The following is a 57,671-nucleotide window of genomic DNA, read 5'->3' on the forward strand; positions in this document are numbered from 1 at the left end:
ACGAGAGATCGCAAGCGCAAGTGGTTGAAGTTGTTGAAGAAATCTTCGAAAGCTTCTGAAAATAATCACTTGACAGCAAATGAGGCTGCTGTAGAATGCGCGCCTCGGTTGAGACGAAAGCTCTTAACCAACCGCTCTTTAACAACTGAATCAAGCAATTCGTGTGGGTGCTTGTGGAGTCAGACTGATAGTCAACAAGATTATCAGCATCACAAGTTACTCCGCGAGAAATCAAAGAATAACCAACGATTGCTGAGCCAAGTTTAGGGTTTCTTAAAAACCCAAAGATGTTTGAACTGAAGAGTTTGATCATGGCTCAGATTGAACGCTGGCGGCAGGCCTAACACATGCAAGTCGAGCGGTAGAGAGAAGCTTGCTTCTCTTGAGAGCGGCGGACGGGTGAGTAATGCCTAGGAATCTGCCTGGTAGTGGGGGATAACGTTCGGAAACGGACGCTAATACCGCATACGTCCTACGGGAGAAAGCAGGGGACCTTCGGGCCTTGCGCTATCAGATGAGCCTAGGTCGGATTAGCTAGTTGGTGGGGTAATGGCTCACCAAGGCGACGATCCGTAACTGGTCTGAGAGGATGATCAGTCACACTGGAACTGAGACACGGTCCAGACTCCTACGGGAGGCAGCAGTGGGGAATATTGGACAATGGGCGAAAGCCTGATCCAGCCATGCCGCGTGTGTGAAGAAGGTCTTCGGATTGTAAAGCACTTTAAGTTGGGAGGAAGGGCCATTACCTAATACGTGATGGTTTTGACGTTACCGACAGAATAAGCACCGGCTAACTCTGTGCCAGCAGCCGCGGTAATACAGAGGGTGCAAGCGTTAATCGGAATTACTGGGCGTAAAGCGCGCGTAGGTGGTTTGTTAAGTTGGATGTGAAATCCCCGGGCTCAACCTGGGAACTGCATTCAAAACTGACTGACTAGAGTATGGTAGAGGGTGGTGGAATTTCCTGTGTAGCGGTGAAATGCGTAGATATAGGAAGGAACACCAGTGGCGAAGGCGACCACCTGGACTGATACTGACACTGAGGTGCGAAAGCGTGGGGAGCAAACAGGATTAGATACCCTGGTAGTCCACGCCGTAAACGATGTCAACTAGCCGTTGGGAGCCTTGAGCTCTTAGTGGCGCAGCTAACGCATTAAGTTGACCGCCTGGGGAGTACGGCCGCAAGGTTAAAACTCAAATGAATTGACGGGGGCCCGCACAAGCGGTGGAGCATGTGGTTTAATTCGAAGCAACGCGAAGAACCTTACCAGGCCTTGACATCCAATGAACTTTCCAGAGATGGATTGGTGCCTTCGGGAACATTGAGACAGGTGCTGCATGGCTGTCGTCAGCTCGTGTCGTGAGATGTTGGGTTAAGTCCCGTAACGAGCGCAACCCTTGTCCTTAGTTACCAGCACGTCATGGTGGGCACTCTAAGGAGACTGCCGGTGACAAACCGGAGGAAGGTGGGGATGACGTCAAGTCATCATGGCCCTTACGGCCTGGGCTACACACGTGCTACAATGGTCGGTACAGAGGGTTGCCAAGCCGCGAGGTGGAGCTAATCCCAGAAAACCGATCGTAGTCCGGATCGCAGTCTGCAACTCGACTGCGTGAAGTCGGAATCGCTAGTAATCGCGAATCAGAATGTCGCGGTGAATACGTTCCCGGGCCTTGTACACACCGCCCGTCACACCATGGGAGTGGGTTGCACCAGAAGTAGCTAGTCTAACCTTCGGGAGGACGGTTACCACGGTGTGATTCATGACTGGGGTGAAGTCGTAACAAGGTAGCCGTAGGGGAACCTGCGGCTGGATCACCTCCTTAATCGACGACATCAGCTGCTCCATAAGTTCCCACACGAATTGCTTGATTCATTGAAGAAGACGATAAAGAAGCAGCCCGAAATTGGGTCTGTAGCTCAGTTGGTTAGAGCGCACCCCTGATAAGGGTGAGGTCGGCAGTTCGAATCTGCCCAGACCCACCAATTTTGTGTGGGAAACGCCTGTAGAAATACGGGGCCATAGCTCAGCTGGGAGAGCGCCTGCCTTGCACGCAGGAGGTCAACGGTTCGATCCCGTTTGGCTCCACCACTACTGCTTCTGCGTTATGAAAGCTTAGAAATGAGCATTCCATCAGTATGATGGTGAATGTTGATTTCTAGTCTTTGATTAGATCGTTCTTTAAAAATTTGGGTATGTGATAGAAAGATAGACTGAACGTTACTTTCACTGGTAACGGATCAGGCTAAGGTAAAATTTGTGAGTGGCTCTTAATTGAGTATGATCGAATTTTCGGCGAATGTCGTCTTCACAGTATAACCAGATTGCTTGGGGTTATATGGTCAAGTGAAGAAGCGCATACGGTGGATGCCTTGGCAGTCAGAGGCGATGAAAGACGTGGTAGCCTGCGAAAAGCTTCGGGGAGTCGGCAAACAGACTTTGATCCGGAGATGTCTGAATGGGGGAACCCAGCCATCATAAGATGGTTATCTTGTACTGAATACATAGGTGCAAGAGGCGAACCAGGGGAACTGAAACATCTAAGTACCCTGAGGAAAAGAAATCAACCGAGATTCCCTTAGTAGTGGCGAGCGAACGGGGACTAGCCCTTAAGTGGCTTTGAGATTAGCGGAACGCTCTGGAAAGTGCGGCCATAGTGGGTGATAGCCCTGTACGCGAAAATCTCTTAGTCATGAAATCGAGTAGGACGGAGCACGAGAAACTTTGTCTGAATATGGGGGGACCATCCTCCAAGGCTAAATACTACTGACTGACCGATAGTGAACTAGTACCGTGAGGGAAAGGCGAAAAGAACCCCGGAGAGGGGAGTGAAATAGATCCTGAAACCGTATGCGTACAAGCAGTGGGAGCCCACTTTGTTGGGTGACTGCGTACCTTTTGTATAATGGGTCAGCGACTTATTTTCAGTGGCGAGCTTAACCGAATAGGGGAGGCGTAGCGAAAGCGAGTCTTAATAGGGCGTCTAGTCGCTGGGAATAGACCCGAAACCGGGCGATCTATCCATGGGCAGGTTGAAGGTTGGGTAACACTAACTGGAGGACCGAACCGACTACCGTTGAAAAGTTAGCGGATGACCTGTGGATCGGAGTGAAAGGCTAATCAAGCTCGGAGATAGCTGGTTCTCCTCGAAAGCTATTTAGGTAGCGCCTCATGTATCACTGTAGGGGGTAGAGCACTGTTTCGGCTAGGGGGTCATCCCGACTTACCAAACCGATGCAAACTCCGAATACCTACAAGTGCCGAGCATGGGAGACACACGGCGGGTGCTAACGTCCGTCGTGAAAAGGGAAACAACCCAGACCGTCAGCTAAGGTCCCAAAGTTATGGTTAAGTGGGAAACGATGTGGGAAGGCTTAGACAGCTAGGAGGTTGGCTTAGAAGCAGCCACCCTTTAAAGAAAGCGTAATAGCTCACTAGTCGAGTCGGCCTGCGCGGAAGATGTAACGGGGCTCAAACCATACACCGAAGCTACGGGTATCACGTAAGTGATGCGGTAGAGGAGCGTTCTGTAAGCCTGTGAAGGTGAGTTGAGAAGCTTGCTGGAGGTATCAGAAGTGCGAATGCTGACATGAGTAACGATAATGGGTGTGAAAAACACCCACGCCGAAAGACCAAGGTTTCCTGCGCAACGTTAATCGACGCAGGGTTAGTCGGTCCCTAAGGCGAGGCTGAAAAGCGTAGTCGATGGAAAACAGGTTAATATTCCTGTACTTCTGGTTATTGCGATGGAGGGACGGAGAAGGCTAGGCCAGCTTGGCGTTGGTTGTCCAAGTTTAAGGTGGTAGGCTGGAATCTTAGGTAAATCCGGGATTCTAAGGCCGAGAGCTGATGACGAGTTAACTTTTAGTTAACGAAGTGGTTGATGCCATGCTTCCAAGAAAAGCTTCTAAGCTTCAGGTAACCAGGAACCGTACCCCAAACCGACACAGGTGGTTGGGTAGAGAATACCAAGGCGCTTGAGAGAACTCGGGTGAAGGAACTAGGCAAAATGGCACCGTAACTTCGGGAGAAGGTGCGCCGGTGAGGGTGAAGGACTTGCTCCGTAAGCCCATGCCGGTCGAAGATACCAGGCCGCTGCGACTGTTTATTAAAAACACAGCACTCTGCAAACACGAAAGTGGACGTATAGGGTGTGACGCCTGCCCGGTGCCGGAAGGTTAATTGATGGGGTTAGCTAACGCGAAGCTCTTGATCGAAGCCCCGGTAAACGGCGGCCGTAACTATAACGGTCCTAAGGTAGCGAAATTCCTTGTCGGGTAAGTTCCGACCTGCACGAATGGCGTAACGATGGCGGCGCTGTCTCCACCCGAGACTCAGTGAAATTGAAATCGCTGTGAAGATGCAGTGTATCCGCGGCTAGACGGAAAGACCCCGTGAACCTTTACTATAGCTTTGCACTGGACTTTGAATTTGCTTGTGTAGGATAGGTGGGAGGCTTTGAAGCGTGGACGCCAGTCTGCGTGGAGCCAACCTTGAAATACCACCCTGGCAACTTTGAGGTTCTAACTCAGGTCCGTTATCCGGATCGAGGACAGTGTATGGTGGGTAGTTTGACTGGGGCGGTCTCCTCCTAAAGAGTAACGGAGGAGTACGAAGGTGCGCTCAGACCGGTCGGAAATCGGTCGTAGAGTATAAAGGCAAAAGCGCGCTTGACTGCGAGACAGACACGTCGAGCAGGTACGAAAGTAGGTCTTAGTGATCCGGTGGTTCTGTATGGAAGGGCCATCGCTCAACGGATAAAAGGTACTCCGGGGATAACAGGCTGATACCGCCCAAGAGTTCATATCGACGGCGGTGTTTGGCACCTCGATGTCGGCTCATCACATCCTGGGGCTGAAGCCGGTCCCAAGGGTATGGCTGTTCGCCATTTAAAGTGGTACGCGAGCTGGGTTTAGAACGTCGTGAGACAGTTCGGTCCCTATCTGCCGTGGACGTTTGAGATTTGAGAGGGGCTGCTCCTAGTACGAGAGGACCGGAGTGGACGAACCTCTGGTGTTCCGGTTGTCACGCCAGTGGCATTGCCGGGTAGCTATGTTCGGAATAGATAACCGCTGAAAGCATCTAAGCGGGAAACTAGCCTCAAGATGAGATCTCACTGGGACCTTGAGTCCCCTGAAGGGCCGTCGAAGACTACGACGTTGATAGGTTGGGTGTGTAAGCGCTGTGAGGCGTTGAGCTAACCAATACTAATTGCCCGTGAGGCTTGACCATATAACACCCAAGCAATTTGCGTCGAAAGGCCAGATTGCGGTGTGTGAAGACGCAATGAACCGAAAGTTCGAGATTTCACAAAACACCGACAGCTGTCACATACCCAATTTGCTGAAGCGAGGCCCGCTGGCCACGACTCAGTACCCGAATTTCTTGACGACCATAGAGCATTGGAACCACCTGATCCCATCCCGAACTCAGCAGTGAAACGATGCATCGCCGATGGTAGTGTGGGGTTTCCCCATGTGAGAGTAGGTCATCGTCAAGATTAAATTCCGAAACCCCATTTGCGAAAGCAGATGGGGTTTTGTTTTGGGCGGTCGAAAAGTGTGGAAAGACGCACGACAAATTTGCACAGTTATTTCTGAACCAGACCACTAGAATAGGCACCTAACCTTTTTTAGAGTCAGAGCCCTATCTATGCCGGATCCGGTTGATGCCCTTGAGGTGTCGGATGTACCACTGGACAACTTGGTGGCATGCCATGAGTGCGACTTGCTGATGCGTAAACCCGTGCTCGCCCTCGGTGAAAAAGCCCAATGCCCGCGTTGCGGTTATGAACTCTACGCTCACCGCCATAATGTCGTTGAGCGCAGCCTCGCCCTGGTACTCGCCGCGCTGTTGCTGTACGTCCCGGCGAACTTTCTGCCCATCATGCAGCTCAATCTGCTCGGGCAGTCCTCAGAGGACACTGTGTGGAGTGGCGTAGTCGGTCTATTCGATACCGGGATGCAAGGCGTCGCCGCCGTGGTGTTCCTATGCAGCATGGGTATTCCGCTGCTCAAGCTGCTTTGCCAGCTGGCGGTGCTGCTCAGTATTCGTTGGAAGATCGGCCGTAGTTACGGCCTGCTGCTGTACCGCATCTACCATCATATGAAAGATTGGGGAATGTTGGAGGTCTACTTGATGGGCGTACTGGTGGCGATCGTGAAACTCGCCGACATGGCCTCAATCACCATCGGCCTGGGTCTGGCCTGCTTTGTCAGCCTATTAATGGTTCAGGTTCTGCTTGAGGTGGTGATGTCGCCGCACCAGATCTGGCAAGCACTGTCAGGGGAAGATGATCATGCGGGCGATTGATGCGGGCATTCTGATTTGTACTGAATGCCACGAGCTGAACAAACAAGAGCCTGATACCGATGAGCAAACCTGCACCCGATGCGGTGCGCTGATCCATGCCCGTCGCCCCAACAGCCTCACCCGTACCTGGGCCCTGCTGATCACGGCGGCCATTCTGTATATCCCCGCCAACCTGTTGCCGATCATGACCGTCAACTCTCTTGGCCAAGGCGAGCCCAGCACCATCATGGCCGGAGTCATTCAACTGGTGCAGCACGGCATGTTCCCGATTGCGGCTGTGGTGTTTATCGCCAGCATCCTGGTGCCAACGTTCAAGCTGGTGGGCATTGGCCTTTTACTGTTCTCGGTTCAGCGTCACCAACCGCTTTCCGCGCAGCAACGCATTATCATGTACCGCTTTATCGAATTCATTGGCCGCTGGTCCATGCTGGATATCTTCGTGATCGCCATCCTGGTGGCGGTCGTAAACTTTGGACGGCTTGCCAGCGTCGAGGCCAACCTCGGCGCCGCAGCGTTCGCCAGTGTGGTGATCCTTACGATGCTTGCCGCAGTAACTTTTGATCCCCGACTGATTTGGGATAACACGGAGTCGGACGACGACCATGAGTGATTTGCCTAAAGCTAAAACCCGCCCGGCCTCCAACTGGTCAGCCATTTGGGTTCTTCCCCTGATTGCCTTGATCATCGGCGGTTGGCTGGGGTGGCGTGCCTATTCCCAGCAGGGTATTGAGATCCAGGTGCGCTTTGAAAGCGGCGAAGGCATCCAGGCCAACAAAACCGAAGTGGTCTACAAAGGCATGTCCGTGGGTAAGGTCAAGACCCTTGCCCTTGACGACGAGGGCAATAATCGCGGGGTGATTGCCACCATCGAGATGAACAAGGATGTCGAGCAATACCTCAAGACCAACACGCGTTTCTGGCTGGTCAAGCCCAGTGTCAGCCTTGCCGGTATCACCGGCCTGGAAACCCTGGTCTCGGGTAACTACATCGCCGCCAGCCCCGGTGACGGTGAGCCCACACGCAAATTCAAGGCGCTCTCCGAAGAGCCGCCTTTGTCCGACGCCAAGCCTGGCCTGCACCTGACCATCAAGGCTGACCGCCTTGGCTCGCTCAACCGTGGCAGTCCGGTGTTCTATAAGCAGATACAGGTCGGCCAGGTCAAAAGCTACTTGCTCTCCGAGGACCAGAGCACCGTCGAGATCAAGGTCTACATCGAGCCGACCTACGCCAACCTTGTGCGCAAACACACCCGTTTCTGGAACGCCAGCGGCATCAGCATCGATGCCAATCTCTCCGGCGTGAAGGTGCGCAGCGAATCTCTCTCCAGCATCGTCGCAGGCGGCATTGCCTTCGCCACGCCGGAGAATCGCAAGGACAGCCCGCCGACCGATCCGAGCCTGCCGTTCCGCCTGTACGAAGATTTCGATGCGGCCGCTGCCGGTATCAAGGCCAAGGTCAAGCTCACGGACTTCGAAGGCCTGCAGGCCGGTCGTACACCGGTGATGTACAAAGGCATTCAGGTGGGCAGCCTGAAAACCTTGAAGATCGACCCGGACCTGTCCAGCGCCAACGCCGAGCTGACCCTCGACCCCTTGGCCGAAGACTACCTGGTTCAGGACACCCAGTTCTGGGTGGTCAAACCTTCCATCTCGCTGGCTGGTATTACCGGCCTGGAAGCCCTGGTCAAAGGTAATTACATCGCCATTCGTCCTGGCGACAAAGGCAGCGCCCCGCAACGCGAATTCGTCGCCCGCGCCAAGGCGCCGCCGCTGGACCTGCGTTCCCCAGGCCTGCACATGGTGCTGTTCACCGACAACCTCGGCTCCCTGGATGTCGGCAGCCCAATCCTCTACAAACAGGTCAAGGTCGGCTCGGTGCAGAGCTACCAGTTCTCGCGCAAGAACAAGCAACTGGTGATCGGCGTTCATATCGAGAAGGAATACGAAAACCTGGTTAACGGTTCGACACGTTTCTGGAATGCCAGCGGCGTGACCCTGACCGGCGGCCTTACCGGTGGTATCCAGGTGAAGAGTGAGTCCCTGGCCAGCCTGATGGCCGGCGGTATTGCCTTCGAAACACCGCAGCCGAACGTACCACTGAAAAAGCGCATTCCACGATTCCGCTTGTTTGCCGACCGTGAGGCGGCCAATCAGCATGGCACCCTGGTAACCATCAAGGTCGAGCGTGCTGACGGTATGCGTCCAGGCACACCGGTACGTTTCAAAGGCCTGGATGTGGGCAAGATCGAGAGCGTAGACCTCAGTGCCGATATGCAATCGGTGTTGCTCAGCGCACGTATTACCCAAGTAGCGGATCGCATCGCGCGCGTCGGCAGCCAGTTCTGGGTGGTCAAGCCAGAGCTGGGCCTGATGAAAACCTCCAACCTGGAAACCCTGGTCACCGGGCAATACATCGAGGTGCAGCCGGCTGCGAAAAACGCCGGTCCGCAAAAGAGCTTCGTCGCACTGGCCCAACCCCCTGAAGCTGTCCGCCAGGAGGCCGGCCTGAGCCTGACACTCAGCGCCGCACGCCGTGGCTCGTTGAAGGAAGGTGTGCCGGTGACCTACCGTGAAGTCACCGTGGGCAAAGTGACCGGCTACGAGTTGGGCCAGACCGCCGATCGGGTGCTGATCCACATCCTCATCGAGCCCAAGTACGCACCGCTGGTACGCAGTGGCAGCCGCTTCTGGAACACCAGCGGCTTTGGCCTCGACTTTGGCCTGTTCAAGGGGGCGACGGTGCGCACCGAGTCCCTGGAGACTCTTGTGGCCGGCGGTATCGCATTTGCCACGCCAGACGGCGACCGCATGGGCAACGCCGCGCGGCCGCAGCAAACCTTCCCGCTGTTCGACAAATTCGAAGAGGAATGGCTGACCTGGGCACCGAAAATCCCACTCGGCAAATAAAGCTACAAAAAAGGCCGCGATCCATCGGATCGCGGCCTTTTTACATTTCAGCGCAAAACGTCAGACCTCATCCAGCTCCGGCTCATCCGCCTGCACATTCACTGTTGCCTTCACCACATCATGGCGACGGATGTACTTCCAGTCCGCCTCATCGATGTAGATCCCGTTCGGCCCGCTGCCGCCTTCCAGGTCGATTGCCACCTGGGCAGACACCTGCGGCTTCACACTGGCGAGGATCGGCACAAAGCCCAGCTGCAAACTGGTTTCCAGCAACGCCGCCTGGTTCTTCTCATCGATATCCGCTGCTTCGTCGAGGTAGTACGGCAAGCGCACACGCCCGGCCTGGTCACGGTCCATCAAGTGCAGCAACAAGTACATGTTGGTCAGCGCCTTGATGGTCATGGTGGTGCCGTTGGACGCTGCGCCATCGATGTCGGTGTGGATCACCGGCTGACCGTGCACCTTGGTGATCTCGAAGGCCAGCTCGAACAGGTCCTTGAGGCCCAACTGGTTATGGTTGGCGGCCACCAGGCGGGCCAGGTATTCCTTGGCCTCTTCGTTCTTGTTGTCCTGCTCGGCACTTTGGCTGAGGTCGAACACCGACAGGGTTTCGCCTTCTTCGTACTGGCCGGCACTGTGGATGATCTGGTCGATATGCTTGAGGGCTTCCTTGTTCGGCGCGAGCACGATGCGGAAGCTCTGCAGGTTGGACACCTGACGCTTGTTGATCTCGCGGTTGAACAGCGCCAGCTGGTGTTCCAGGCTGTCGTAGTCGCTGCGGATATTGCGCAGGGTCCGGGCGATATCGGTGACCGCCGCGCGGCGCGCCTTGCCCAGTGTCAGCGCCTCATCTGTACGGTGCGCATAAGCGTTGATCAACAATTGCAGACGACGCTCTACATCATCCTCGCTGTCGAACTTGGCCACGCCCTTGAGGCGTACCTGTGCGTACAACGCCTCGATCTGCCCATCGGCACGCAGCAAGCCCTGCCAGCTGTCCTGATAGTCATTGAGCAGCGGCAGCAGGTTGTCCATGGAGTCATCGACCGGGTCCATGAACGGCGTGCCGAACGGCAGGTCGGCCGGCAACAGCTGCCGGCGGCGCAAGGCGTCATCCAGCGTACGTTGCTTGGCTTCCATATCGCCGATCTGGCGGCCCACCAGTTGCAGCTTGGCGGACAGTTGCTGGACGCGTTCGGTGAACGCATCGCTGGAACGTTTCAATTCATCCTGGGCCGCTTCCATCTGTGCCAGGTTTTCCAGTTTTTCGCCTTCTTCGGCACTCAGGGTTTGCGCGCGACGGAAGTCTTCCAGCGCCTTTTGCGCGTCCAGCACCTGCTGGTACAGCGCTTCGGTCTGGGTCTTGCTCGCCGCGCGGTCGGAGGCCACGGCTTGCTGGGTTTTCAGCTGCTTGAGTTCTTTCTCCAGGCGTTCCTTTTGGTCGCGCAACGCCGCGCGATCCGCCAGGGCCTGCAGCGCCGGTGGTTCGATGTGGGAGATGTCGATGGACAGCCCCGGCACTTCAAAACGCTCGCCCTTGAAGCCATCGAGGATCTGCTCCAGGGATTTGACCCACTGGCCGTCCTCGTCCAGGGTGATGCCGTGTTCTCCCAATGGCAGGCTGAACAACGAGCTGTTGAACAGGCGCATCAGGCGCTCGACGTCCTGCTGCGAAAACTCTTCGCGCAGCTTGGCATAGCTGTTGTTGTCGGCGTGATCAAGCTGCTGCTTGACCGACTTCAAGCGTTTTTCCAGGTCACGCAGACGCTCGTCCAGATCCTCGGCGCTGAACTGCCGCGACTGCGCCAGGGCGCCCGCCAGTTCATCGTGAGCATCCTTGGCCGCCAGCAGTTGCTGCTCCAGGACCTTGACGTCATCCACCAGGGCAAAGCGATGCTTGAGCACCGACAGCTCGCCCAGCCAACGCTGGATACCGCTGATTTCCCGTTCCAGGCGCATCAGCTCCTGGGTGCCGCCGCGCTGGTCGTTCTGCAGTGCGTCCTGCTCGTTGCGGTAGTGCTCGGCCTGGATGGTCAGCTCTTCCTTGCGCGCACTGGCATAGTCCGACCAGGTGCCGAGCAGCGAATCCAGCAGCGGCGACAGGCGATGCAGCTTGCCGCGCAGGACGTCGCGCTGGCGAACGCCGTTGGCCAGGGCTTCCACCAGCGGGCCGGCTGCGACCAGGGAATTGTAGTCCTGCTCCATACGTCGTACGTCGCGGAAGGCTTCTTCGCACGCTGCGATGTAATCCACACTACCCGAACGCAGGCTATGCTCGAACGCATCCAGGAACAGCTGCTTGAGCTTGGCCGCGGTGATTTCGCGCATGTGCAGCAGGTTGATAAACAACGCGCGGAAGGTTTTCAGGCTTTGCTCACTGGTGGAGCGCAGCGGGATCAGGGTCAGGTCAAGCGGGATCGACGTATGACCACCCACCAGCAAACGGCGCAGTTCATCCGGCTTGAGTTCGTAGGCTTTCAGGCCTTCGCGCTCAAGGTTGGTGAACAGCTCTTTCTGACGCAGGCAGGTGTCGTTTTTCTGATAGTGGGCCAGGTCCAGCTTGCCGGCGTAGGCAAAGAACTGGTGCCCGAAACCGCCGCCCGGGCCACGCCCGACCACGCCGATTACGTGGGGGCCATGGGGCAGGGACACCTCCACCAGGATGTAGCTGGTGTCGGTGGCGAAGTAGAAGCGCCGCGATTGCTCCAGGGTGTACTTGCCGAAACTCATGTCCGACATGCGCGCCAGGATCGGGAACTGCAAGGCGTTGATCGACGCGGATTTACCCAGGTTGTTGGCGCCATACACTGACAGCGGCTCTTCCAGCGGGAACAAGCCCAAGCTGTAGCCGGCGGTGTTCAATAGGGCGAAGCGGCGGATGCCGTAGCGTTCCTTACTCATGCGTCGGTCTCCTGTTCTTCGGCAATGGCACGGGCCAGGGCGTCTTCTTCGCTTTCTTCCGCGAAGTCACTCAAATCCAGCGGGTCATCGGTTTTCAGCAGCTTCTCATCGCTGTCTTCGTCGATGATCACCGGTGCCGGCAGCGGCAACACGCTGTGCACGCTGGCCGCGAGGTCACGGTCTTGCTGCACCGACAGGCACACGTCGAGGAAGCGGTGCATCGGCGGCAGGAAGCGGTAGATGCCGTTGTCTTCGCTGGCAAAACCCAGCTGGGTCATGCGGCGCATGATTTTTTCTTCGAGTTCTTCCTGGGTCTGCACTTCGGCCTGGATAAACAGGTCGCGGTACTTTTCCAGCAGGGACGGCAGTTCATCGCGACCGAGGCTGCCACCGTCGAGCACGGCGATCGGGTCGCGGCCCTGGTCGGCCAGGTGCTCGACAATGATGAAGGTGAACAACGCCAGGCGCTGGGCGGTCTTGTTGACCTGCGCACTGGCAATCGCGGAGTCCGGCACGAAGTAGTAGAAGCCACGGGTATCGCACACCAGCTCAAAGCCCAGGGCCTTGAACAGCGTGCGGTACTGGTCCTGGAAGTTCGACAGTTGTGTGTACAGCTCGGGGTCGCGGCGGCTGACGTGGTAACCCTTGAACAGCTCGCGAAAGATCGGCGCCAGCTGGGACAGTTCGGATAGATCAAGATGCATGAGGTGTACTCGCAGAATGCTCGGCGGCGTCGGTGCCGGCCGGGAGCAGGGCGAATGAGCGCAGGCTGACCTGGTGCTCGTGTGTGTGGTAGTCGCGGCGTTCCAGGCGCTCGCGCTTGAAGCGTTTCTCCCGCGAGAGCCGCGAGAACCAGTACAGCAATTCGTCGGTGGCACCGTCCGGTTCCTGCTCCAGCAGCCAGGTCATCAGGTCCGGCATCGGCAGTGCGTCTTCGCAGCGCTCGAGCATTTCCTTGACCGTCCGTGGTGCGCGCTGGGCTTCGCCCTTGTGGGACTTGTGCGCCTTGGGGAACCGGGCCGGTTTCGGCTCGAAGTTCGCCAGGGCATACACATAGGCCTCGACCTGGCTGGCACTGCCGAGGAAGGTGCTTTGCGGTCGGGTAAACATCGGCATCGCCGCCTGCGGCACCGCGTCCAGGCCCTTACGGCGGATGGCCGACAGCGCCAGCGCCGCACCGCGGGTCACGGCGTTGTGCCGACGCGCTTCTTCGCGCAGCGGCAACAGCAGCTCGCGGGCATGCCGCAAGGTCAACTGGGCGCTGGTCTGCATTTCGAGGATGCGCGCGTGGGTGCGCAGCAGCATGTCGTCGTCCACCAGGTGGCCGAGGCGCTGTTGCTCGGTGAGCATGCGCAGCAGCACGTTTTCCACCTTGCGCACGCCTTGTTCGAAGGCACCGTCGGCGTTCACCAACTGGATCATCGGTTCGACGTACTCGTCCCAGGTCGCCAGAACTTCAGCATAACGCTGGCGCAACGGGATCTGCCGGTCGCTGGTCTTGGCACGGTCGGCCACGGCCGCGAGGGCCTGTTCGTCGTTGGCGAGTTTTTTCAGTACGTCGCGTACGCGCATGTCGAGCAGGCGCAGTTGGCGGGCCAGGTCGTGACCATCACGGATGTCGAAGGCATCCTGGATATAACCGGCCAGGCGCTCCAGATGGCGCAGGTAGGCTTCGATTTCCAGGCACAGGCCAAGCCGGTGCTCCTTGCGAAGATAAGCCAGGAAGTCGTGGATCTGCGCGTTGAGCTCGAAACGGTTCGGGCTCTTGGCGACAGGCACCAGGATATCCAGGCGAATCCACACGTCCAGCAGGCTGGTGATGTCCTGGGGCGTGCTGTCCAGTTGTTGGGCGGCCAGTTGTGCGCGCAGCTCGCCGAGGCTCAGGGTGCCTTGGTCGAAGTGTTCGCACAGTGGCTCAAGTAAGGCCCAGTGTTCGGCGAGGGCGCGCAGGACGCGCTTGGGTTCGATCATGGGAATGGCCGGCTGGTTGGCGATTAAAAGTCGCGATTGTACTGCATCAGGCGCGGGATTTATCCACAGCCGGTCAGTGCACAGTGGGCGATTGTTACCGAACAGCGGTAGAATCCCCGCTCTTTACTTATCCACAAGTGGCCGAGCTGTGCTTATCGAGTCCCGACGTCGCGCTTACTTGACCGCCATGCAGGTGGTCAACTGGCTGCCCCGCACCGAACTGCCGTTCGCCGCCCCGTCGCGGCCCGAGCTGTTAGAGGCGCTTGAACCCTATGAGGCGCTCGAGGTTTCGGGGGAGGAGGCGGCTGCACCGGTGGCCGTGGTCAAACCCGTACTGGAAGCTCGTCCTGCGGTTGAACGCGTCAAGGTCGAGGTGCCGCGCCCGGGGCCAATGGCCAAGCCCGTGGTGGCCGAAGCGGCTGCGCCGGTTGCCAAGGCGCCAGTGGTGCCGCCGCCACGCTTTGCCCTGCAGTTATTGCGGGCCGGGCGTTGCCTGCTATTGGTGGAGTTACCCACCGGCGAACGCTTCCAGACCCGCGACCCCGCCTACATGCTGCTCAAGGACATGCTGCGCGCCGCCGGCCTGCCCGACAGCCCGCAAATCGTCGGCGACCCGGTCCGTTGGCCGCTGCTGGTACGCGGCACCATGGACCAGGGCCCGGAAGCGGCGCGGGATTTCGTGCAAGGCTTCGTCTCGGCACGCCTGGAGGACGAACCCTGCGTGTGCCTGTGGCTGATCGGCCTGCCCGCCGTACGGTTTGCCGGTGAAGCGAACGCCGAAGCCTGGTACCGCGAACTGCAGGTCGAGGGCCTGGGTTCTGTATGGGCCCTGCCGGGCCTGGAATTATTAATGGAAGAGCCACAGCGTAAGGCTGATGTCTGGCAAGCCATGCGCCGGCTGATGGCGCGCTGGAAAACAACCGATGAGTGAGGCTTTATCCTTCCGCCCGATGACCGAGGCCGACCTCGACGCCGTGCTGAAAATCGAATACGCGGCATTCAGCCACCCCTGGACCCGCGGGATCTTTCTCGACGGCCTGGGCAAGTACCAGATCTGGCTGATGTTCGAAGGCGAGCAGCAGGTAGGCCACGGCGTGGTGCAGATCATCCTCGATGAAGCGCATTTGCTGAACATCACCGTCAAGCCGGAAAACCAGGGCCGTGGCCTGGGCCTGGCACTGCTGGAACACCTGATGTCCCGCGCCTATGCCGCCAACGCGCGGGAATGCTTCCTGGAAGTGCGCGACAGCAATACCGGCGCGTTCCGCCTGTATGAGCGCTATGGCTTCAACGAGATTGGGCGTCGTCGGGACTATTACCCAGCCGTGGGGGGGCGTGAGGATGCAGTCGTGATGGCCTGCACCCTGGTCGATTAAACACACAAGCCAATGTGGCAGGGGGCAGGTCGAATCATCGCACCGCCCCTCCCATATCTGGATTTGCGCAGTGTCAACGGTTTCCGTCTACCGGGTCCAGATCAGCCAGTTCCGCTTCATCCAGGCCATTGCCGCCGCCAATGTCATCTTCATCGACAATGCTCAGGTCAAAATCCGCCGGGTTGTCTTCGCCCGCCTCCCGAGCATCCCGCGCACCGTCTTCATGGATCAGGGTTTCCGGGCTCATATCATCATCGGTCGACTCATGATCAGCCGTTGAAGCCCCGGTCAGTCCGGCCTCGCGCACCCGCTCGTTTGGGATCAGGTGCTCGCGCTCGCCACGAGGTATTTCATCACCGATCTCCGCCGTCGGCTCGTCTTCGTCAAAATCCAGCTCGCGCATCGAGCCCATGCGATCTTCGTTGTCGTCAATCGGTTCGGGCTGTGTAGCGCCGTAGGGACGTCGTGATTCAGTCATGGCCAATCCTCATACTGTGGGGCTTATAGTGTGTGGACAGGCATGGCCCCCCAAGATTCAAGTAATTGGCCGCCGGCTATCTTTATGATCGGCGTGACCCGGACGGGCGGTCGTCTGTCAAAGCTGCGCATCATTCCTGAGGCTTTCCCTGATGAACGAACTACAAGACCTGCTTGATAACAACGAACGCTGGGCGGATGCGATCAAACAGGAAGATCCCGAATTCTTCGCCAAGCTCGCCCGCCAGCAGACCCCCGAATACCTGTGGATCGGTTGTTCCGATGCCCGGGTACCGGCCAACGAGATCGTCGGCATGCTGCCCGGTGATCTGTTCGTACACCGCAACGTGGCCAACGTGGTGCTGCACACCGACCTCAATTGCCTGTCAGTGATCCAGTACGCGGTCGATGTGCTCAAGGTCAAACATATCCTCGTCACCGGCCACTATGGCTGCGGCGGCGTGCGCGCGTCGATGCAGGACCGCCAGTTCGGCCTGATCGACGGCTGGCTGCGCACCATCCGCGATCTCTACTATGAAAACCGTGACGTGCTGGCCCAACTGCCGACCGAAGAGGAGCGTGTGGACCGCATGTGCGAGCTGAACGTGATCCAGCAGGTGGCCAACGTCGGCCACACCAGCATTGTGCAAAATGCCTGGCACCGTGGGCAGAGCCTGTCGATCCACGGTTGTATCTACGGCATCAAGGACGGCCGTTGGAAGAGCTTGAACACCACCATCAGTGGCTTCGAGCAACTGCCGCCGCAGTATCGCCTGCGTCCGCTGGGCGAAGCCTAAGGCCGTTTGCGTTCGCGCCAATGGGTCATGAACGCCTGGCCCTCGGCGTTCAAACACTCTGTGCTGCCGGTGATCCAGCCCCGGCAGTTCAGCTCGCCGCATTGGCAGGCGAACTGTCGGAACAAGGTGTCCTCGGTACTGGCGTAGTCCAGGGTCAGCGGGGCGCCGGCGAGGATGGGCTGTACGGTCCAGAGTTCCAGGTAAGTGGTGTCGAAAAACACATTCGGATTGCAGGAGTGTCGCAGCAGGCCGCAGAACCAGCTGTCATACAGGTGGATGCGGGCCGACAGCTGCAGCGTACGTGGGCGGCGCTCGTTCACGGCGTAACCGGACACCCGGGCAATGCGCACGCGGCCGTCAAAATCCACGCGAGCCCTGACGCCGCCGTCGCGCTCAACCTTAAAGTGTTTGGCCGAGGGATAGCCCTGTTCAACGAGCAGTGTCTTGAACGGGTACAAACCATCACTCACAGCGGTTTTAGCCTGGTCCATGGCTTGAGTTTTCATAACTCTCCTTGGTTAGGCTGCATCGACCTGCGGGTGGTGGCTGACTACCAGTCTTGCAGCGGATGGGCCCGGCTCAAGACTCGCTGAACGTGGAGCCGATTGCTACTGTCAACTTTGACAGTAGAAATCGGATTTTTTTGCTGTCTACAGCGCAGGCGCCGTGATGCTGGGGGCGGGGGCTGCGTTCTTCAGCTGCTTGAGCTGCGTCTTGATCGAAGGCGTGGCGCATTTGGCGTTCGCCTGTTCCGGGGTCAGGTTGCGCACCGAGGTGTAGAACAATTCGCAGGTCTGTTCTTTGCGCGTGACCTGCCAGGTGTTCATGCAGGCCTTGAGCAGCACATTCGGATCGCTCGCGGGTTTCTGACCCATTCCGGCCTGCCAGCAGGCGGCGCTCAAGTCCTGGCCCATCACTTTCAAGCCGGCTTCATCGGCTTTCTGCTCGTTACCGTCATAGGTGTCCGGGCTGGCCGCGTACCAGATGTAGCTGGGGTGGTTGGCGCCCAGCACCGAGACGGTCTTGCCCGCGGCAGGGCTGATCTGCGCCAGGCCCAGCACACCCACGGTTTGCCCGTATTGCTGCTTGATCCAACTGCGCACCGGCGCGCCGAACGCGACCATTGGCAGCGAGCCGTTGGGGTGCAGGCTCAGTTCGCTGACCATGCGGGTCTGGTAGTCGGTGAAGTAGCCGTAGACGTTCTCCAGGTCCTTGCCCGCATTGGAAGGTGCGGCAATGGGGGCGATATCTATGATGGTCTGGTAGGCCGGGGTTTCGGTGGCCGGCACGCCGTTATCGGTGAGCAGGCTGGCCCATCGGTCGGTGGTGGCCGACTCCAGGTAATCCTGGGCCTGGGTCAGCGAATAATCCGGCGGGAAATGCAGCAACTCGATGCTCTTGCGGTTTTCCAGGGCCATGCCCAGTGGCAGGAACAGGTACCAGTTGTACGCCCACTTGCCGTCGCTGTTGAGTCTGCTTGCGCCCTGGTAGGCCAGGTCAGCGGTATTGAGCAGCGCGGTCAGGGGCTGGCCGTAACTGTCGGGTACACCGCTGAAGGTCGCGGCGAGCTGCCCTTCATGGTTCTTGACGCTGACCTTGGCTCGGCTGTAGCCATCGCGCTGCAGGCTTTGGTTCAGGTAGTGCTCGGCGGTCTGCTCCAGCGTCCATGGCCGAAAGCAGATCACATTGCAGTTATTGGGGTAGGCGAACAACTGGGTAACCCGTTGAGTGCTGCCCAGCGGTACTTCGATGTCGGCGTGTACGACCGCACTGGCCATCAGTGCGGCCAGGGTGAAGGACAACCTGGTCGGTTTGAACATACTTGATTCCTTGTCAGCGAAAGCCCGTCTGCGCGGGGTGAAAGCCCACCTCCTCACAGTAGCGGTTGGCCAGGAAAACCGCGTGCTAAATCGCCAGGCATGTCGCTATTGGATAAGCGTCCTACATGCTGAACTGCAACGCGTTGCTCAAATCCCCCATGGGTTTCTGGCCGCGGGCAATCATGGCGTCATCGCGTTGCTTGAGCCCGTCCAGGGTCTCCAGTTGGAAGACCCGCGTAATCAAGCGCAGGATCGACGCGGTGTCGTACACCGTATGGTCCACGGTGCCTTTGCGCGCGAAGGGCGAGACCACCAGCGCCGGAACCCGTGTGCCTGGGCCCCAGCGGTCGCCTTTGGGCGGGGCGACGTGATCCCACCAGCCGCCGTTTTCATCGACGGTCACCACCACCACCATGTTTTTCCACTGCGGGCTTTCCTGCAGCACCTTCAAGGCGCGGACGATATGGCGGTCGCCCGACGCCACGTCGGCGTAACCGGCGTGCATATTCAGGTTGCCCTGGGGCTTGTAGAAACTCACCGCCGGTAGCTTGCCGGCCTGGGCATCGGCGAAGAACTTATTGGTGCTCGCCTCATCGCCCAAACCGCCATCGCGCAGGCGCTTGTCACGCTCGGCACGGTTCTCGGGGCCCTGCTGCTTGAAATAGTTGAACGGCTGGTGGTGGTACTGGAAGTTAGGGATCTTCGGAATGCCGCCCGAATCCTTGAATTGATCCAGCGTCGCCTGCCACGCCCCGGCGTACCACGCCCAGTCGACGTTCTTTTTCGACAACTTGTCGCCGATATGTTCGTGGGTTTGCGGCACCAGCACGTTGGGCAGGTCGGCTTTTGCGTAGTCCGGGTTTTCCGGGTCACGAATCCAGGTCGGCCAATACGGCGGTGCCAGGGTGTTCACACCGTAGCCGTCCGGGGTCAGCGCGCTGGGGCCGAACTGCGGCGGGCCGGTCATGGCGCTGGCCGGGGATTTATCCAGCGGCTTGAGACGCGGGTCGGTGGGGTCATCGCTTTGCAGCGTGGCGATCTGCGCCTTGGCCACCGACTGCGCGGCATTCGGGTAGAACGGCGCGGTGGCGCTGATCAGGTATTGATGGTTGAGGAACGAGCCACCAAACGCGCCCTGGAAGAAGTTATCGCAGAGCACAAACTCCTTGGCGACATCCCACAGGCGCAGGGAATAACGGCTCTGGGCGTAATGGCCCATGACCAGGCCGCCAGCGTCGGCCCAGGCGACGAAACCGTCGTTCTTGCCGTCGTTGATCTGCATCTGGTTCTGGTAGAACACGTGCCACAAGTCGCGGGTGACCAGGCTCAACGGCAGGTCCTCGGCGTTCGGGCCCTTGAGGGCGAACGGGGCGTTGGGCAGGTTTTCCTGGAATTGCACTTCGCTGGGGTAAGTCACCCCGTCCACGCTTTGCGGGCCCACTTGCAGCACACCGCCCCAGGCCGGGGGCAGGGTGGTCAACAGGCTGCCGTCGCGGTCGCGCTGTTGCGTGTCGGCGGCGGAAAGCCCCGACAGCGGTTTCTCAACGCCTGGGAAGTCCGCAAACAGATTGTTGAAACTGCGGTTCTCGGCATAGATCACCACCACGGTCTTCACCTGGTCGTGCAATGCCTTGTCCAGCTCCTGGGGCGTGAGCGGCCGCGGCACCGGCTTGCCGGGTGCCTCACTGCTATTGCCGCAGGCACTCAACGTCGCGCCAACCCCCAAAACCGCCGCCCCCCCCAGGAAGCGCCGACGGCCGGTGTCTACCGGGGGTTGGGCTATGGCATCGGGGGAAGGGCGGTCTTCGTGATCATCACTCATTGCGGGGAGTCCTTGCTGACGAGATGTTGCAAGATATTTCGCAGGACGGTAGCAATGCAATGTGACGGAATTAAGGCAGCTGCAAGCTATGAGCTTCAAGCTTCAAGCTTCAAGCTTCAAGCTTCAAGCTTCAAGCTTCAAGCTTCAAGCTTGAGGCTTGAGGCTTGAGGCTTGAGGCTTGCAACTGATCCTACGGCATGACGGGCGGCAGATACTTCAATGTCGTCCCCAGCGCCCACAGCAGGAACAGCACCAACGGTGTGTGCACCAGCAACTGCACAAACGAAAACCCGATCAAATCCCGCGCCTTCAACCCCAGCACTCCCAGCAACGGCAGCATGTAGAACGGGTTGATCAGGTTCGGCAGCGCCTCGGCCGCGTTGTAGATCTGCACCGCCCAGCCCAGGTGGTACTGCAGGTCATTGGCCACTTGCATCACATAAGGCGCCTCAATGATCCACTTGCCGCCGCCTGACGGAATAAAGAAGCCCAGCACTGCCGAGTACACGCCCATCAGCAGGGCATACGTGTCGTGGGAGGCTATGGACGTGAAGAAGGTCGAGATATGGTGCGCCAGGGTCTGGCCGTCGCCGCCCTTGACCACGGTCATCAGCGCCGCAATCGAGCCGTACAGCGGGAACTGGATCAACACCCCGGTGGTGGTCGGCACTGCACGGGCCACCGCATCGAGGAAGCTGCGCGGGCGCCAGTGCAGCAGGGCGCCGACCATGATGAACAGGAAGTTGTAGGTGTTCAGCCCCGAAATCGCGCTGATCGCCGGCTTGGTCGAGAACTCATGGAACAACCAGCCCGCCGCCAGCAATGCCAGCAGAATGGTCAGCAACGGGCTGTGTTCCAACCATTCGCCGGGGCGGCTCGGTGGTTGCAGCTTGGGCAGGTTGAAGGCCGGGTCGACGCCACAGGCCTTGGCGTCACGGGCGCTGTTGGGGCCGGGCGCGGTGGCGTAGGCGATGATCAGCGACACCACGATCAGTGCCAGCAACAGCACACCGGATTGCCACAGGAAGATGGTGTCGGTAAACGGGATCACCCCGGTGATCGACAGGATCGACGGCGGCAAGCTGGCCGGGTTGGCCTGCAATTGTGCGGCTGACGACGACAGCCCCAGCGCCCACACCGCGCCCAACCCAAGATAGGCCGCCGCACCCGCAGCACGGTAGTCCATGCGCAAATCCGTACGACGGGCCAGCGCACGCACCAGCAAGCCACCGAACACCAGGGACAGGCCCCAGTTGAGCAATGACGCCACCATGGAGATCAACGCGACCCACGCCACGGCGGAGCGGCCGTTCTTCGGGATGCGTGCCAGGCGGTCGATCAGCTTGACCGCCGGTGGCGAGCTGGCGACCACGTAGCCACCGATCACCACGAAGGCCATCTGCATGGTGAACGGGATCAGGCTCCAGAACCCGTCGCCAAAGGCCTTGGCGGCTTCGGTCGGCGCGGCGCCCATGCCCAGGGTCGCCACGGCGACGATAATCACGGCGAGGGCGGCGAACACCCAGGAGTCCGGGAACCAGCGCTCGGCAAAGTTCGAGCAGCGCAGGGCAAAGCGGGCATAGCGGCTTTCTTCGATAGCATCGGCCACGAGTCTTTCCTCTTGTAGTTATTATGGTGTCGGCAATTTTTCGGCATGTTCCTCCACGGCCATTGATATGGGAATGCAGTTATCTTCATCGATCCATGAGGAAAACAAATATATCTGCCGCGATTGCCATCAACCGGCTCAGCTCATAACCTGCACGCCATTTTGTTTGTCTGCCGAGCCTCAACATGACTGCCACCTCTGTTCCACAGGCGCAGCGTTTTTCCCGCTCCGACTACAAAACCCTGGGCCTGGCCGCCCTGGGTGGCGCCTTGGAAATCTACGACTTCATTATCTTCGTGTTCTTTGCGCTGACCCTCAGCCAACTGTTCTTCCCGCCGGAAATGCCCGAGTGGCTGCGCCTGCTGCAAAGCTTCGGCATCTTCGTCACCGGTTACCTGGCGCGTCCGCTGGGCGGCATCCTGATGGCGCACTTCGCCGATCACCTGGGGCGCAAGCGTGTGTTCAGCCTGAGCATCCTGATGATGGCGTTGCCCTGCCTGCTGATCGGGATCATGCCCACCTACGCACAGATCGGTTATTTCGCACCGCTGATCCTGCTGGTGCTGCGCGTGCTGCAAGGTGCGGCGGTGGGCGGTGAAGTACCCAGCGCCTGGACTTTCGTCGCCGAACACGCACCGCGCAACCATCGTGGTTATGCCCTGGGCTTCCTGCAAGCCGGCCTGACCTTCGGCTACCTGCTCGGTGCGCTGACTGCCACGCTGCTGGCACAGGTCTTCACCCCGACCGAAATCCTCGACTATGCCTGGCGCTTCCCCTTCCTGCTTGGCGGTGTGTTCGGCGTGATCGGCGTGTGGCTGCGGCGCTGGCTCAGCGAAACCCCGGTCTTCCTCGAAATGCAGGCCCGCCGCCAGGCCGCTGCCGAGCTGCCGCTGCGCACCGTACTGCGTGACCATCGCGCCGTACTGTTGCCGGCGATGATCCTCACCTGCGTGCTCACGTCCGCCGTGGTGGTGCTGGTGGTCATCACCCCGACCATGATGCAGAAAACCTTCGGCATGAGCCCCAGCCACACCTTTGCCTTGAGCGCCCTGGGCATTGTCTTCCTGAATATCGGCTGCGTCCTCGCCGGCCTGCTGGTAGACCGCATCGGTGCCTGGCGCGCGGTGCTGGTCTACAGCCTGCTGCTGCCGGTGGGTATTTTCCTGCTGTACGCAAGCCTGATCAGCGGCGGCATCTGGCTTGGCGCGGCGTACGCGCTGGCGGGCTTGAGTTGCGGGGTGGTGGGTGCGGTGCCGTCGGTGATGGTCGGCCTGTTTCCGGCGCAGGTGCGGGTGTCGGGCATTTCCTTCACCTACAACATCGCTTACGCACTGTGGGCAAGTACCACGCCGCTGATGCTGATCGCGCTGATGCCGACCAGCCCGTGGATTTGCGTGGGGTATTGCGTGGTGATGGGCGCGGTTGGGGTGGGGTGTGTGACGCTGTTTGGCAAGCGCCACACCTTGGCGGCCTGAAGATCAGGTCAAGAAGTGCCACAGCACCAGCGTACCGACCAACCCGACCACCGAAACAATCGTCTGCAACACCGACCACACCCAAATCGTCTGTTTCAGCTGCAAGCCAAAGTACTCGCGCACCATCCAGAACCCCGCATCGTTGACGTGGCAGAAGAACACCGAGCCGGCGCCGATCGCCAGTGCCACCAGTGAGCTTTGTGTCGCCGCCAACCCGGCCATCATCGGTGCGAGGATGCCGGCGGTCGTGGTGGTGGCGACCGTGGCCGAGCCGGTGGCCTGGCGCAGCGCCACCGCGATCAACCAGGCCAGCAGCAGGTACGGCATGTGCGCGCCTTCGGCGACTTTGCTGATGGTCTGGCTGACGCCGGCGTCGAGCAGGGTTTGCTTGAGGCCGCCGCCGGCGCCGATGGTCAGCAGCAACACGGCGATGGGCGCGAGGGCCTTGCGCAGGGTGTTGCCGACCTCAGCGCGCGGCATCCCGGCGGCCCAGCCCAGGCAGATCACGGCGGCGATCACTGCCAGGCCCAGGGCGATCAGCGGTTCGCCGAGGAATTTCAGGGTCAGGCCCACGCTGCTTTCCGCTGGCAGCGCGACTTTGGCCAGGGTGCTGCCGAGCATCAGAATCACCGGCAACAGAATGATCAGCAATGACACGCCAAAGCTCGGCTGGCGCGGGGCCTTGGGCGGGGCGCTGAACAGCGCGCCGATGTCGGCCGGCTCATCCACATGCAGGCGCCTGGACAGCCAGTTGCCATAGAGCGGCCCGGCGAGGATCACCGCCGGCACCGCCAGGCAAAAGCCCAGCAACATGGTCAGGCCCAGGTCGGCGTGCAACGCGCCCACCGCAATCAGCGGCCCCGGGTGCGGTGGCATCAGGGCGTGTAAGGTGGTCATGCCCGCCAGCGCCGGGATGGCGATTTTCAACAGCGGCTGGTTCGAACGTTTGGCCATCACAAAGATGATCGGCACCATCATCACCAGGCCCACTTCAAAGAACAGCGGCAGGCCGATCACCATCGCCACCAGCGCCATCACCCATGGCAACGACTTGCCCTTGCCCAGCCCGAGCAGGGTGGTGGCGATGCGGTCGGCCGCGCCGGATTCCGCCATCAGCGCACCCAGCATCGAGCCCAGGGCAATGATGATCCCGGCCTCACCGAGGATCGCCCCGGCGCCCTTGCTGAAGGCCTTGGCCACTTCTTCTGCTGGCAGCCCGGCGCCGACCCCGGCGATAAAGGTGCCGATCAGGATCGACAGGAACGGCGGCAACTTGGTCGCGCTGATCAGCACGATGATGCTGGCGATGGCCAGCAGTACGCAGAGCATGAGACGGGTGTCGTGAACCATCCACGCGGCAGTCGATAACGCCAAGGCGAGACTCCTTATCGAACAGGTTGGGAGAATTGTTTCTTTTTGTTTCCTGCCTCAAAAGCATACCTGATAACGCCCGCCCCAGAGCCATTGCTGTCGGATTTGTAATCTTTGCTCCACCGCCCTGATAAGTCGCGCCCGCTACATTCTCCCGGCTTTTACTTTATGGGCGTGGAACTCTCGTTATGGCAATTTCCGTTAGAAAGCTGCTGGGGGCGACGCTGTTGTGGGGCGCCGCCAGCATTGCCCAGGCACAAACCCTCACCCTCGACGCCGCCCTGCAGACTGCCTTCGCCAACAACCCTGACCTGGCGGCTGCGCAATGGGACATCGAGATCGCCGCGGGCGGTCGCCAGCAGGCCGGGTTGATCCCCAATCCGGTGGCGTCCTGGGATGCCGAAGACACACGTCGCGATACGCGCACCACCACCCTCAAGCTCAGCCAAACCCTGGAACTGGGTGGCAAGCGCGGTGCTCGCATTGACGTGGCGACGCGTGCCCAGGACGCCGCCGCACTGGCCTTGGAACAGCGCCGCAATACGTTGCGCGCCGAGGTGATCGAGGGCTATTACGGCGCCCTGCGCGCCCAGGAACGTCTCGACCTGGCGCAACGCTCCCTGGCGTTGGCCGAGCGCGGCCTAGTGGTCGCCAACGGCCGCGTGACTGCCGGCAAATCCTCACCGGTGGAAGCCACGCGTGCCCAGGTGCAGCTGTCGGAAATCCGGCTCGAACTCAACCGCGCACACATGGGCCTCACCGACGCCTATCGTCGCCTGGCCGCCAGTACCGGCAGCGCGGCGACCGACTTCCAGGCCCTCGCCACGCCAAGCCACTCCACACCGCCGTTGCCGTCCGCCACGCACCTGTTGGCGCGCCTTGAACAGACCGCCGAACTGCGCCTGGCCGAACTGCAGATCGTGCAGAACGAAGCCCGCGTGGGCCTGGAAAAAGCCCAGCGCATCCCCGACCTGGATGTGTCCATCGGCAGTCAGTACGACGCCAGTGTGCGCGAGCGGGTGAACCTGGTCGGCGTGTCGATGCCGATTCCCTTGTTCAACCGCAACCAGGGCAATGTGCTCGCCGCCACGCGCCGTGCCGATCAGGCCCGCGACCTGCGCAACGCTGCTGAATTGCGCCTGCGTACCGAAACCCGCCAGGCCCTGGACCTGTGGCAAACCGCGAACAGCGAAGTGCGCGCATTCAACCAGCAGATCCTGCCCGCCGCCCAAAGCGCGGTGGACAGCGCCACTCGCGGCTTCGAGATGGGCAAGTTCAACTTCCTCGACGTGCTCGACGCCCAGCGCACCCTGATCGCGGCGCGCACCCAATACCTTGCGGCCACCGCCCAGGCCACCGATGCCTGGCTGCGCATCGAACGGATTTACGGCGACCTCGCCCGGTTTTGATTTTTTCTGGAGTGCCTTATGAACAAACGACACGGCGTGGCGCTTGCCGTCGCCTTGGGCCTGATGCTGTCCGGCGTGGCCAACGCCGAGGAAGAAGAAGGCACCCTCGAGCTGACTGAACAACAAATCCAGGCCGCCGGCATCGAGCTCGCCGAGGCCCAACCCCGGTCGATCAGCACATTGCTGACGCTGCCGGGGGAGGTGCGTTTCGATGAAGACCGCACCTCGCATATCGTCCCGCGCGCGGCCGGTGTGGTGGAGTCGGTGAAGGTCAATCTTGGCCAGGCGGTGAAGAAGGGCGAGCTGCTGGCGGTGATCGCCAGCCAGCAGATTTCCGACCAGCGCAGTGAGCTGGCGGCCAGCGAGCGTCGGGTTGAACTGGCGCGTATTACCTTCCAACGTGAACGCCAGCTGTGGCAGGACAAGATTTCCGCCGAGCAGGATTACCTGCTGGCGCGCCAAACCCTGCAAGAAGCCGAAATCGCGCTGAACAATGCCCGCCAAAAGATGACCGCGCTCAGCGGCAACACCGTGCTGGCCGGCGGCAATCGTTACGAACTGCGTGCGCCGTTCGCGGGCGTGGTGGTGGAAAAGCACCTCGGTGTCGGCGAGGTGGTGAGCGAGACCAGTAACGCCTTCACGCTGTCTGACCTGTCCCAGGTGTGGGTCACCTTCGGCGTATTTCCCAAGGATTTGAACAAGGTCCGGCTCGGCAAACCGGTGAAAGTCAGTTCCACGGAAATGGGCACCGACGTGCTGGGCACCGTGGCCTATGTCGGCAATTTGCTCGGCGAGCAAACGCGCACCGCCACCGTACGTGTGACGGTGCCCAACCCCGACGACGCCTGGCGCCCAGGACTGTTCGTCACCGTGCAACTGGCCACCGACACTTACCAGGCCAAGGTCACCGTGCCGCAAACGGCGATCCAGACCGTCGAGGAAAAACCATCGGTATTCGTACGCACCCCAGACGGTTTTATCACCCGCCATCTTGAGCTTGGCGCCAGTGAAAACGGCTACGTCGAAGTGCGCCAGGGCCTGGAGGCCGGAGCCCAGGTGGCCACCACCGGCAGCTTCATCCTCAAGTCCGAATTGGGCAAGGGCTCGGCCGAGCACGCCCATTGATCCTGCGAGTGATTTCCCATGTTTGAGCGCCTTATCCAATTCGCCATCGAGCAGCGCATCATCGTGCTGCTGGCGGTGCTGTTGATGGCCGGTGTCGGCATCGCCAGCTATCAGAAACTGCCCATCGACGCGGTGCCCGACATCACCAATGTGCAGGTGCAGATCAACTCGGCGGCGGCCGGTTTTTCGCCGCTTGAGACCGAGCAGCGCATTACCTTTCCCATCGAAACCGCGATGGCCGGCTTGCCGGGGCTGCAGCAGACCCGTTCGCTGTCACGCTCCGGCTTGTCCCAGGTGACGGTGATCTTCAAGGACGGCACCGACCTGTTCTTCGCCCGCCAGTTAGTCAACGAGCGCCTGCAAGTGGCTCGCGAGCAATTGCCTGTGGGGATTGAAACGGCGATGGGGCCGATTTCCACCGGCCTCGGGGAAATTTTCCTGTGGACCGTGGAGGCCGAAGAGGGCGCACGCAAGGACGACGGCACGCCCTACACGCCGACCGACCTGCGGGTGATCCAGGACTGGATCATCAAGCCGCAACTGCGCAACGTGCCTGGTGTGGCCGAGATCAACACCATCGGCGGCTTCGCCAAGGAATACCAGATCGCCCCCGACCCCAAGCGCCTGGCGGCCTATAACCTGACCTTGAACGATCTGGTCACGGCGCTGGAGCGTAACAACGCCAACGTCGGAGCGGGCTACATCGAGCGCAGCGGCGAGCAGCTGTTGATCCGCGCGCCGGGGCAGGTGGCGTCCATCGACGACATCGCCAATATCGTCATTACCACGTCCGACGGCACGCCGATCCGCGTGCGCAATGTCGCCCAGGTCGAGATCGGTCGTGAGCTGCGTACCGGCGCCGCCACGGAAAACGGCCGCGAAGTGGTGCTGGGCACGGTGTTTATGTTGATCGGAGAAAACAGCCGCACGGTGTCCCAGGCGGTGGCTTCCAGGCTCGAACAAATCAACCGTTCGCTGCCCGAAGGCGTGGTGGCGGTGACCGTCTACGACCGCACCAACCTCGTCGAAAAAGCTATTGCCACGGTGAAGAAAAATCTCTTCGAGGGTGCGCTGCTGGTGGTCGCGGTGCTGTTCCTGTTCCTGGGCAATATCCGCGCGGCGCTGATCACCGCGATGGTGATTCCCCTGGCGATGTTGTTCACCTTTACCGGCATGTTCACCCACAAAGTCAGCGCCAACCTGATGAGCCTCGGCGCGCTGGACTTCGGCATTATCGTCGACGGCGCGGTGGTGATCGTCGAGAACGCCATCCGCCGCCTGGCCCATGCGCAGCAGCGCCATGGCCGCCTGCTGACCCGCAGCGAGCGCCTGCACGAGGTGTTCGCGGCGGCCAAGGAAGCGCGGCGTGCGCTGATCTTCGGGCAACTGATCATCATGGTCGTGTACCTGCCGATCTTCGCCCTTACCGGGGTGGCCGGGAAGATGTTCCACCCCATGGCATTCACCGTGGTGATCGCGTTGTTGGGGGCGATGATTTTGTCGGTGACCTTCGTGCCTGCGGCGATTGCGCTGTTCGTGACCGGCAAGGTCAAGGAAGAAGAAAACCTGGTGATGCGTACCGCGCGCCGGGCCTATGGGCCGGTGCTGGATTGGGTGATGGCGCGCCGGCCACTGGTGTTCGGCTTGGCCGTGCTGACCATTGTTGCGTCGGGCGTGGTGGCCAGCCGCATGGGCAGTGAGTTTATCCCCAGTCTCAGCGAGGGCGACTTCGCCCAACAGGCCCTGCGCGTGCCCGGCACCAGCCTGACGCAATCGGTGCAGATGCAGCAGCAACTGGAAAAAACCTTGATGGCCCAGGTGCCGGAAATCGAGCGGGTATTTGCACGTACCGGCACGGCGGAAATCGCCTCCGACCCGATGCCGCCGAATATTTCCGACAGCTACGTGATGCTCAAACCGAAGGCGCAATGGCCGGATCCGAACAAATCCCGCGAAACCCTGATCGCCGATATCCAGCGCGCCAGTGCGATTGTGCCGGGCAGTGCGTACGAGCTGTCGCAACCGATCCAGCTGCGTTTCAACGAGCTGATTTCCGGGGTGCGCAGTGATGTGGCGGTGAAGGTATTCGGCGACGACATGGCGGTGCTCAACACCACCGCCGCAGACATTGCCGAGACCCTGCAAGGCCTCGATGGCGCTTCGGAAGTGAAGGTCGAACAGACGTCCGGCCTGCCGGTGCTGACCATCAATATCGACCGTGACAAAGCCGCGCGCTTTGGCCTGAATGTCGGCGATGTACAGGACACCATTGCCGTCGCCGTCGGTGGGCGTCAGGCCGGTACCCTGTATGAAGGTGACCGGCGTTTCGACATGGTCGTGCGCTTGTCCGACGCACTGCGTACTGATATCGACGGCTTGTCGCGGCTGTTGATTCCAGTGCCGGCGCTGGCCGGGAGTGCGGCGGGGCAGTTGGGGTTCATTGCGTTGTCCCAGGTCGCCAGCCTGGACCTGGTGCTCGGCCCGAACCAGATCAGCCGCGAGAACGGCAAGCGCCTGGTGATCGTCAGTGCCAACGTGCGCGGCCGGGATATGGGGTCGTTCGTGGAAGAGGCCGAGGCTGCACTCACGGCGCAAGTGAAAGTGCCAGCGGGTTACTGGACCACCTGGGGCGGCCAGTTCGAACAGTTGAAGGAAGCCGCCGAGCGTTTGCAGATCGTTGTGCCGGTGGCGTTGCTGCTGGTGTTCGGGTTGCTGTTCATGATGTTCAACAACCTCAAGGACGGGCTGCTGGTGTTTACTGGGATTCCGTTCGCGTTGACCGGCGGGATCATGGCGCTGTGGCTGCGCGATATTCCATTGTCGATCTCGGCAGGCGTGGGCTTTATCGCCTTGTCCGGCGTGGCGGTGCTCAACGGCCTGGTGATGATTGCCTTCATCCGCAACCTGCGCGAGGAAGGGCGTTCGCTGTCGGTGGCTATCCACGAGGGCGCGCTGACCCGCCTGCGTCCGGTATTGATGACCGCACTGGTGGCCTCCCTGGGGTTTATCCCCATGGCCCTGGCCACCGGCACCGGCGCCGAAGTGCAGCGTCCGTTGGCGACGGTGGTGATCGGCGGGATCATTTCTTCTACCTTGCTGACCTTGCTGGTGCTGCCGGCGTTGTACCAGTGGGCCCATCGCAAGGAAGAGGAAACACCAGGCTGAACCGTGTAAACCGGCCTGGCTGGCTGCTGACGTCGGCGTGCCCCTGATGCAGCTGCATGATCGACTGCACAATGGCCAGCCCCAGCCCCGTGCCACCTTCGGCGCGGGTACGGCTGCTGTCGGCGCGGTAGAAACGTTCGAACAGATGCGGCAGGTGGTGCGCTTCGATGCCGCGCCCGGGGTTGCCCACCGACAACGCCACGCTCTGGTCGTAGGTCTCCACCAGCAGCAGCACGCTGGAGCCTTCGGGCGTATGGCGGATGGCATTGGACAGCAGGTTGGAAATCGCCCGCTGGATCATCAGGCGATCGCCCGTCACCCAGGCGTCGCCGCGCAGGCTGAGGGTCACGTGTTTGTCTTCGGCGCTGAGGGCGAACAGCGCCATCACCCGTTGTGCTTCTTCACCCAATGACACCGGGCCAAACCCGGCCCGCGCCGCCGGATGGCTGACCTGGGCCAGGAACAGCATGTCGGAGACGATGCGCGACAGGCGTTCCATTTCCTCGGTGCAGGATTCCAGCCCCGCCTTGTACTCCTCCGAGGGCCGTTCGCGGGACAGGGTCACCTGGGCCTTGCCCATCAGGTTGGTCAGCGGCGCGCGCAGTTCGTGGGCGAGGTCGTCGGAGAACTGCGACAGCTGCTGCACACCGGCGTCCAGGCGACGCAGCATTACGTTGATGCTTTGCGCCAACTCGCCCAGCTCCTGGGGCAGGTTGTCGATGGATAAACGGTGGGTCAGGTCCTGGGTCGTTACCTGGGCCGCGACATGGCTGAACTGCTTCAACGGTTCCAACCCACGCTGCACCAGCCACCAGGCGCCCATGCCAATCAGGATCAACAGCATCGGCAGGGCGATGAGGGTAGCGCGCAGGTAGGCACTGAGCAGCGCCTGGTCATCCCTGCGGTCCAGCGACAGCAACACCCGTACGCGCTCGCCGCTGGCCAGGCGCATCAGGCTGGAGGCGCTGAGTACCTGGTTGCCGTCCTGGTCTTGCCAGTTGAGGTAACCGAGGGTTTCCCGGGGGGAAAAGTCGGTCAGCAACGGTTCCTGGGGTTTGGCACCGACACTGAGCAGCACCGCGTTATCGGGTGCGGTACCGACGATGGTCAGGTAGAAATTGTCGTGGCCCATCACCAGGTCCAGCAACGAGTGGGGGCGGGCTTTGATTGCGTGGGTGTCCAGGCCCAGCGCGAGGCTGTGCTGGAGCTGTTCCATCTTGCTTTCCAGGCCTTTGCGCGCGAGCTTTTCCAGCTCATGGGTCAAGGCCAGGTAGGCCAGGGTCGCCAGCAGCACCACCAGCCCGGCGCCCATGAGGCTGACCGTCAGCCCCAGGCGCATCGACAGGCTGCTGGTCCTCATTGGCGCGCCTCCAGCACATAACCCACGCCGCGAATGGTGTGGATCAATTTGACCTCGCTCTGGTCATCGACCTTGCCCCGCAGGCGGCTGATGGAGACCTCGACCACGTTGGTGTCGCAGTCGAAGTTCATGTCCCACACCAGCGAGATGATCTGCGTGCGGGTCATTACCTCGCCGGCCTGGCGCATCAACACGTGCAGCAGGGCGAACTCCTTGGTGGTCAGGTCGATGCGCCGGCTGCCGCGATAGGCGCGATGGCGACGCGGGTCCAGCTCCAGGTCCGCGACGCGCAGCACATCCGGCAGCGGGATATGTTCGCTGCGGCGCAGCAAGGTGCGCACACGGGCCAGCAGCTCGGGGAACTCGAAGGGTTTGACCAGGTAATCGTCGGCGCCCATGTCCAGGCCCTTGATCTTGTCGGCCAGGCGGCCACGCGCGGTCAGCATCATCACGCGCTGGTTGCCGTCCCGGCGCAGTTGTTCCAGTACCTCCCAGCCGTCGGTGTTGGGCAGGTTCACGTCGAGGATCACCAGTTCGTAGGTGTGCTGCCGGGCCAGGTGCAGGCCGTCGATGCCGCTGGCGGCGCAATCGACGACGTAGCCACTTTCGGTCAGGCCTTGCTGCAAGTAATCGGCGGTTTTCTGCTCGTCCTCAACCACAAGGATACGCATGGGGATTTACCTTCAAGGAAAACGAAAGGAGATGGCCTCATAGAGGCTTGAATAGGCTGTAGGAAAACTCTGAAGCCTGGAGTAGCTTTAGGGTCAAGCCGCGTCAGGCCGGTGCGACGATTCGTCACTGACCGGGCACGCAAAAAAAACGCCCCGGCTGGGGCGTATAAAATTCATCTCTGTTCCAAAGGAGCTACACAAAAGCCGCAGAGATGAGAGGTGTTCGATGCGCAGTATAAAAAGTGCAACTTAACGAGAAGGTGAGGCCGATATTACAGTTCTGACAGACTTCAACCTGTGAAGAGATGTAGGGCATCGGCAAGTGAATGTAAGCGCGTCTTAAAGCACCGCCAGTGGGTATTCGATAATGACGCGGACTTCTTCAAGGTCGGACTCGAATGAACTCGAGCGCACGGTGGCCTGGCGCAGCCGCAGCGATAAGTCCTTCAAGTTGCCGCTTTGCACCACGTACTTGGCTTCGATATCCCGCTCCCAACGGCGTTGGTCGGTGAGCGGATCGCCGGCGGCATCGCGGCGCATATACACTGCGTTGGCGTTGCTGTAGTCGGCGCCGGTGCCCTTGCCGTAGCGGGTCATGAACGACAGGCCGGGAATGCCGAATGGCTGCATGTCCAGGTCGTAGCGCAGCATCCACGAGCGCTCCTTGGGCGAGTTGAAGTCGCTGTACTGGATCGAGTTGTTGAGGAAGATCGAGTCCGACTGACGCAGGTAATCGAAGTCGTCATCGCCGTTGTTGCGCTGGTGCGACACAGCCAGGCTGTGGGCACCCACCTTCACGCCGAGCCGGGCGCTCCAGATGCTGTTATCGAATTCACCCAGCAGCTTTTTGCCTTCGTCCACGGCCTTGTAGTAGTTGATGTCGCCGAACAGCGAGACGTCTTCGTTCAGCGGGTAACTGGCGGCGCTGCCGACGTAGTACTGGTCCCAGGCGTCCTTCAGGCGGCTGCTGTACAGGCTCAGGCTGAGGTGTTTGTTGAGTTGGTAATCACCACCGGCATAGCCGATCCAGGGCGAGTCCACGGGGCCTGCATAAAACGTCGCAAAGCCCTTGTTCATGCCGCTTTCGTTGGGCTGGCTCATGCCGCTCAGACGCCCGCCCTGCAAGGTCAGGCCTTCCAGGCTGGTGTTCTGCAACGTCACGCCACGGAAGCTTTCCGGCAACACCCGCGAATCGCCGTAGGCCACCACGGGGGTCAGCGGGAACACGTCGCCGGCCTTGATCACCGTGTCCAATACCCGCAGTTTCGCCGCGCCGCCGACCTTGCTGTAGTTGTCTTCGGGATGGTTGTTGCTGTCCACCGGCAGCACGCCGAACGAACCCTTGCCGCCGCTGCGGCCGGTGCCCGAGTCGAGCTTCACGCCGACCATGGCGAAGGCGTCCAGGCCAAAGCCTACGGTGCCTTGGGTGAAGCCGGATTCGAATTTACCGATCAGTCCCTGGGCCCAGGCTTCGGAATAGCCGTTACCGGTGGGGCTGGATTGGCCCTTGCGGTCATCGCGGTTGAAGTAAAAATTGCGCGCCAGCACGTTCACGCTGCTGCCTTCGATAAACCCTTCAGGTTTGTCTTCCGCGGCCACGGCTGCCAGGGGCAATGTGGCGATCAGTGAAAGGGGAAGGGTGTAGTAACGGATCCGCATGTTTCGCTCCTCGGTGTTGGCAGTTATCAGCTTCTTATGGAGGCGGGCGTTCTTATTGATCTGGCCCGGGCTGATAGTTGCAAACCGTGGATAACGATTGGGTGGCGTGAACATTACAATTCTGGAAGCTCGTCGCCACCTAACAAATAAGTAATGTTCTGGTGAACATCGCGTCAGGATTGGTTCGTTAGTCTCGGTACTGAACTTTCAGTCGAGGAACAGGTGATGAACTTTTCTACCGCAGGCGTAGGTGTATTAACGGCCGTCCTGTCATTTGGTGCATTGGCCGAAGGCGGGGGTGACCGGACCTTTGCCCTGATGATGGAGCGCAATGAAAAAGCCATGGCCGCCTACGCCGAGAAAAACGGTAAGCCGGCGCCCCAGGTCCAGGTGTATCGCTATGGCATGGACCTGGACATTGCCAAGGTGGTCAACGTGACGCCGCCGATCCGCGCGTGCAGTACCGTGCCTTCGCGCATGACCTATGAAGACTCCAGCGGCAAGCTCACTACGCTGGAGTATCAAGTCATGGGGGTGTGCCGGAATAACGGCAGTTAATGGCGTCAAAAAAAAGAGTGGGGTGTAGCACCTGAGTTCGCTTCAGAAACAGCCAATAGGGCCGATGCAGCTCTGATACTTCTCTCCCATCGACCTCGGTGCCCTATGTTTAACACCCGCTTGAAGCAGGAGCTGTCCGCTCTTCGCGAAGAACTGTCCAGCTTGCAACAGGTCAGGGAGAGCCTGGAAAGCGAAATGCTCTGCCTGACGCTGGACGCAGAAGGTCGGGTTGAATGGGCCAATGCCAACTTTCTGCAGGAACTGGTCTACCAGAGTTCCACGCTGCTGGGGCGCCCTATCGAAGATCTGGTGCCCGCCCATGTGCGCCAGGACGAATTCCAGCAGCGCTTCAAGAACGCCCTGCTGCGCGGTGAGCATTTCGCCGGCGCCGTACGCCTGATGCGCGGCAACGGGCAGGAAGCCTGGTTGCGCTCGATTGTGCAGCCGGTGCGCAGTTCCGATGGGCGCATCAAGCACTTTTCGATTTACTCCAGCGACCTCACCCGCACCATCGAAGCGTCGCGCGAGCATGAAAACCTGATCACCGCGCTGGTGCGTTCCACCGCCGTGATCGAGTTCGACCTGGATGGGCATGTGCTGACCGCGAACGACCGTTTCCTCAGCGGCATGGGCTACAGCCTGGCGCAGATCCAGGGCAAGCATCACCGTATCTTCTGTGAGCCGCAGGAGTACAACAGCGCCGAGTACCAGCATTTCTGGAAACGCCTGAACGCCGGAGAATTCGTCGCAGCGCGCTTCAAGCGTGTGGACAGCCATGGCCGCGTGGTGTGGCTGGAAGCCACCTACAATCCGGTGCTGGACGCCAATGACCGTTTGTACAAAGTGGTCAAGTTCGCCACGGTGATTACCGATCAGGTCAATCGGGAGCAAGCCGTGGCCGAGGCCGCGAACATTGCCTACAGCACCTCGTTGCATACCGACGACAGCGCCCAGCGCGGTACCACCGTGGTGACGCAGGCGGTGGAGGTGATGCGCGACCTGGCCACGCACATGCAGGCGGCGGGTGAAGGCATCGAGGCACTGAACGCGCAATCCCAAGTGATCGGCACCATCGTCAAGACCATCAGCGGCATTGCCGAACAGACCAATTTGCTGGCGCTCAACGCGGCCATCGAAGCGGCACGTGCCGGCGAGCAAGGCCGGGGCTTTGCGGTGGTGGCCGATGAGGTGCGCCAGTTGGCATCACGGACCAGCAAAGCCACCGAGGAAATTGTTGGTGTGGTGCGTCAGAACCAGGATATGGCCCGCGACGCGGTGGCCCTGATGACCGACGGCCGCCTGCAAGCCGAGCAAGGCCTGGCCCTGGCGGCGGAAGCGGGCACGGTGATCGTGGAGATCCAGGACGGCGCACAGAAGGTGGTCAGCGCCGTAGGACAATTCGCTAACCAACTGTCGAGCTGATCCATAGGGCTGATGCTTGAGGTATCGTAGGTTTTTTCGTTTGAAGAGCCGATCCTCCATGAGCCCTACCCACTGCCGCCCCGTTCCGTTGCCCAAGGCCTACCGTTTGCTCAATCACGGGCCAACCGTACTGGTGAGCGCGGCCCACAACGGCCAGCGCAATATCATGGCGGCCGCCTGGGCCATGCCGCTGGATTTCGAACCGCCGAAAGTCGCCGTTGTGCTGGACAAGTCCACCTGGACTCGCCAATTGCTGGAAGGCGCCGGCAGCTTCGTGCTGCAGGTGCCCTGTGTGGCCCAGGTCGACCTCGTGCAGACGGTCGGCAATACCACCGGTACCGAGGGCGACAAATTCGCTGCTTATGGCCTGCAAACCTTCAGCGGTGAACACAGCGACGCGCCCTTGCTGGAAGGCTGCGTAGCGTGGCTGGAATGTCGCCTGCTGCCCGAGCCCCACAACCAGCAGACCTATGACCTGTTCCTCGGCGAAGTGGTCGCAGCCTATGCCGATGAGCGAGTATTCAGCGAAGGCCGCTGGCACTTCGAAGGGCATGATCAGTTACGCACCTTGCACCATGTAGCGGGTGGGCATTTCCTGAGCATCGGCGAGCCCATCGATGGGCATTCGCTATAAGCGCACTCAGCGCCCGAGCATCTTCACCCATCGCGACGGCGGCATACCGTAGGTGCTGCGAAATTGCCGGGTCATGTGGCTCTGGTCGGTGAAGCCGGCGGTCAGCGCCGCGTCCACCAGCGACTGCCCCTGCGCCAGCAGACTGCGCACCAGGTCCAGCCGGCGCATCGTCAGGTAGCGATAGGGGCTGGTGCCGAACAGCACGCGAAAATCCCGCGACAATGCCCAGCGGTCGCGGCCGGCGTGGTCGGCCATTTCGTCCAGGGTGATGCTGCGGCCCAGGGCGCTGTGGATAAACTCCCGGGCGCGCTCGGCGGCGACGTAATCGAACGCCTTGCGGCTGACGATGGCGCCCGCGGCGTTGCTCAGCGCGTGGGCCAGGTCGAACATCGCGTCCTGTTCCTGCAACGGGTCGATGGGGTTATCCAGGTTTTGCAGCAGCACATCGCTGGCGCGGAACAGCCTGGGGTCAGTGGACAAGCCGCCGGGGATAAACGGCAACGGCTTGCCGCCAAGGATCTGCTGGATCAGCGACGGCTCCACGTAAATCATCCGGTATTTGAAACCCTCGTCACTGCCGGCGTGGCCGTCGTGGGTCTCATCGGGATGAAGCACCATGGTGGTGCCGGGCAGGCTGTGGATCATGTCGCCGCGGTAGTGAAAACTCTGTACGCCAGACAAGGTACGCCCGATGGCATAAGTGTCATGGCGATGGGGGTCGAAGGCGAAACCGGCGAAGTACGCCTCGATACGGTCCAGGCCGCTGGCATGGGGGGCACGGTGCAGCCAGTCGAAGTTGCGGGTCGGTTTGCCCATGGTGGCTTGTCACAAAAAGAGGTGGAAACACGTTAACCCAGTCTGCATCCCTTGTCTGCCGGGGTCTTGTACGATTGTGCAGGTGGCGGGCGAGGTCTATGCTCCCTGCTCGTGCCCTGCGCTGATGGAACCGCCCAATGGAATTTATCAACCCCACCTATGTAGCGCCTCTGGTCTCGCTGGCCCTGCTGTGGACGGTGGCGGTGGTGACGCCGGGTCCCAACTTCTTCAACACCGCGCAGTTGGCCGCCAGTTGTTCGCGCCGTCATGGCGTAGTGGCGTCGGCGGGCGTGGCCACCGGCACGATCATGTGGGGGCTGGCGGGTGGGCTGGGCATCAAGTCGCTGTTTACCGCCGCCCCCATGTTGTACCTGGCGTTCAAGATCATCGGCGGCTGCTACCTGATTTACCTGGGGCTGAAACTGTTCAAGCGCTCGACACCGGCGATGGGCCAGAGCCTGTTGCCGGACGAAGCGCGCCGCTCGTTGTTTTCCGCCTGGCGCCTGGGGTTGCTGGGCAACCTGTCCAACCCCAAGGCCGCGTTGTTCGTCGCCACCATCTTCGCGTCCACCATGCCACTGTCGCCATCCCCCGCGCTGCTGGCCCTGGCGGTGATCACCATGGCCAGCTTGTCGTTCAGCTGGTATGCCTGCGTGGCGCTGGTGTTTTCCAGTGCGCACATGGCCAACCTCTACAGTCGTTCGCGCAAGTGGCTCGACCGTTTTGCCGGCGGTTGCTACGTGCTGTTCGGCGCCCATCTGGTAGCGAATCGCTGACCGTCCGTGGTAAGAAGCCTTACTTTCAACAGTGAGGCCGGGTCATGAGCAAGGTGCGGGTAGGGATTATTTTTGGTGGCCGTTCGGCCGAGCACGAAGTCTCGTTGCAGTCGGCGCGCAATATTGTCGACGCACTCGACCGCACCCGCTTCGAGCCGGTTTTGATCGGCATCGACAAGGCCGGCCACTGGCACCTCAACGACACCTCGAACTTCCTGATCAACCAGGAAAACCCGGCGCTCATCGCCCTCAACCAATCCAACCGCGAACTGGCGGTGGTGCCCGGCAAGGCCAGCCAGCAGGTGGTGGAAACCTCCGGCAACGACCTGCTCGCACACATCGACGTGATCTTCCCCATCGTCCACGGCACCCTCGGCGAAGACGGCTGCCTGCAAGGCCTGCTGCGCATGGCTGACCTGCCTTTCGTTGGCTCCGACGTGCTCGGCTCGGCGGTGTGCATGGACAAGGACATCAGCAAACGCCTGCTGCGCGATGCCGGCATTGCTGTGACGCCGTTCATCACCCTGACCCGCAGCAACGCCGGGCGTACTTCCTTTGAAACAGCGGTGAATAAACTCGGCCTGCCGATGTTCGTCAAACCGGCCAACCAGGGTTCTTCGGTGGGCGTGAGCAAGGTTGGCAACGAGGCTGAGTACCACGCCGCCGTTGAACTGGCCCTGGGTTTTGATCAAAAGGTGCTGGTGGAGTCGGCGGTCCAGGGCCGCGAAATTGAATGCGCCGTGCTGGGCAACGAAAACCCTGTGGCCAGCGGCTGCGGCGAGATCGTGGTGAACAGCGGCTTTTACTCCTACGACAGCAAATACATCGACGGCCAGGCGGCCCAGGTGGTGGTGCCGGCCGACATCAGCCATGAATCCAGTGAGCGGATCCGCCGCTTGGCTCTTGAGGCGTTTGAGGTGTTGGGGTGCGCAGGGTTGGCGCGGGTCGATGTGTTCCTGACCGACGATGGTGAAGTGCTGATCAACGAAATCAACTCACTGCCCGGCTTCACTCGCATCAGCATGTACCCCAAGCTGTGGCAGGCAGCGGGCATGAGCTACAGCGAGCTGGTGAGCCGGTTGATCGAGCTGGCGTTGGAGCGGCATGCGGGGCGTAAGGGCTTGAAGATCAGCCGTTGATCCTCATGGAGTGGCCAGTAACGCCATCAGGCGTTACTGAGGACTTCCCGAAAAACGTCTGGTCTTATGGCCGCAATATGCAGCAGTGAGCGTGCTGCGCCGGAGGGGGAACGACGCCCCTGTTCCCACTCCTGAAGGGTCCTTACCGAAACCCCCAAAAGCTCGGCAAATTTGGGTTGCGACAGTCCTGTCTTGCTTCTTGCTTCGGCAGCTTGAGTGATTTCGATCTGCTGCACGGCGCCGTAGCGTCCTGCTTTAACATCCTGAATAGCGTTCAGTAATTCTTCGCCGATATTGCGTTTGGCGTCACGTTCCTGCAGTTGTTTATCAGTGAGAGGCATGGTTCATCTCCTTCGCAATTTTGTACAGAATGTGCGCTGGAATATTCTCCGTAGCGCCCTTGCCGTAAATCTCTGAAGACATGTAGAGGATTTGAGAAAGAGTGTTGTAGGCCTTCTCCTATCAGTCTGTGCGAGCAATCCACGAATAAATCAACGTCTTCGCTTCCTCCGGCTGATGCGTCCTTCTGCGGTAGCTGGCAAACGTCGGCGACGTGCAGTAGGTGCACACCTCGCTCACTTCGATCTGCTCACGCTTGATGCCCGCCGCTTGCAGCAGCAACAACCCATACCCGCTCAAGTCAAACCACGCACTGCCTGCTTGCCTTGCATGGGGCGGATTGATTTGCGGGGACCGCAGCGGTGCCGGTTGCACGAAGCGCCACGGTGCCTGGGCGTGTTGCCACAGGTGCCCTTGGTCACTCTGGAACTCGGCGATAAAGCCTTCGCTCACTTCATAACAGCACGGCTTGATCGAGGGGCCGATAGCCACTTGCAGCTGGTCGGCTGCAATCCCTTCGGCGGCAAAGCGCTGCATGACGTTGGCGATAATCCCGCGTTGCAGCCCCTTCCAGCCGCCATGGACTGCGGCCACCCGTTCGCCCGTTTTCGACGCGAACAGAATGGGCAGGCAATCTGCGGTGATCACCGCGATCGGGTGAGCGTGGTGCGTCAACACCCCATCGGCCTCGATCGTATTGGCCACCTGGCCCGCCTGCCATTCAATCACCGAGGCGCTGTGCACTTGCTTGCAGATGAACACTTCATCCGGGCGCAGCGGGTCGTCGATCGAACAGAAACCGTGGTCGATGCCAGGGATGGCAGCGAGATTTTCAGCCTGATGCAAGGGATCATCTCCGTTCAATAAAGTCAGTCGCCCAGCGCTTCGCCTTCGCGCCGAGGGTCGGCGCCGCCGCTGAGCGACACCTTACCCTGGGCGTCCCGCTTGAGCACGATGGCCTGGATGCCGCTGGTCATGTCTATCTCGCTCAGCTCATGGCCCTTGTCCTTCAGCACTTGCTTCAGGCCTGGGCTGAACAAGCCCGCCTCCAGCTCGGTAGCCCCATTGCGGCTGCCGAAGTTGGGTAGGCTGATGGCGGCTTGCGGGTCGAGGTTCCAGTCGAGCATCGCCACCAGGGATTTGCTCACGTACTCGATGATTTGCGAGCCGCCCGGCGAACCGAGCGTGGCCAGCAACTCACCGCTCTTGCGGTCGAACACCAGGGTCGGCGCCATCGCCGAGCGCGGGCGTTTACCGGGTTGTACGCGGTTGGCGACCGGCTGGCCGTTTTCTTCGGGGATGAATGAGAAGTCGGTCATCTGGTTATTGAGCAAGAAGCCCTGGACCATCACATGGGAACCGAACGCGGCTTCCACCGTGGTGGTCATCGACACGGCGCCGCCCAGGTCATCTACGGCGACGACTTGTGACGTGGAGATGCGCAGCGGCGAACGGTCCGGTGCATACGCGACTTGAATACCGGCCGGTCGGCCTGGCTTGGCGATGCCCATGCTGCGCTCGCCGATCAGCGTGGCACGCTGTGCCAGGTAGTTCGGGGCCACGAGGCCGGCCACCGGCACCGGTGTGAAGTCCGCATCGGCCACGTACAGCGCGCGGTCGGCAAAGGCCAGGCGACCGGCTTCGGCGATCAGGTGTACGGCCTCGGGCGTGGGCTCAAGCCCGGCAGGCGAGGCGCTGTTTATCGGTGTCATCGGCGCGATGGCCAGGTGCGGGTCGCGGGCTTCCAGGGCCTGCAATGTGCCGAGCATCTGCGCGACCGCAATCCCGCCTGAGGACGGCGGCGGCATGCCGCAGACTTTCCAGCGCTTGTAATCGGTGCACAACGGCGCGCGTTCCTTGGCGACGTAGCCCTTGAGGTCTGCTTGAGTCAGGCTGCCGGCATTGCGGTTGCCTTGCACCTTGCGCGCAATCTCGTCGGCAATCGGCCCGTGGTACAGGGCGTCCGGTCCTTCCTTGGCAATGCGTTTGAACACAGCGGCCAGCGCCGGGTTTTTCAGCCGTGTACCGGTGGCTTTAGGCGTGCCATCGGCATTCAGAAAGTAGGCTGCCATCTCCGGCGATTGAGGGATAAAGCGGTCAGCGGCGATCAGGCTGTGCAAACGCGGTGAAATTGCGAAGCCCTGCTCCGACAAGCGAATCGCCGGCTCGAACAACTGGGCCCATTGCAGGCGGCCGGTCTTCCTATGGGCCATTTCCAGGGCCCGCAGCACCCCGGGCGTGCCCACTGAACGCCCGCCGATCTGCGCGTCGGTGAAGGTCATCGGCATGCCGTCGGCGTTCAGGAACAACCGCTCGGTCGCCCCGGCCGGAGCCGTTTCCCGGCCGTCATAGGCGTGCACGTTTTTCCCATCCCACAGCATGATGAACGCACCGCCGCCAATGCCGGAGGATTGTGGTTCAACCAGGGTCAACACCGCCTGCATCGCAATGGCGGCGTCAATGGCCGAGCCGCCCTGGCGCAACATCTCGCGTCCGGCCTCGGCCGCCAGCGGGTTGGCGGCGGCGGCCATATGGCGCTCGGCATGGCGGGTGCTGAGGTCGGTGCGATAGCCCGAGCCCAACTCCGGTGCCGGTGGTTGGTCGTTGACCGGGGTGTGGCAGGCAGCCAGGGCAAGGGCTGCCGCCATGAGCGACAGTTGGCGGCGGGAAATCGAAAACACGTGCTGAACTCCGTTCATTGTGCGAATGATCTGTTGTCCGTGGGGCGCTGCGGTTTACAGGTAAATCGTGCCTTGCATGTACAACACTGCCTTGCCGGAAATAATCACGCGGTCGCCCTGCAGCTCGCAGTGCAACTGACCCTTGCGCTGGCCCCCTTGCTCGGCCGTCAAGTGCGATTTGCCCAGGCGCTCGGCCCAGAACGGTGCCAGCGAGGTGTGTGCCGAGCCGGTGACCGGGTCTTCATCGATCCCCACATTCGGCCCGAACCAGCGTGAAATAAAATCAAACCGGGTGCCCTTGGCGGTGACTGCTATCCCGCGCTTGGGCAGGCCCTTGAGCTGCGCAAAGTCAGGCGTCAGCGCGGCGACCTGGGCTTCGTCGTCCACCAGCACGATGTAGTCATCGGTGCTGAACACGTCGGCGCTCTCGATCCCCAGGGCACTCAACATTCCGGCGGGCGGTTCGCAGCGCTGTGGTTGCCGGGCGGGGAAATCCATCGCCAGTTCATCGCCATTGCGCGTCACCCGTAGCTCGCCGCTGCGGGTGGCAAAGCGCAGCACCTGGGGTGCATCCGCCAGTGCGTGAATCAACACCCACGCCGTCGCCAGCGTGGCATGGCCGCACAGGTCGACTTCGACTTGCGGGGTAAACCAGCGCAACTCGTAGAACCCATCGCGGGGCACGAAGTAGGCGGTTTCGGAGAGGTTGTTTTCGGCGGCGATATGCTGCAGTTGCTCATCGGGCAGCCACTCGGTGAGCGGGCACACCGCGGCAGGGTTGCCGCCGAAGGCATGTTGGCTGAAGGCGTCGACTTGGTAGATGTCCAGTTTCACCGTGAAGCACTCCGTGCGTGGGGGGAGGCTGGACACTAACAGTGGCAAGGGAGGGCGTCAAAAGCGGCCTACCCTCGGGATAGGCCGTGTGGCTCAGGCAATCAGAAGTCCCAGCGCGTGGTCAGCATGAAGTGACGCGGTGCGCCATAGATGGCGGAGTTGTAGAAGCCCACGTTGGTGTAATACGGCTTATCGAACACGTTATTGAGGTTCAGCGTGGTCGACAGGTTTTTCGTGAATTGGTAGCGCGTCATCAGGTCCACCACCCAGTAGGATTCCTGGGAAAATTTCTCGGTGGTGTCTTTGGGGCTGTTGTAGATGTCCTGCCACACCGTGTTCTGCCAGCGCAGGCCGCCGCCGACGCTGACTTTGTCCAGCTCGCCCTTGAGCTTGTAGATCGTGAACATGCTCACTTGATCCTCGGGCTCGAAGGTCGAGATTTTTTTGCCGGCGTCGTCGCGTACCACCTTGTGGGTGTAGCCACCCTGCAACTGCCAGCCTGGAGCGATTTCGCCGGACAGTTCCAGTTCGTAGCCCTTGGTCGTCGCGTCGGTGCCCTTGAAGGCAAAGTTGGGCGGTGTCGGGGTCTGGTTGTTGTACGCATCGTCGGGCAGGGAGCGGTTGCTTTCCTTCACCTCGAAGTACGCCAGGCTGGCGTTCAGGCGACCGCCGAGGAACTCACCCTTGAGGCCCACTTCATAGTTCTCGCCTTCGTCCGGGTCAATCAGCTTGCGGTTACGGTCGAGGTTGTAGCTTTCCTGGGGCATGAAGACATCGGTGTAGCTGACATAGGCCGACAGGTTGTCCGTGAGGTCATAGATGGCTCCGGCATAGGGAATGAAACGTCCGGTTTCACGGTAGGTATCGGTGCTGCCGGTCAGGGTGTAGTCGACCACGCGCCCGCCGAGCAACAGTTTCAGGTCGTTGCTGAGGTTCCAGCGGGTGGTGAGGTACATGCCGGTCTGGCGAATGGTGTCGTCGGTGACTTGGGAGGCCACGCCCCAGTCGGGCTTGGCCAGGTTGCCATGCCAGTTGACGTAGTCGACCAGGTTGGCGGTGGGGAAGGTTTCGTCCCAATAGCCCTTGCCCTTCCAGTGGGCGGTGCTGATGGATCCACCGATCACCAGGTCATGTTCACGCCCGAGGAAATTGAACGGGCCGCTGATATACAGGTCGGCCGAGTCGCTGGTGGTTTCGCCCTTGTAGCGCTGGGCGTTGATATTGGCGGTGCCGTCCGCCGCCGGCTGGTAGAACTGGATCGCACCCATCTGGGCGTCGTAGCCGTTGAGCTTGTGGTCCAGTTGCAGTTTGGTCACCCAGCCGTCGCCGAGGTCGTGCTCCAGGTTCGCGAACACCGTACGGGTGTATTGCTGCCAACTGCTCCAGTCAGTGGCATTGCTGAAGGAGCGCTTGGCATTGTTCAACTCGCCGGCATGGTTGAACAGCGGGAAACTGCCGGACCAGGTGGAGCCTTTGGGTTTGCTGTCCTGATAATCGGCGCCCACGGTGAGCAAGGTGTCGGGTGACAGGTCGAATTCGAGAATGCCGTAGAACACCGAGCTTTTGTTCGAGTAGCGGTCGATCCACGACTTGTTGTCCTGATAGGCCGCCACGGCACGCCCACGCACATTGCCGGTTTCGGTCAGCGGGCCGCTGACGTCCACTTCCGTGCGGTAGTGATCCCAGGTGCCCGCCGCCGTGGTGATGTGGCCGAGAAATTCCGCCGTAGGTTTCTTGCGCACCAGGTTGATGGTGCCGCCCAGGGAACCGGCGCCGCTGAGCAGGCCGGAGGCGCCCTTGAGCACTTCGACCCGGTCATAGATCGCCATGTCGCTCAGGGTGTTGCCCGCCGAATAGGCCACGTTGCGCACGGCTGAGGGAATACCGTCGTACTGGAAATTGTTGATCGAAAAACCGCGCGAGTAGTAATTGCTGCGGTCGGTGTCGTAGGCCGACACGGTAATGCCAGGGGTATGACGCATCACGTCGTCGACACTGTCGAGGGCGAAGTCATCCATGTGCTGGCGGGTGACGACACTGATGGACTGCGGCGTTTCACGCGGGCTCAGCACCAGGCGCGTGGCCGTGGCGATGGTGCCCGGGGTGTAGGAGCCGGTGCCTTCGGTGACGGTGCCCAGTTGGTTGCTGATCACGGTGGTGGTGCCCAGTTGCAGGGCCGCGCCGGGTTGTGCGGTGCGGGTCAGTATGACCGCGTTGGGACCATTGAGCTCGAAGCTCAGGGGCGTGCCTTTGAGTAACTGGGCCAGCGCCTCCAGGGCGGTCATGCGGCCGCTGACGCCAGGCGACTCGACGCCTTGGGCCAAGTCCGCCGCATAGGCAATTTGCAGCCCGCTCTGCACACTCAATTGATCCAGGGCATTGACCAGCGACTGACGCGCTATGGCAAAGCTGCGGGTATCTGCTGCTTCACGAATGGCCGGCTTGCCCGCCGGTTCCACGGCAACCGCAGTGCTGCACGCCAGGCAGACGGCAAGCGCAAGAATGCTACGGGCGTGGGTCGGATTGAGTGCTGGAAAGTGCATGTGAGCCCCGTTAGAAATAGGAATGATTTGCAAAGGCAAAGTTCTTGACGGGTTGAAGCTTCGAAAGCCGTAAAACTTTTTGCGACGGGGTCAGGGGCTCTGTATCAGCGAATAATCAGGATGCCACCCGGCAGGCGCTGGACGTGGGTGGAAGTGACTCTACTCAACGCCTGCACGATCGCCTGGGGGTCATCCAATTGGTAATTGCCGCTGACCCGCTCACCGGCAGCGGTATCGTTCAATAGCAGGATCGGTGAGGGATAATAGCGACGGATCTCTGACAACACCTGTGCCAGCGGCGCGTTCTGGAACGACAGCCGTCCGTTGATCCAGGCCATCTGTTGTTCACCGCCGTCCAGGGACAGCGGTTGCAGATGCCCACCCAGCAACTGTTGCCAGTTGCCCGCCTGCAACAGGCTCTGTTCGCCCTTGCGGTTGGCGAAGCGCACCTGGCCTTGTCGCACGGCGACGGTGACGCCCGCGTCGCGCTGGCTGACGCTGAATTGCGTGCCGACTACGGTCACGCTGGCCTCGGCGGTTTCGATGCTGAGAGGGCGCTCTGAGTCGTGTGCGGCTTCGACGTAGAGCTCGCCGCGCAGCAGCTTGATGCGGCGATGGGCGCCGTCGAAAGCGATGCTGATGGCGCTGTGGCTGCCCAGCACGATGTGCGAGCCGTCCTCCAGGTCAAAGCGTTCCAACTGCGCAACGTCGGTCATGTGGTCAGCCTGCAGGCGCATCGGCACATCGGTCATCCAACCGATGCCCAGCGTGATCAATACGGCAGCGGCGGCAGCCATAAAGCGTGTCTTGCGGTGCGTGGCAGCTTGCGGGGCAGGGGGCAATTCCAGGTCGCCGGCGAGGTTTTTCAAGGCTTGCTCGAAGGCGCGGCTTTCCCACAGCGCGGCAAGTTCCGCATACGCCGTGGCGTGCCGGGGATCCGCGTCGCGCCACTGCTCAAAGCGCTGGCGGGTGATGGGGTTGCGCACCGTTTCATCGCGCTGGGCGAACCAGTCGGTCGCCTGCTTACGTATGGCATCGGGGGTGTCGGCGCGATCAATCATGGTAGGTCGTTTGCTTGACGCAGGCAGTGAGGGCTTGGCGCAGATCTTTTTCCACCGTGCTCAACGACACCTGCAGGCGTTGGGCGATCTCGCTTTGGGACAGGTCATGCAATCGATGCAATACCAGGATTTGTTGCTGGCGTTTGGGCAAGGTAGCGAGCACCTGTTGAAACTGCAGCAGTTGTTGTTGGCCCTGGGCCTGGCTCTCCGGACCGGGTGCCGTGGTGGGCACCTCGACAACCAGGCTTTCGGCCAGATGGCACTCATAGCGCCTTTTACTGCGCACACTGCGCAGATGATCAAAGGCCAGGTACTGCGCAGTTTGATAAAGAAACGGCTTCAAGTGTTCGATAGGGCGAGCGTACAGTGCTTTCGCCACCTTCAGGTAGGTTTCCTGGGCCAGGTCCTCCGCCTGGCTCGAACAGCCGACGACGCGCGACAGCATACGGATTAACGCACTGCGCTGCCCGATAAAAACGGCGCTGAGTTTTTCCTGATCCCCTGGCGTCCCTGTCTCCATGGCCCCGATACCCTGATGCGGCGTTGCGCGAATAGCAGGCATACTAATGAGAAGCTGTCTCATTTAATAGGGTGGTGGGGGATTTGTTTGGTGGACAGTCCTGCCAGGCATCTCCTGGGTTCGACCGGCGCGTCAGCCCAGCCGCAACACCATAGCCCCGCCGGCAATGATGCACGCAGCCATGATGCGGCGGCGGGTCAGCCGCTCTTTGAGCACCAGTGCCGAGATCACCACGCCGAACAGAATGGAGGTCTCCCTGAGCGCCGAAACCGTGGCGATCGGTGCCGCCGTCATTGCCCAAAGTGCCAGGCCGTAGGACACGACGGTGCCGAAGCCACCGATAACACCTGGGCGCCAGTGGCGCGCCAGATAGCGGCAGAATTCGCGCCGCCTGACGGCAAATGCCCATACGGCAAGCGCGAGGCCGGTGAGCAGGAATATCCACAACGTATAGGCCGCCGGGGCGCCGGATTTGCGCACACCCACACCATCGATGAGGGTGTAGCCGGCGATGACCGCCGCGTTGACCAGCGCCAGGAGCATCCCTTTTCGCTGACCGATGCTGGGGGCGGCAGCCATGCTCAAAATACCGATGCAGATGATGGCAATGCCGAGCCAGGCGAATGAGGACAAGGATTCGGACAACAGTCCCACGCTCGCTGTCGCCACCAGCAACGGCGCGGTGCCGCGCATGATCGGGTAGGTCTGGCTCATGTCGGCAATGCGATAAGTCGAGGCGACCAGCACGAAATACACCACCTGCAAAATCACCGACGCACCGATGAAGGGCCAGCTTTCCTTGGCCGGCAGTTCCAGAAACGGAATGACCGTCGCTGCGATCAGCGATGCAATGGACGCGATCATGCAGGTGGTCAGGAGCTTGTTGTCACCGCCCTTGACCACGGCATTCCAAGTGGCGTGCAACGCAGCGCCCAGCATGATGATTGCGAACACATCAAGGCTCATGAAGGGACGTCCTATTGGCTAAGTTCTGTATCCAGGAGGGGGCTGCGAGTATGCCCCAGGCACTTTCTTCAAGGCATAAAAAAACGGTCTACCTTTCGGTAAGCCGTTATCAGTACCGGGTTACGCGTCAATTGAGGGCAAATGCTGTTCGATTACGCCTGGTCGCCCCATGCCCGGATATGTTTCAACGCCAGGCGTTATCGAGTAGCCCTGAATGAGATTGTTGCTCAGAACACCTGCAACAGTCGAACGTTGATGCGGGCGCTTTCCTTGAAGCCATTTTCCACCTCAAGGTCGCGCCCGAGCGCCACCAGCAGTTGCGTCTTCGGGCGGATGAAGTAACTGCCACCCACGCTGATTTTTCGTTGCCGAGCTTCGTCGTCGCTGTCAACGCCATTGACTCGGGTCTCACCGCCCCAGGTCTGCGACAGGCCGACGAAAGCGTTGGCTCCGGGGGTGAACTGGTAACGCAAATATCCCTGCCCCTGGTAGAGCTGTTTCTGCTTGAGCGTGTCGCCGGCAGCGCCGTAGTTGTCGTTCTTGCCGTGGAACATGACGTCGCCGGTCAAGTCGACATACCAATTGTCGGTCAGCCCTTTGACGAAACCTACCTGCAAATCAAACTTCCAGCGGTTTTCCCCCAGATTGAGCGGGCGGTCGTGGCTATAGCTACCCGTTGGAAGGTACAGATAGGGTGCTATGGCTAGATAAGTGCGAGACGCTGAGTCGTTGATCAACCAGACTGGTGCGGCCAGGATAACGTCACCTACCCCGCTGGTCTTGCCCAGTGCACTCGTGTCGCGCCCGGCATCCAGCCGGCCGAACGGTACCAGGATCTGGGGGCCTACCGTCAGCCCGCCAATCGTGGTGTAGTGCACCAGCCTCCCGATACCGACATCCGAGACCAGCCGAGGATCCCGCGCCGTCTGCCGTCCCTGGGCATAGAGTTTGTTGCGCTCGGCATGCTGCAGGTACAGCAACCCCGCCGTCGTACCCTCCGGCGCCGGGACGAAATCACCGATGTCCACATCGATGGCCCGCGCGGTCATCGGCACCATCGTGACCATCGGTAGACAGGCCAAGGCCAATACCTTGTTCATGCTGCTCAGGGGCGAGTGGGTACCGGCCTTTGACACGTGGCCGGTCCTGCGGGCGACGCTGGAGAATGCTTGGGTCATTACGGAAGTCCTCTCTCGAGTAGTCATCTGTCATTGATCGGTCGGCGAAGTGCGGCGACACAGGACAACGCGGCAGTGCGCATGACAAAGATAGGGGGGACGCGCCCCAAGTCGCTTTGTTGGGGCGGTCATTCGTTGTGCTGGGAAGGACAGCTGCTCGGCGCTTACGCCTCGTGGCACGGGGGCCGCTTCAACTGCGTGCCTCTGCACCGGCCATGGCGTCGTAGGTCGGCGAGCGCAGCAGCGCATGGAGTTGCCGGCGGCGGACCCCCATGTTGCCGCCGTCGTACAGGGGAAAACACAGCGCGTCCTGCATCAGGCCGGCCAACGGGTAGAGGTCGGTGTAGGCATCGACACCGACAACGCGCATGGCATCGTAGACAGCCTGAACGCACAGTTCCGAACAGTGAACCTTGGTGATGATGGCCAGTTCGCGGCTGCGTCCCTGGGTGATATCGAGCTGGTGACAGGCTTTCCAGGTCAGGTAGCGCGCGGCCTCGATGCGCATCTTGATATCGGCCAGCATGAAGCCAACGTTCTGGTGCTCAATCACAGGTACCGTGCCGGAGCGCTTGTCGGTGCGGGCAAACTTCAAGGCGACGTCGAAGGCCGCGCGCATCACACCTACGCAGGCCGCGCCGATGAGCGCCGCAGTCCAGGAGAAGGCATCTTCCACCATGGCAATGCCATCGCCCGGCTTGCCCACAATATTGGCCGCCGGCACGCGCACATTGTTGAAATGGATGCGCGGCGAGATCGTCGCGCGATGGCCGACGGTATCGAGAAAGCCCGCGATCTCGATGCCCTGGGCGCTGCCGGGCACCATGATGACCGCCAGCGATTGCTGCGGCGGCAGGGCCGCATCGGTGCGGCATATGACGCTGTACAGGTGCGCGCCCTTGCCGTCCCAACCGGTGCCGTTGGTGGTGTAGTGCTTTGCGCCGTTGATGACCCATTCGTCGCCTTCGAGACGGGCGAATGTCTGCACGCCGGCGGAGGGGTCGGGACTGTCGTAGTTAGCGCCTCCGGTGACCTCAGTGAACGCCAGGGCGGCCAGGCGCGAGCCATCTTCGACGAAGTCCGGCAGGAAGCGGCGCTTCTGCTCCTCGGTGCCGTGGTGCAGCACCGCGTGCAAACCCAGGCCGGTGCCCAGCAAGGCCGAAGGCAAGTTGACGTCGGCGGCGGCGAGTTCTTCGGCAGCCAAGGCAAAATCCAGCGTGGTCAGGGCGCTGCCGCCGAACGAGGTTGGCAGCAACGCCTTGATGAAGCCGGCGTCGACCATTGCATCGTAGAACGGCCGCGTGGCGTAGAACCGGTCTTCCGGTCGCGCGATTGGGGCGATGGTGGGGGCGACCTTGCTGAGGACTTCGGCGGCGAAGGTTCGCGCGCTTGCCTGTAAAGCCTTCTGTGATTCGGTGAGCTGGAAATCGATAGCCATGGGAAGCGACCTTTCTTGCGGTGGGTTAGGTAACGGACAACCCATCGTAGGCAGCTGGCCTGCCTCGGTCTCGCTGGAGCGTGCAAGCCCAATTGACGATTTGCGCAAGGGCACAGGGCTTTCCCGACTGAGGTCGTGCCTTCTGCAGAAAGAGCCTGTAGCGGGTGAATGCCCCCTTGGTTCTGGCGCGGACTTTGCGTCTTTCTGCCGCAGGTCACATGGGTTCAGTCCTGCGCCTGTTTATCCGGCGGAAACTGCACCGGCATGACGCATTCGCATTCCCGCCGTGCACAGCGCAGGCACAAGCGAAAATGCCGTGCCAGGGTGCCTGCAAGCCCATCAACCGACGACTTGCCTTTGCGTGCAAGACCAGTTGACGATCTGTGCAACAGGAGGGACCACATGACACGTCTGAGCGGCCCGCCATACCGTGACATTGGCTCAGAAATCAGTCGCTGGCTTGCGCTCGCGATGATTGTCTTTTGCGCCACTGAGGGGTGACCGCAGGATGCAAATCTGGACTACCGAAGCGTGCGTGCAGCGTGAAAGATTCAGCTACTGGCGTGAGGTCCTCTGCGAAGCCTTCGTCTCGCTCAATCCCATCCTCAAGCAAGAGCATGCAGGATCGGACTTCACGGGCGAGGTAAGCTCCCGGCCCCTCTCCATGAGCGCGCAGACCCGCGTGTTTTCCCGTGCGCAGTTCGTCCAACGACGCTGGGATGAAATCCGCCGCAACCCGGTCGAGTTCTGCTTCGCGAACTTCCAGTTGGAAGGGTCATGCGTGGTACGTCAGGATGGGCAGGAGACACTGGTGTTGCCCGGTGACTTCTCCGTCGTGGACTCCACGCGTCCCTACTTTCTCGATTTCAGGGAAGATTGGCGCGTGCTGTCATTCCGTATACCCAGGGAGCAACTGGTGTCCAGGCTCGCGGCACCGCGCCAGGCGACAGCGCGCTGCGTCAGCGGACAAGCGGGGCTTGGATTGGTCGCGGCTCGCTTCGCCCGCTCACTTGAACAGATGGACGCCAGCGTCGGCCTACAGGCGCAGCATGGGCTCAGCGCCGCGCTCAACTGTGTCATCGCCGTCGCGCTGGGCGCCACGCTGGAGGCGCAGGAGCAGGACCGGGTGCCGCTGCGGACAGCCTTCCGCCAGGCGGTCGAAACCTATATAGCCGATCATTTATCTGAGCCCGGGCTCGGGCCGGACCTGCTTGCGGCGCGATTCAAGGTCTCGCGCCGGACACTCTATGGCCTGTTCGAGGAAGAGCCATTTTCCGTCAGTGGCCTGATCCGGGAGCTGCGCTTGCGGCACAGCGCGCGCGATCTCTGCAGTTCCGGCCATCCTGGCGTGCTCGCCGTAGCGCTGCGCTGGGGATTTAACGATGCCTCGCATTTCTCGCGGTTGTTCAAGCAGCGGTTCGGGATCTCCCCGCGCGGACTTGCAGCCAGCGTCGAAGGTGAAGCCAAACCAGGAACGAACAGTTGTGGATCGGTCCAGGATCTTCTGATCAGGTGAAGACAAGGTTCAGGAACTACAAAGGCGATCAAGGTACGAGGTGCCGGGGTGGGATGGGATGGGATGGGATGCGGCGCAGGGTGACCTGCGGTCATCTGTTGGTAGTCCCCGTTCATCACGGCGCGTTTCGCCATGAATATGGAGCCAGCGGTACTCCCCGGACTGACTTGCGGGGGCTATTTCTGAAAAGCATCAACTACCTCCAGTTTTGCTCACGAGGTGTTGAGGTCGTTCTCGCTCTTGATGCCCCGAGCATCGCGGTCTTCGAATGCCCGGGGACAGTCTGGCTTGGACTGGCGTCTGTCGACTCAGGCGGCCTGGTACAGACGGCGCTCGACCAGCCTGCTGTTACGCAGGCGATGCGTTGCCTTGGCACCGGCCAGCACGGCCAGGTCCAACAGCGGTTCGAGGATGACGACGGTCATGTAGGCACTGCCGAAGGTCAGGACCGACAGTGCGTTCTCTGCCGTGAAGCCCTTCCCGTAGAAAGCCCAGAAGGCAACCCAGGCGACGATGCCTGACTGGAAGGCCGTCGACAGGCCCAGTGCCTGGCGATAGCCCAGATCAACATAGGGCGTGTTTGGCGCGATGATACGCCGCGCCAGGGCAGCAACTGCCAACAGCGGTACCAAAAGGGTGGTGACGTTCATGCCGTATTGCGGCAGGTCGAATGGGGCGAAGAACAGACCCTGGATTAACAGCCCCAAAGCGAGACCTACTGCTGCAGGTGCTGCACCGAACAACAGGAACAGCGTCGAGCCGAGTATGAGATGCACCTCCGAGACGCCAACCGGATGATGCGGTAGCAGTTCAAAGAAGCCAAACACCAGCGCCGTGGCGGCGACGGCGCGAACTACCAGCGAGACGGCACCGCGTTCGCCAATGGCGTCCGCAACGAGTTTGACGGTGTAGGTGCCGACGCTTGCGGCGGTAATATAGCTCAGCCAGAGTTTTCCGGCTTCCACGAGGCCAGGTTCGATATGCATGACGATGACTCCTTGGCCGCCTCTGCGGCTTGCTAGGTAAAAAAGGACAACAAAAAACTGCTCCTCCCTCAGTTAGAGGCTCGGCTGATCGCCACGGGCTCGCGATGCGGCAGATGCTCACCGGTGTGCCCGTGGGCCGGTGGACAACTTGCATTGAGCAAAACCACCGGTTGTCCATGGGGAGTATTCAGGTAGGCCTGCCTCCATTCCTCGCCCCGCTGGACGATGTCCTCCATCCCGGTCAGGCCGAGGGTGGTGACCATTCTTTCCATGGCTGTGATCCATTGCCGGTAATAGGCGTCATTGACGCTTTCTCCGGGTTGCGCCGGGGCAGCCTTGATCTCTTCGCTGAATACCTGCACCCAGTCCTTCCAGGGAAACACGCCGGCTTGGTGCAAGTGCACCAGCAGGGAAAAAGCCTGAGCCTGCCAAGGCTTGTCGAACAGCGGGCCTTCATCGTCGAGAGGGAGGCCGACGGCCTTGTAGTCGTGGTGCATGCTCGTGTTCATACGGCCTCCAGGTAGTTGTCCCATAGGTCGATGCACACACTGTCCGGTCGCCGTACTCCCCACAATTCTTCGGCACTGAAGCGTACGGCATAGACCTGCTGCGGCTGTTCGCCCAAACCATGGGCCATCGTGTCCGGGGTAGCGAACGCGCCATGTGCAATCACGATTGTGCCGACCTTACCGCGCGCGTAGCGTGGCAGCCGGGTGTGATTGGTTGGGTTGAGGCACTTCGTCCGCACCCGGTCACCGACTCGGAATTGGCCGGGGACATCTTCTTTTGCCCGCGACGAGGCGCCGCCGAGCACTACGGCGTCGACGATGTCCGGAGTTAACACCGTGACGGGCTGTGTCGGTGGGGTTGGTTTGGCCGTACCCAGCAGTTCGGCGGTGCTGATGATGCCCTTTTCTGTCAGCAGGGTCTCGAAGGCGTGCAGCCAGTGCTCGTAGTAGCTCGACTGCAGGTATTCGGCCGGCTTCATGCGTTCGATGGCGTGGCGGAATTCGTCGACGTTGAAGTACCCGCCGACGAAGAGCGAGGCGAAGAGCGGAAAAACCCTGCGCTCCCAATCATGATGGAAGATGGGTTCGTGCTCTTCCGTGAGCACTGGGCCGAAACCATGCATGCCGCCCAGGTCGTGTATACCATTCATGGGTTTTCTCCTTTTCAGGTTCAGGCTACTTGATTCGGATTCTTAGGCAGTCCGGTACCGATCATGGCGTCGCGAGTCACGAGTTCGACCAGTTGTTCCTCGTTCCAGCCATCAGTACCCGCCGGACGTTCCGGCAATACCAGATAGCGCAGCTCAGCGCTGCTGTCCCAGACGCGAACTTCCTTGTCATCAGGAATCGTCAGACCGAACTCCGCCAGCACGCCGCGCGGGTCAATGACTATCCTCGAGCGATAAGGTGCGGATTTGTACCAGACCGGTGGCAGGCCCAGGGTCGGCCACGGGTAGCAGGAGCACAGTGTGCATACCGTCACGTTGTGCACGGTCTGGCTGTTCTCCACGACCACCATGTCTTCACCCTGAACCCCAGAAAAGCCCAACTCGGCGATGGCTGCGGTGCCATCTTCCAGCAGCCTGTGTTTGTACAGAGGGTCGAACCAGGCTTTTGCTATGACCTGGGCGCCGTTTCTCGGGCCGACCTTGTGTTGGTAGGTGTCCACCAAAGCATCCATGGCTACGGGATCGACCAGACCCTTTTCCGTCAGCAGGGACTCGAGTGCTTTGACGCGTAGCGCTATGGCCTCCGGTGGCTCAGTGTGGTCGTGATCGTGATGATGTTCGTGCGTATGACTCATGTCTTTGCCCCCTCTGAAGTTGGTGAAATCGCTCCCTGCATTACTCGACGAGTGCAGCAATACCAGTATCCGGCGCCAGCTTTTTCACAGGTTACTTCCCTCGTTTCGGCCAAATTACCCCAACGCTTTTCATTCCTTTGGCGGGGTCCATTTCGGGGTGTGCGAGTACTACGTCGCGGTAGGAGGGGCTACCAATCACGGCGGGTTTAAACTTGATCAGAAAGTCATTGACCTCTTTGCGCAGGTCCGGTGCCAGATCGTAGTCGTTGTAGCATTCCTCAAGACAATCGAGCACGGCTTGCCAGTGCACCTCGGTAAGACCCATTCCGCGATGCGCGGTGACCATGTCCCTACCTCGGTATTTGGCGCTGCCACCCCAATGTTCAGAAAGGAAATCGACAAAGTTGATGTGTTCCTTCTGGAATGTTGATTCGGACATGTGGGCCCAGATATGGCCGATAGCGGGATGTCCCATGGTCTTCCTCAAAACTGCACCTGCGAACTGATAAATGACGTCGTAGCCCCCAAGACGCGCATAGAGGGAGGGCTGTTGTTCCACGGATGGTTGCTGGTCGGTCATGATGCGGTTTCTCCGTTTCGGCTGGGGACGATCTCATTCGCTCAATGTCGTGTTCCGCACGGTTGATAAAGGCGCGAGAACTGGCGACGAATCCAAATTAGAGCTGCTGTCGAGCGCACGCTTTGCTGGCAAGGACAATCGCTTGGTCTAGACGGACAACGGCTTAGAAAAACCGTGCTTGCAGCAGACGCAGAATGCTGACATCGGAACTGGTCCTGCGGCCATGGGTGTAGATATGGTCCGTGACTGGGGTTCCTTTATTTATGGTCCGTGACTGGGGTTCCTTTATTTCTGTCTTGACCGGACGGTTCGCTGTTCTAGATCTCCGTGGACGTTGGTGTTTTACGATTGCTCCCATTCCATCGGCGTTGCAGCACCAAGGTCCCGAGTTGCAGCAGGTAAGTGGCAAACTCTTCGGGTGCCATGTCCCATCTGTGTAAAAACCAGGATGAATCGGATAGTCGCTGCTGTTCTCGTAGACGCATGAGACACCTCGTCATTTGTGTTTGTAGGGACACGGCATGGAGTGAAAGTTATCTAGGGGAGATGAGGTGTGCTTGGTTCGAATGGACAACCGTTTGGTTAAAAAGGACAGGTATAGATGTCCGGCATGCCAGTGGGCAGCGATGGTGCGGGGGGAGGGGATAGGGATAGACAGAGATAAACGGCCAGACACAAGAAAGCCCGCACTAGGCGGGCTTCTTGATGTTGTTTAGAGACTCATGGAGACATCTGTAAACAGGTACTTGGTGGCTACACAGGGACTTGAACCCCGGACCCCAGCATTATGAATGCTATGCTCTAACCAACTGAGCTATGTAGCCAAGTGGCGCGCATTATTCGCGTAGAACGGGAATGCGTCAAGCATTTATTTTGAATTTTTATCTACGCTTTCAATTGTTTATCGGAAACGCGCGAGTTGGGCGACGAGTGGTTGATGATTCGCTGCTTCTGTGAAGAGACCCCCCTGGCGCCAGGCAGTCCCTCGACTACCGGGCAAAGCAGCTCATTGATCCTGCCTGCAACTGGACTGATCGCTCAAGAGGCTTGGGGCTGACGTTCGGTTTTGGCGGGATCGGTGCGGTGCTGTCAGGGTGATTGGTGATCTTCCTGGCACGTACGAAAAAGGTCTGTTCGGTTGGGCAGATATCCCTGTCGCCCAACGCTTGGCCAGTCAGCCGGATTTACGATTGAAACGGGTTCTGGGTGGTGCGCTTGAGCTGTTCGCGTGCTCGCGACAGGCGTGAGCGAACGGTGCCGATGGGGATGTCCAATACATCGGCGGTGTCCTGGTAGCTGCCGTCGGTTTCCAGCGAGGCGTACATCGTCCTGCGCATTTCCGTCGGCAGGTGGTCAATGGCGCTCAGGGTGTTCTCCAGGCGGCGGTTGATCTCAAACTCCCAATCCAGGTTGTTGTTTTCTTCCTGTCCATGCCACAACGACTCATCAAATTCGCAATGCACGGGTTTGGCATACATGCGCCTGAAGTGGTTGCGAATCAGGTTCTGTGCGATGCCGCACATCCAGGTGCTGAGCGAGGCGTTGCCGCAGAAACGCTCGCGGTTGCGCCAGGCTTCCAGGTACGTCAGTTGCAGAAGATCATCCGCATCTTCCGGGTTGAGTACGCGCTTGTGAATGAAG

General features: G+C 60.5%; 44 protein-coding genes, 3 tRNA genes, 3 rRNA genes and 2 pseudogenes (1 of these 52 running past the window's edge). 22 read left to right on the forward strand and 30 right to left on the reverse strand.

The features are described from left to right. The first annotated feature begins 293 nt into the window (after positions 1-293). The 8 genes from BB029_RS04755 (at position 294) to BB029_RS04790 (ending at position 9,223) form a co-directional block, all read left to right on the forward strand. Positions 294-1,830, forward strand: a 16S ribosomal RNA gene (locus BB029_RS04755). An 83-nt stretch (positions 1,831-1,913) separates the two neighbouring features. Further along, positions 1,914-1,990: transfer RNA gene (locus BB029_RS04760), tRNA-Ile, on the forward strand. 30 nt (positions 1,991-2,020) lie between these two features. Continuing rightward, positions 2,021-2,096: transfer RNA gene (locus BB029_RS04765), tRNA-Ala, on the forward strand. Positions 2,097-2,345: 249 nt separating this feature from the next. After that, positions 2,346-5,237, forward strand: a 23S ribosomal RNA gene (locus BB029_RS04770). 152 nt (positions 5,238-5,389) lie between these two features. Next, a 5S ribosomal RNA gene (gene rrf / locus BB029_RS04775) occupies positions 5,390-5,505 on the forward strand. Together the 16S, 23S and 5S rRNA genes with 2 tRNA genes alongside form the textbook arrangement of a ribosomal RNA operon. Positions 5,506-5,657: 152 nt before the next feature. Beyond that, the gene (locus BB029_RS04780; protein WP_065938397.1) at positions 5,658-6,317 is read left to right on the forward strand and encodes a paraquat-inducible protein A; all 660 of its coding nucleotides are present in this window, start codon (positions 5,658-5,660) and stop codon (positions 6,315-6,317) included. Further along, a complete protein-coding gene (locus BB029_RS04785) occupies positions 6,304-6,927 on the forward strand; it encodes a paraquat-inducible protein A (RefSeq protein ID WP_027606959.1) in 624 nt (207 codons plus the stop codon). The genes BB029_RS04780 and BB029_RS04785 overlap by 14 nt, the downstream gene beginning before the upstream one ends. Beyond that, a complete protein-coding gene (locus BB029_RS04790; protein ID WP_065938398.1) occupies positions 6,920-9,223 on the forward strand; it encodes a PqiB family protein in 2,304 nt (767 codons plus the stop codon). The genes BB029_RS04785 and BB029_RS04790 overlap by 8 nt, the downstream gene beginning before the upstream one ends. 60 nt (positions 9,224-9,283) lie before the next feature. Here BB029_RS04790 and mksF read toward each other — a convergent pair whose 3' ends face one another. The 3 genes from mksF to mksB are packed head-to-tail and all read right to left on the reverse strand — an operon-like array spanning position 9,284 to position 14,095. Then, complete coding sequence (gene mksF, locus BB029_RS04795; protein ID WP_027606957.1) at positions 9,284-12,124, reverse strand: Mks condensin complex protein MksF; 2,841 nt, start codon at positions 12,122-12,124, stop codon at positions 9,284-9,286. Continuing rightward, entirely contained in the window at positions 12,121-12,828 is a 708-nt protein-coding gene (gene mksE / locus BB029_RS04800; RefSeq protein ID WP_065938399.1) for an Mks condensin complex protein MksE, read from the reverse strand. The genes mksF and mksE overlap by 4 nt, the downstream gene beginning before the upstream one ends. Then, positions 12,818-14,095, reverse strand: a complete 1,278-nt coding sequence (gene mksB, locus BB029_RS04805; protein WP_027606955.1) for an Mks condensin complex protein MksB — start codon at positions 14,093-14,095, stop codon at positions 12,818-12,820. The genes mksE and mksB overlap by 11 nt, the downstream gene beginning before the upstream one ends. Positions 14,096-14,282: 187 nt before the next feature. Between mksB and BB029_RS04810 the strand changes: the two genes are divergently transcribed. Both BB029_RS04810 and rimI read left to right on the forward strand, forming a co-directional pair. After that, the gene (locus BB029_RS04810) at positions 14,283-15,026 is read left to right on the forward strand and encodes an energy transducer TonB (protein ID WP_065938400.1); all 744 of its coding nucleotides are present in this window, start codon (positions 14,283-14,285) and stop codon (positions 15,024-15,026) included. Further along, positions 15,019-15,471, forward strand: a complete 453-nt coding sequence (gene rimI / locus BB029_RS04815; RefSeq protein WP_003188286.1) for a ribosomal protein S18-alanine N-acetyltransferase — start codon at positions 15,019-15,021, stop codon at positions 15,469-15,471. Before BB029_RS04810 ends, rimI begins: the two co-directional genes overlap by 8 nt. A 73-nt stretch (positions 15,472-15,544) precedes the next feature. Here the strand turns inward: rimI and BB029_RS04820 are convergent, their stop codons facing one another. After that, positions 15,545-15,949: a serine kinase/phosphatase gene (locus BB029_RS04820; protein WP_065938401.1), complete on the reverse strand. Its 405-nt coding sequence runs from the start codon at positions 15,947-15,949 to the stop codon at positions 15,545-15,547. 151 nt (positions 15,950-16,100) lie between these two features. On the opposite strand from BB029_RS04820, the gene can reads away from it, so the two are divergent. Beyond that, complete coding sequence (gene can / locus BB029_RS04825; protein WP_003188288.1) at positions 16,101-16,745, forward strand: carbonate dehydratase; 645 nt, start codon at positions 16,101-16,103, stop codon at positions 16,743-16,745. Here can and BB029_RS04830 read toward each other — a convergent pair. From BB029_RS04830 to BB029_RS04845, 4 genes are all read right to left on the reverse strand, one after another. Then, positions 16,742-17,251, reverse strand: coding sequence for an SET domain-containing protein-lysine N-methyltransferase (locus BB029_RS04830; RefSeq protein ID WP_065938402.1), 510 nt, complete (start codon positions 17,249-17,251; stop codon positions 16,742-16,744). The genes can and BB029_RS04830 overlap by 4 nt on opposite strands. 144 nt (positions 17,252-17,395) lie before the next feature. Continuing rightward, entirely contained in the window at positions 17,396-18,565 is a 1,170-nt protein-coding gene (locus BB029_RS04835; RefSeq protein WP_065938403.1) for a hypothetical protein, read from the reverse strand. A 121-nt stretch (positions 18,566-18,686) separates the two neighbouring features. After that, the gene (locus BB029_RS04840) at positions 18,687-20,387 is read right to left on the reverse strand and encodes an acid phosphatase (protein WP_065938404.1); all 1,701 of its coding nucleotides are present in this window, start codon (positions 20,385-20,387) and stop codon (positions 18,687-18,689) included. Positions 20,388-20,577: 190 nt separating this feature from the next. Further along, positions 20,578-21,996, reverse strand: coding sequence for a short-chain fatty acid transporter (locus BB029_RS04845; protein ID WP_065938405.1), 1,419 nt, complete (start codon positions 21,994-21,996; stop codon positions 20,578-20,580). 185 nt (positions 21,997-22,181) lie between these two features. Here BB029_RS04845 and BB029_RS04850 point away from each other — a divergent pair, with 185 nt between their 5' ends. Continuing rightward, a complete protein-coding gene (locus BB029_RS04850) occupies positions 22,182-23,471 on the forward strand; it encodes an MFS transporter (protein ID WP_065938406.1) in 1,290 nt (429 codons plus the stop codon). A gap of 3 nt (positions 23,472-23,474) precedes the next feature. Here the strand turns inward: BB029_RS04850 and BB029_RS04855 are convergent, their stop codons facing one another. Then, positions 23,475-24,845 (reverse strand): gluconate:H+ symporter, encoded by a 1,371-nt coding sequence (locus BB029_RS04855; protein WP_065938407.1) that lies wholly within the window; start codon positions 24,843-24,845, stop codon positions 23,475-23,477. Positions 24,846-25,030: 185 nt separating this feature from the next. Here BB029_RS04855 and BB029_RS04860 point away from each other — a divergent pair, with 185 nt between their 5' ends. From BB029_RS04860 to BB029_RS04870, 3 genes are read left to right on the forward strand one after another with little or no spacing between them, the layout of a single operon-like run. Continuing rightward, a complete protein-coding gene (locus BB029_RS04860; RefSeq protein ID WP_065938408.1) occupies positions 25,031-26,251 on the forward strand; it encodes a TolC family protein in 1,221 nt (406 codons plus the stop codon). Positions 26,252-26,269: 18 nt separating this feature from the next. After that, positions 26,270-27,376, forward strand: coding sequence for an efflux RND transporter periplasmic adaptor subunit (locus tag BB029_RS04865; RefSeq protein WP_065938409.1), 1,107 nt, complete (start codon positions 26,270-26,272; stop codon positions 27,374-27,376). Positions 27,377-27,394: 18 nt separating this feature from the next. Beyond that, entirely contained in the window at positions 27,395-30,541 is a 3,147-nt protein-coding gene (locus BB029_RS04870) for a CusA/CzcA family heavy metal efflux RND transporter (RefSeq protein WP_065938410.1), read from the forward strand. Here BB029_RS04870 and BB029_RS04875 read toward each other — a convergent pair. The 3 genes from BB029_RS04875 to BB029_RS04885 all read right to left on the reverse strand — a co-directional run bounded on the left by BB029_RS04875 (position 30,465) and on the right by BB029_RS04885 (position 34,231). Continuing rightward, a complete protein-coding gene (locus BB029_RS04875; RefSeq protein ID WP_065938411.1) occupies positions 30,465-31,901 on the reverse strand; it encodes a heavy metal sensor histidine kinase in 1,437 nt (478 codons plus the stop codon). The genes BB029_RS04870 and BB029_RS04875 overlap by 77 nt on opposite strands. Further along, positions 31,898-32,572, reverse strand: coding sequence for a heavy metal response regulator transcription factor (locus BB029_RS04880; RefSeq protein WP_027606942.1), 675 nt, complete (start codon positions 32,570-32,572; stop codon positions 31,898-31,900). Before BB029_RS04880 ends, BB029_RS04875 begins: the two co-directional genes overlap by 4 nt. A 339-nt stretch (positions 32,573-32,911) precedes the next feature. Beyond that, a complete protein-coding gene (locus tag BB029_RS04885) occupies positions 32,912-34,231 on the reverse strand; it encodes an OprD family porin (protein ID WP_065938412.1) in 1,320 nt (439 codons plus the stop codon). 225 nt (positions 34,232-34,456) lie between these two features. On the opposite strand from BB029_RS04885, the gene BB029_RS04890 reads away from it, so the two are divergent. The 4 genes and pseudogenes from BB029_RS04890 (at position 34,457) to BB029_RS04900 (ending at position 36,845) form a co-directional block, all read left to right on the forward strand. Beyond that, a complete protein-coding gene (locus tag BB029_RS04890) occupies positions 34,457-34,789 on the forward strand; it encodes a DUF2790 domain-containing protein (RefSeq protein ID WP_065938413.1) in 333 nt (110 codons plus the stop codon). A 195-nt stretch (positions 34,790-34,984) separates the two neighbouring features. After that, a pseudogene (locus BB029_RS34095) lies at positions 34,985-35,671 on the forward strand (PAS domain-containing protein); the annotation flags it as partial. 111 nt (positions 35,672-35,782) lie between these two features. After that, positions 35,783-36,211: pseudogene (locus BB029_RS34100) on the forward strand (methyl-accepting chemotaxis protein); the annotation flags it as partial. 58 nt (positions 36,212-36,269) lie between these two features. Beyond that, positions 36,270-36,845, forward strand: a complete 576-nt coding sequence (locus BB029_RS04900; protein ID WP_065938414.1) for a flavin reductase family protein — start codon at positions 36,270-36,272, stop codon at positions 36,843-36,845. A 6-nt stretch (positions 36,846-36,851) separates the two neighbouring features. Here the strand turns inward: BB029_RS04900 and BB029_RS04905 are convergent, their stop codons facing one another. Next, positions 36,852-37,661, reverse strand: a complete 810-nt coding sequence (locus BB029_RS04905; RefSeq protein WP_065938415.1) for an AraC family transcriptional regulator — start codon at positions 37,659-37,661, stop codon at positions 36,852-36,854. 137 nt (positions 37,662-37,798) lie between these two features. Between BB029_RS04905 and BB029_RS04910 the strand changes: the two genes are divergently transcribed. After that, entirely contained in the window at positions 37,799-38,437 is a 639-nt protein-coding gene (locus BB029_RS04910; protein WP_065938416.1) for a LysE family transporter, read from the forward strand. 44 nt (positions 38,438-38,481) lie between these two features. Further along, a complete protein-coding gene (ddlA, locus tag BB029_RS04915) occupies positions 38,482-39,576 on the forward strand; it encodes a D-alanine--D-alanine ligase (RefSeq protein ID WP_065938417.1) in 1,095 nt (364 codons plus the stop codon). 26 nt (positions 39,577-39,602) lie between these two features. On the opposite strand, the gene BB029_RS04920 is transcribed toward ddlA, so the two are convergent. The 10 genes from BB029_RS04920 to BB029_RS04965 form a co-directional block, all read right to left on the reverse strand. Beyond that, the gene (locus tag BB029_RS04920) at positions 39,603-39,917 is read right to left on the reverse strand and encodes a DNA-binding transcriptional regulator (RefSeq protein WP_065938418.1); all 315 of its coding nucleotides are present in this window, start codon (positions 39,915-39,917) and stop codon (positions 39,603-39,605) included. Positions 39,918-40,038: 121 nt separating this feature from the next. Beyond that, positions 40,039-40,761 (reverse strand): peptidoglycan editing factor PgeF, encoded by a 723-nt coding sequence (gene pgeF, locus BB029_RS04925; RefSeq protein ID WP_065938419.1) that lies wholly within the window; start codon positions 40,759-40,761, stop codon positions 40,039-40,041. Positions 40,762-40,784: 23 nt separating this feature from the next. Continuing rightward, positions 40,785-42,614, reverse strand: coding sequence for a gamma-glutamyltransferase (gene ggt, locus BB029_RS04930; protein ID WP_065938420.1), 1,830 nt, complete (start codon positions 42,612-42,614; stop codon positions 40,785-40,787). 36 nt (positions 42,615-42,650) lie between these two features. Continuing rightward, the gene (locus tag BB029_RS04935) at positions 42,651-43,430 is read right to left on the reverse strand and encodes a PhzF family phenazine biosynthesis protein (RefSeq protein WP_065938421.1); all 780 of its coding nucleotides are present in this window, start codon (positions 43,428-43,430) and stop codon (positions 42,651-42,653) included. Between the two features lie 101 nt (positions 43,431-43,531). After that, on the reverse strand, positions 43,532-45,973 hold the full coding sequence (locus BB029_RS04940) for a TonB-dependent siderophore receptor (protein ID WP_065938422.1): 2,442 nt from the start codon (positions 45,971-45,973) through the stop codon (positions 43,532-43,534). Between the two features lie 104 nt (positions 45,974-46,077). Beyond that, positions 46,078-47,034 (reverse strand): FecR family protein, encoded by a 957-nt coding sequence (locus BB029_RS04945; RefSeq protein ID WP_065938423.1) that lies wholly within the window; start codon positions 47,032-47,034, stop codon positions 46,078-46,080. After that, on the reverse strand, positions 47,027-47,554 hold the full coding sequence (locus BB029_RS04950) for an RNA polymerase sigma factor (protein ID WP_065938424.1): 528 nt from the start codon (positions 47,552-47,554) through the stop codon (positions 47,027-47,029). The genes BB029_RS04945 and BB029_RS04950 overlap by 8 nt, the downstream gene beginning before the upstream one ends. Positions 47,555-47,686: 132 nt before the next feature. Then, a complete protein-coding gene (locus BB029_RS04955; protein WP_065938425.1) occupies positions 47,687-48,520 on the reverse strand; it encodes an EamA family transporter in 834 nt (277 codons plus the stop codon). 227 nt (positions 48,521-48,747) lie between these two features. Next, positions 48,748-49,698 (reverse strand): transporter, encoded by a 951-nt coding sequence (locus tag BB029_RS04960; protein WP_083236335.1) that lies wholly within the window; start codon positions 49,696-49,698, stop codon positions 48,748-48,750. Positions 49,699-49,888: 190 nt separating this feature from the next. After that, entirely contained in the window at positions 49,889-51,181 is a 1,293-nt protein-coding gene (locus BB029_RS04965; RefSeq protein ID WP_218188795.1) for an acyl-CoA dehydrogenase family protein, read from the reverse strand. Positions 51,182-51,644: 463 nt separating this feature from the next. Here BB029_RS04965 and BB029_RS04970 point away from each other — a divergent pair, with 463 nt between their 5' ends. Continuing rightward, complete coding sequence (locus BB029_RS04970) at positions 51,645-52,652, forward strand: helix-turn-helix domain-containing protein (protein WP_083236336.1); 1,008 nt, start codon at positions 51,645-51,647, stop codon at positions 52,650-52,652. Between the two features lie 308 nt (positions 52,653-52,960). On the opposite strand, the gene BB029_RS04975 is transcribed toward BB029_RS04970, so the two are convergent. The 7 genes from BB029_RS04975 to BB029_RS05005 form a co-directional block, all read right to left on the reverse strand. After that, positions 52,961-53,638: an energy-coupling factor ABC transporter permease gene (locus BB029_RS04975; protein ID WP_065938427.1), complete on the reverse strand. Its 678-nt coding sequence runs from the start codon at positions 53,636-53,638 to the stop codon at positions 52,961-52,963. A gap of 68 nt (positions 53,639-53,706) precedes the next feature. After that, positions 53,707-54,147: a nitrile hydratase accessory protein gene (locus tag BB029_RS04980; RefSeq protein ID WP_065938428.1), complete on the reverse strand. Its 441-nt coding sequence runs from the start codon at positions 54,145-54,147 to the stop codon at positions 53,707-53,709. Then, positions 54,144-54,797, reverse strand: coding sequence for a nitrile hydratase subunit beta (gene nthB, locus BB029_RS04985; protein ID WP_065938429.1), 654 nt, complete (start codon positions 54,795-54,797; stop codon positions 54,144-54,146). The genes BB029_RS04980 and nthB overlap by 4 nt, the downstream gene beginning before the upstream one ends. A gap of 20 nt (positions 54,798-54,817) precedes the next feature. Further along, positions 54,818-55,450, reverse strand: a complete 633-nt coding sequence (gene nthA / locus BB029_RS04990) for a nitrile hydratase subunit alpha (RefSeq protein ID WP_065938952.1) — start codon at positions 55,448-55,450, stop codon at positions 54,818-54,820. A gap of 91 nt (positions 55,451-55,541) precedes the next feature. Then, complete coding sequence (locus tag BB029_RS04995; RefSeq protein ID WP_027606923.1) at positions 55,542-56,030, reverse strand: group 1 truncated hemoglobin; 489 nt, start codon at positions 56,028-56,030, stop codon at positions 55,542-55,544. A 747-nt stretch (positions 56,031-56,777) separates the two neighbouring features. Further along, a tRNA-Met gene (locus BB029_RS05000) sits at positions 56,778-56,854 on the reverse strand. Between the two features lie 360 nt (positions 56,855-57,214). Next, positions 57,215-57,671 carry the 3' portion of an RNA polymerase sigma factor gene (locus BB029_RS05005; protein WP_027606911.1) on the reverse strand. 95 nt of this gene lie beyond the right edge of the window, so only the last 457 of its 552 coding nucleotides appear in the window; its start codon lies beyond the right edge, outside the window — the gene reads right to left on this strand; it ends in the stop codon at positions 57,215-57,217.

It is taken from the genome of Pseudomonas sp. S3E12 (genome assembly GCF_001702295.1).
GTDB classification, from domain to species: Bacteria; Pseudomonadota; Gammaproteobacteria; order Pseudomonadales; family Pseudomonadaceae; genus Aquipseudomonas; species Aquipseudomonas marginalis.

What these genes read in the sequence shown, in the direction of transcription:
- BB029_RS04860 (WP_065938408.1), top strand. Translation starts at nt 25,031, where the DNA reads ATGGCAATTTCCGTTAGAAAGCTGCTGGGGGCGACGCTGTTGTGGGGC.
- mksE (WP_065938399.1), bottom strand. Translation starts at nt 12,828, where the DNA reads ATGCATCTTGATCTATCCGAACTGTCCCAGCTGGCGCCGATCTTTCGC.
- BB029_RS04885 (WP_065938412.1), bottom strand. Translation starts at nt 34,231, where the DNA reads ATGCGGATCCGTTACTACACCCTTCCCCTTTCACTGATCGCCACATTG.
- BB029_RS04880 (WP_027606942.1), bottom strand. Translation starts at nt 32,572, where the DNA reads ATGCGTATCCTTGTGGTTGAGGACGAGCAGAAAACCGCCGATTACTTG.
- BB029_RS04945 (WP_065938423.1), bottom strand. Translation starts at nt 47,034, where the DNA reads ATGATTGATCGCGCCGACACCCCCGATGCCATACGTAAGCAGGCGACC.
- BB029_RS04865 (WP_065938409.1), top strand. Translation starts at nt 26,270, where the DNA reads ATGAACAAACGACACGGCGTGGCGCTTGCCGTCGCCTTGGGCCTGATG.
- BB029_RS04810 (WP_065938400.1), top strand. Translation starts at nt 14,283, where the DNA reads ATGCAGGTGGTCAACTGGCTGCCCCGCACCGAACTGCCGTTCGCCGCC.
- can (WP_003188288.1), top strand. Translation starts at nt 16,101, where the DNA reads ATGAACGAACTACAAGACCTGCTTGATAACAACGAACGCTGGGCGGAT.
- mksB (WP_027606955.1), bottom strand. Translation starts at nt 14,095, where the DNA reads ATGATCGAACCCAAGCGCGTCCTGCGCGCCCTCGCCGAACACTGGGCC.
- BB029_RS04850 (WP_065938406.1), top strand. Translation starts at nt 22,182, where the DNA reads ATGACTGCCACCTCTGTTCCACAGGCGCAGCGTTTTTCCCGCTCCGAC.
- BB029_RS04875 (WP_065938411.1), bottom strand. Translation starts at nt 31,901, where the DNA reads ATGAGGACCAGCAGCCTGTCGATGCGCCTGGGGCTGACGGTCAGCCTC.
- BB029_RS04975 (WP_065938427.1), bottom strand. Translation starts at nt 53,638, where the DNA reads ATGCATATCGAACCTGGCCTCGTGGAAGCCGGAAAACTCTGGCTGAGC.
- BB029_RS04960 (WP_083236335.1), bottom strand. Translation starts at nt 49,698, where the DNA reads ATGACCCAAGCATTCTCCAGCGTCGCCCGCAGGACCGGCCACGTGTCA.
- BB029_RS04870 (WP_065938410.1), top strand. Translation starts at nt 27,395, where the DNA reads ATGTTTGAGCGCCTTATCCAATTCGCCATCGAGCAGCGCATCATCGTG.
- BB029_RS04920 (WP_065938418.1), bottom strand. Translation starts at nt 39,917, where the DNA reads ATGCCTCTCACTGATAAACAACTGCAGGAACGTGACGCCAAACGCAAT.
- BB029_RS04910 (WP_065938416.1), top strand. Translation starts at nt 37,799, where the DNA reads ATGGAATTTATCAACCCCACCTATGTAGCGCCTCTGGTCTCGCTGGCC.
- BB029_RS04830 (WP_065938402.1), bottom strand. Translation starts at nt 17,251, where the DNA reads ATGAAAACTCAAGCCATGGACCAGGCTAAAACCGCTGTGAGTGATGGT.
- BB029_RS04840 (WP_065938404.1), bottom strand. Translation starts at nt 20,387, where the DNA reads ATGAGTGATGATCACGAAGACCGCCCTTCCCCCGATGCCATAGCCCAA.
- nthA (WP_065938952.1), bottom strand. Translation starts at nt 55,450, where the DNA reads ATGAGTCATACGCACGAACATCATCACGATCACGACCACACTGAGCCA.
- BB029_RS04790 (WP_065938398.1), top strand. Translation starts at nt 6,920, where the DNA reads ATGAGTGATTTGCCTAAAGCTAAAACCCGCCCGGCCTCCAACTGGTCA.
- BB029_RS04835 (WP_065938403.1), bottom strand. Translation starts at nt 18,565, where the DNA reads ATGTTCAAACCGACCAGGTTGTCCTTCACCCTGGCCGCACTGATGGCC.
- BB029_RS04955 (WP_065938425.1), bottom strand. Translation starts at nt 48,520, where the DNA reads ATGAGCCTTGATGTGTTCGCAATCATCATGCTGGGCGCTGCGTTGCAC.
- BB029_RS04905 (WP_065938415.1), bottom strand. Translation starts at nt 37,661, where the DNA reads ATGGGCAAACCGACCCGCAACTTCGACTGGCTGCACCGTGCCCCCCAT.
- BB029_RS04980 (WP_065938428.1), bottom strand. Translation starts at nt 54,147, where the DNA reads ATGAACACGAGCATGCACCACGACTACAAGGCCGTCGGCCTCCCTCTC.
- BB029_RS04970 (WP_083236336.1), top strand. Translation starts at nt 51,645, where the DNA reads ATGCAAATCTGGACTACCGAAGCGTGCGTGCAGCGTGAAAGATTCAGC.
- ddlA (WP_065938417.1), top strand. Translation starts at nt 38,482, where the DNA reads ATGAGCAAGGTGCGGGTAGGGATTATTTTTGGTGGCCGTTCGGCCGAG.
- BB029_RS04780 (WP_065938397.1), top strand. Translation starts at nt 5,658, where the DNA reads ATGCCGGATCCGGTTGATGCCCTTGAGGTGTCGGATGTACCACTGGAC.
- BB029_RS04890 (WP_065938413.1), top strand. Translation starts at nt 34,457, where the DNA reads ATGAACTTTTCTACCGCAGGCGTAGGTGTATTAACGGCCGTCCTGTCA.
- BB029_RS04900 (WP_065938414.1), top strand. Translation starts at nt 36,270, where the DNA reads ATGAGCCCTACCCACTGCCGCCCCGTTCCGTTGCCCAAGGCCTACCGT.
- BB029_RS04785 (WP_027606959.1), top strand. Translation starts at nt 6,304, where the DNA reads ATGCGGGCGATTGATGCGGGCATTCTGATTTGTACTGAATGCCACGAG.
- rimI (WP_003188286.1), top strand. Translation starts at nt 15,019, where the DNA reads ATGAGTGAGGCTTTATCCTTCCGCCCGATGACCGAGGCCGACCTCGAC.
- BB029_RS04950 (WP_065938424.1), bottom strand. Translation starts at nt 47,554, where the DNA reads ATGGAGACAGGGACGCCAGGGGATCAGGAAAAACTCAGCGCCGTTTTT.
- ggt (WP_065938420.1), bottom strand. Translation starts at nt 42,614, where the DNA reads ATGAACGGAGTTCAGCACGTGTTTTCGATTTCCCGCCGCCAACTGTCG.
- mksF (WP_027606957.1), bottom strand. Translation starts at nt 12,124, where the DNA reads ATGAGTAAGGAACGCTACGGCATCCGCCGCTTCGCCCTATTGAACACC.
- BB029_RS04995 (WP_027606923.1), bottom strand. Translation starts at nt 56,030, where the DNA reads ATGACCGACCAGCAACCATCCGTGGAACAACAGCCCTCCCTCTATGCG.
- nthB (WP_065938429.1), bottom strand. Translation starts at nt 54,797, where the DNA reads ATGAATGGTATACACGACCTGGGCGGCATGCATGGTTTCGGCCCAGTG.
- BB029_RS04965 (WP_218188795.1), bottom strand. Translation starts at nt 51,181, where the DNA reads ATGGGTTGTCCGTTACCTAACCCACCGCAAGAAAGGTCGCTTCCCATG.
- BB029_RS04940 (WP_065938422.1), bottom strand. Translation starts at nt 45,973, where the DNA reads ATGCACTTTCCAGCACTCAATCCGACCCACGCCCGTAGCATTCTTGCG.
- BB029_RS04820 (WP_065938401.1), bottom strand. Translation starts at nt 15,949, where the DNA reads ATGACTGAATCACGACGTCCCTACGGCGCTACACAGCCCGAACCGATT.